Origin of the sequence: Nocardioides bigeumensis (assembly GCF_039531755.1) — a bacterium.
GTDB lineage: Bacteria > Actinomycetota > Actinomycetes > Propionibacteriales > Nocardioidaceae > Nocardioides > Nocardioides bigeumensis.
The window spans coordinates 115,707-171,564 of record NZ_BAAAQQ010000007.1 but is presented as its reverse complement, the minus strand read 5'-3'; the positions used below and the strand labels follow the sequence as shown (position 1 = coordinate 171,564).

The 55,858-nt window shown below is 71.4% G+C and carries 55 protein-coding genes (2 of these 55 only partly in view); 26 read left to right on the top strand and 29 right to left on the bottom strand.

Annotated elements, in window-relative coordinates; all coding sequences use genetic code 11:
• Together ABD295_RS07815 and ABD295_RS07810 are read right to left on the bottom strand one after the other, a co-directional pair.
• Positions 1-167: the 5' portion of a phage holin family protein gene (locus ABD295_RS07815; RefSeq protein ID WP_344303118.1), read on the bottom strand. The gene continues 274 nt to the left of window position 1, outside the view; 167 of the gene's 441 nt are visible here — the first part of the coding sequence; it begins with the start codon at positions 165-167; the stop codon falls past the left edge of the window.
• A complete protein-coding gene (locus ABD295_RS07810) occupies positions 167-841 on the bottom strand; it encodes a hypothetical protein (RefSeq protein ID WP_344303117.1) in 675 nt (224 codons plus the stop codon). The genes ABD295_RS07815 and ABD295_RS07810 overlap by 1 nt, the downstream gene beginning before the upstream one ends.
• 127 nt (positions 842-968) lie before the next feature.
• Between ABD295_RS07810 and ABD295_RS07805 the strand changes: the two genes are divergently transcribed.
• The 4 genes from ABD295_RS07805 to ABD295_RS07790 are packed head-to-tail and all read left to right on the top strand — an operon-like array spanning position 969 to position 5,018.
• Entirely contained in the window at positions 969-2,084 is a 1,116-nt protein-coding gene (locus tag ABD295_RS07805; protein WP_344303116.1) for a glycosyltransferase, read from the top strand.
• A complete protein-coding gene (locus ABD295_RS07800; protein WP_344303115.1) occupies positions 2,081-3,163 on the top strand; it encodes a glycosyltransferase in 1,083 nt (360 codons plus the stop codon). The genes ABD295_RS07805 and ABD295_RS07800 overlap by 4 nt, the downstream gene beginning before the upstream one ends.
• Positions 3,160-4,173: a glycosyltransferase gene (locus ABD295_RS07795; RefSeq protein WP_344303114.1), complete on the top strand. Its 1,014-nt coding sequence runs from the start codon at positions 3,160-3,162 to the stop codon at positions 4,171-4,173. The genes ABD295_RS07800 and ABD295_RS07795 overlap by 4 nt, the downstream gene beginning before the upstream one ends.
• The gene (locus ABD295_RS07790) at positions 4,170-5,018 is read left to right on the top strand and encodes a glycosyltransferase family 2 protein (RefSeq protein WP_344303113.1); all 849 of its coding nucleotides are present in this window, start codon (positions 4,170-4,172) and stop codon (positions 5,016-5,018) included. Before ABD295_RS07795 ends, ABD295_RS07790 begins: the two co-directional genes overlap by 4 nt.
• On the opposite strand, the gene ABD295_RS07785 is transcribed toward ABD295_RS07790, so the two are convergent.
• Positions 5,015-5,497: a DUF4383 domain-containing protein gene (locus ABD295_RS07785; RefSeq protein ID WP_344303112.1), complete on the bottom strand. Its 483-nt coding sequence runs from the start codon at positions 5,495-5,497 to the stop codon at positions 5,015-5,017. The two genes, ABD295_RS07790 and ABD295_RS07785, sit on opposite strands and share 4 nt — an antisense overlap.
• 97 nt (positions 5,498-5,594) lie before the next feature.
• Positions 5,595-6,155 carry a hypothetical protein gene (locus ABD295_RS07780; RefSeq protein ID WP_344303111.1) on the bottom strand — a complete coding sequence of 187 codons (561 nt, stop codon included), beginning with the start codon at positions 6,153-6,155 and terminating at the stop codon, positions 5,595-5,597.
• Between the two features lie 174 nt (positions 6,156-6,329).
• On the opposite strand from ABD295_RS07780, the gene ABD295_RS07775 reads away from it, so the two are divergent.
• The 6 genes from ABD295_RS07775 to ABD295_RS07750 are packed head-to-tail and all read left to right on the top strand — an operon-like array spanning position 6,330 to position 11,912.
• On the top strand, positions 6,330-7,403 hold the full coding sequence (locus ABD295_RS07775) for an FUSC family protein (RefSeq protein ID WP_344303110.1): 1,074 nt from the start codon (positions 6,330-6,332) through the stop codon (positions 7,401-7,403).
• A gap of 60 nt (positions 7,404-7,463) precedes the next feature.
• Positions 7,464-7,964: a hemerythrin domain-containing protein gene (locus ABD295_RS07770; RefSeq protein WP_344303109.1), complete on the top strand. Its 501-nt coding sequence runs from the start codon at positions 7,464-7,466 to the stop codon at positions 7,962-7,964.
• Between the two features lie 3 nt (positions 7,965-7,967).
• A complete protein-coding gene (locus tag ABD295_RS07765) occupies positions 7,968-8,546 on the top strand; it encodes a GNAT family N-acetyltransferase (RefSeq protein ID WP_344303108.1) in 579 nt (192 codons plus the stop codon).
• A gap of 44 nt (positions 8,547-8,590) precedes the next feature.
• Positions 8,591-9,784 (top strand): zinc-dependent alcohol dehydrogenase, encoded by a 1,194-nt coding sequence (locus ABD295_RS07760; protein WP_344303107.1) that lies wholly within the window; start codon positions 8,591-8,593, stop codon positions 9,782-9,784.
• Entirely contained in the window at positions 9,781-10,716 is a 936-nt protein-coding gene (locus ABD295_RS07755) for an SDR family NAD(P)-dependent oxidoreductase (RefSeq protein WP_344303106.1), read from the top strand. Before ABD295_RS07760 ends, ABD295_RS07755 begins: the two co-directional genes overlap by 4 nt.
• A complete protein-coding gene (locus tag ABD295_RS07750; protein WP_344303105.1) occupies positions 10,713-11,912 on the top strand; it encodes a carboxylate-amine ligase in 1,200 nt (399 codons plus the stop codon). The genes ABD295_RS07755 and ABD295_RS07750 overlap by 4 nt, the downstream gene beginning before the upstream one ends.
• On the opposite strand, the gene ABD295_RS07745 is transcribed toward ABD295_RS07750, so the two are convergent.
• From ABD295_RS07745 to ABD295_RS07725, 5 genes are all read right to left on the bottom strand, one after another.
• Positions 11,901-12,851, bottom strand: coding sequence for a TIGR03557 family F420-dependent LLM class oxidoreductase (locus ABD295_RS07745; protein ID WP_344303104.1), 951 nt, complete (start codon positions 12,849-12,851; stop codon positions 11,901-11,903). The two genes, ABD295_RS07750 and ABD295_RS07745, sit on opposite strands and share 12 nt — an antisense overlap.
• 101 nt (positions 12,852-12,952) lie before the next feature.
• Entirely contained in the window at positions 12,953-14,542 is a 1,590-nt protein-coding gene (locus ABD295_RS07740) for a phytoene desaturase family protein (protein WP_344303103.1), read from the bottom strand.
• A gap of 61 nt (positions 14,543-14,603) precedes the next feature.
• Positions 14,604-15,038 (bottom strand): SRPBCC family protein, encoded by a 435-nt coding sequence (locus ABD295_RS07735; protein WP_344303102.1) that lies wholly within the window; start codon positions 15,036-15,038, stop codon positions 14,604-14,606.
• A 15-nt stretch (positions 15,039-15,053) separates the two neighbouring features.
• Positions 15,054-15,575: a type 1 glutamine amidotransferase domain-containing protein gene (locus ABD295_RS07730; protein ID WP_344303101.1), complete on the bottom strand. Its 522-nt coding sequence runs from the start codon at positions 15,573-15,575 to the stop codon at positions 15,054-15,056.
• 61 nt (positions 15,576-15,636) lie between these two features.
• The gene (locus ABD295_RS07725) at positions 15,637-16,311 is read right to left on the bottom strand and encodes an HAD family hydrolase (protein WP_344303100.1); all 675 of its coding nucleotides are present in this window, start codon (positions 16,309-16,311) and stop codon (positions 15,637-15,639) included.
• Positions 16,312-16,422: 111 nt separating this feature from the next.
• On the opposite strand from ABD295_RS07725, the gene ABD295_RS07720 reads away from it, so the two are divergent.
• Positions 16,423-16,959, top strand: a complete 537-nt coding sequence (locus ABD295_RS07720) for a P-loop nucleotide/nucleoside kinase family protein (protein WP_344303099.1) — start codon at positions 16,423-16,425, stop codon at positions 16,957-16,959.
• A gap of 60 nt (positions 16,960-17,019) precedes the next feature.
• Here the strand turns inward: ABD295_RS07720 and ABD295_RS07715 are convergent, their stop codons facing one another.
• From ABD295_RS07715 to ABD295_RS07705, 3 genes are all read right to left on the bottom strand, one after another.
• Positions 17,020-17,829 (bottom strand): MBL fold metallo-hydrolase, encoded by an 810-nt coding sequence (locus ABD295_RS07715; RefSeq protein ID WP_344303098.1) that lies wholly within the window; start codon positions 17,827-17,829, stop codon positions 17,020-17,022.
• Positions 17,830-18,042: 213 nt separating this feature from the next.
• On the bottom strand, positions 18,043-19,041 hold the full coding sequence (locus tag ABD295_RS07710) for a hypothetical protein (RefSeq protein ID WP_344303097.1): 999 nt from the start codon (positions 19,039-19,041) through the stop codon (positions 18,043-18,045).
• Positions 19,038-19,604: an RNA polymerase sigma factor gene (locus tag ABD295_RS07705; RefSeq protein ID WP_344303096.1), complete on the bottom strand. Its 567-nt coding sequence runs from the start codon at positions 19,602-19,604 to the stop codon at positions 19,038-19,040. The genes ABD295_RS07710 and ABD295_RS07705 overlap by 4 nt, the downstream gene beginning before the upstream one ends.
• Before the next feature lie 158 nt (positions 19,605-19,762).
• Between ABD295_RS07705 and ABD295_RS07700 the strand changes: the two genes are divergently transcribed.
• From ABD295_RS07700 to ABD295_RS07690, 3 genes are all read left to right on the top strand, one after another.
• A complete protein-coding gene (locus ABD295_RS07700) occupies positions 19,763-20,311 on the top strand; it encodes an LOG family protein (protein WP_344303095.1) in 549 nt (182 codons plus the stop codon).
• Between the two features lie 168 nt (positions 20,312-20,479).
• Positions 20,480-22,435 (top strand): hypothetical protein, encoded by a 1,956-nt coding sequence (locus ABD295_RS07695; RefSeq protein WP_344303094.1) that lies wholly within the window; start codon positions 20,480-20,482, stop codon positions 22,433-22,435.
• A gap of 39 nt (positions 22,436-22,474) precedes the next feature.
• On the top strand, positions 22,475-23,566 hold the full coding sequence (locus ABD295_RS07690; RefSeq protein WP_344303093.1) for a DNA glycosylase AlkZ-like family protein: 1,092 nt from the start codon (positions 22,475-22,477) through the stop codon (positions 23,564-23,566).
• A 17-nt stretch (positions 23,567-23,583) separates the two neighbouring features.
• Here ABD295_RS07690 and ABD295_RS07685 read toward each other — a convergent pair whose 3' ends face one another.
• On the bottom strand, positions 23,584-27,297 hold the full coding sequence (locus tag ABD295_RS07685) for an AAA family ATPase (protein WP_344303092.1): 3,714 nt from the start codon (positions 27,295-27,297) through the stop codon (positions 23,584-23,586).
• A gap of 144 nt (positions 27,298-27,441) precedes the next feature.
• Entirely contained in the window at positions 27,442-28,437 is a 996-nt protein-coding gene (locus tag ABD295_RS07680) for a hypothetical protein (protein WP_344303091.1), read from the bottom strand.
• 169 nt (positions 28,438-28,606) lie between these two features.
• On the opposite strand from ABD295_RS07680, the gene ABD295_RS07675 reads away from it, so the two are divergent.
• Together ABD295_RS07675 and ABD295_RS07670 are read left to right on the top strand one after the other, a co-directional pair.
• Positions 28,607-29,989 (top strand): NAD(P)-binding protein, encoded by a 1,383-nt coding sequence (locus tag ABD295_RS07675; protein WP_344303090.1) that lies wholly within the window; start codon positions 28,607-28,609, stop codon positions 29,987-29,989.
• 44 nt (positions 29,990-30,033) lie between these two features.
• Positions 30,034-31,299 (top strand): MFS transporter, encoded by a 1,266-nt coding sequence (locus ABD295_RS07670; protein ID WP_344303089.1) that lies wholly within the window; start codon positions 30,034-30,036, stop codon positions 31,297-31,299.
• Between the two features lie 44 nt (positions 31,300-31,343).
• Here the strand turns inward: ABD295_RS07670 and ABD295_RS07665 are convergent, their stop codons facing one another.
• A complete protein-coding gene (locus tag ABD295_RS07665; RefSeq protein WP_344303088.1) occupies positions 31,344-31,595 on the bottom strand; it encodes a hypothetical protein in 252 nt (83 codons plus the stop codon).
• A 221-nt stretch (positions 31,596-31,816) separates the two neighbouring features.
• Positions 31,817-31,981: a hypothetical protein gene (locus ABD295_RS07660; RefSeq protein ID WP_344303087.1), complete on the bottom strand. Its 165-nt coding sequence runs from the start codon at positions 31,979-31,981 to the stop codon at positions 31,817-31,819.
• A gap of 292 nt (positions 31,982-32,273) precedes the next feature.
• On the opposite strand from ABD295_RS07660, the gene ABD295_RS07655 reads away from it, so the two are divergent.
• Entirely contained in the window at positions 32,274-32,837 is a 564-nt protein-coding gene (locus tag ABD295_RS07655) for a GNAT family N-acetyltransferase (protein WP_344303086.1), read from the top strand.
• Between the two features lie 228 nt (positions 32,838-33,065).
• On the opposite strand, the gene ABD295_RS07650 is transcribed toward ABD295_RS07655, so the two are convergent.
• Positions 33,066-33,539: a phosphoribosyltransferase gene (locus tag ABD295_RS07650; protein WP_344303085.1), complete on the bottom strand. Its 474-nt coding sequence runs from the start codon at positions 33,537-33,539 to the stop codon at positions 33,066-33,068.
• Positions 33,540-33,577: 38 nt separating this feature from the next.
• Here ABD295_RS07650 and ABD295_RS07645 point away from each other — a divergent pair, with 38 nt between their 5' ends.
• A complete protein-coding gene (locus ABD295_RS07645) occupies positions 33,578-34,102 on the top strand; it encodes a nitroreductase family deazaflavin-dependent oxidoreductase (protein ID WP_344303084.1) in 525 nt (174 codons plus the stop codon).
• On the opposite strand, the gene ABD295_RS07640 is transcribed toward ABD295_RS07645, so the two are convergent.
• The 8 genes from ABD295_RS07640 to ABD295_RS07605 form a co-directional block, all read right to left on the bottom strand.
• Positions 34,080-34,844 (bottom strand): alpha/beta fold hydrolase, encoded by a 765-nt coding sequence (locus ABD295_RS07640; RefSeq protein WP_344303083.1) that lies wholly within the window; start codon positions 34,842-34,844, stop codon positions 34,080-34,082. The genes ABD295_RS07645 and ABD295_RS07640 overlap by 23 nt on opposite strands.
• Position 34,845: 1 nt before the next feature.
• Entirely contained in the window at positions 34,846-35,742 is an 897-nt protein-coding gene (locus ABD295_RS07635) for an ABC transporter ATP-binding protein (RefSeq protein WP_344303082.1), read from the bottom strand.
• Entirely contained in the window at positions 35,739-36,824 is a 1,086-nt protein-coding gene (locus tag ABD295_RS07630) for a FecCD family ABC transporter permease (protein WP_344303081.1), read from the bottom strand. The genes ABD295_RS07635 and ABD295_RS07630 overlap by 4 nt, the downstream gene beginning before the upstream one ends.
• A complete protein-coding gene (locus tag ABD295_RS07625; RefSeq protein ID WP_344303080.1) occupies positions 36,821-37,879 on the bottom strand; it encodes a FecCD family ABC transporter permease in 1,059 nt (352 codons plus the stop codon). Before ABD295_RS07625 ends, ABD295_RS07630 begins: the two co-directional genes overlap by 4 nt.
• A gap of 78 nt (positions 37,880-37,957) precedes the next feature.
• Positions 37,958-39,079 carry an ABC transporter substrate-binding protein gene (locus ABD295_RS07620; RefSeq protein ID WP_344303079.1) on the bottom strand — a complete coding sequence of 374 codons (1,122 nt, stop codon included), beginning with the start codon at positions 39,077-39,079 and terminating at the stop codon, positions 37,958-37,960.
• Positions 39,080-39,231: 152 nt separating this feature from the next.
• On the bottom strand, positions 39,232-40,821 hold the full coding sequence (locus ABD295_RS07615) for an amidohydrolase (RefSeq protein WP_344303078.1): 1,590 nt from the start codon (positions 40,819-40,821) through the stop codon (positions 39,232-39,234).
• 238 nt (positions 40,822-41,059) lie between these two features.
• Positions 41,060-42,664 (bottom strand): PucR family transcriptional regulator, encoded by a 1,605-nt coding sequence (locus ABD295_RS07610; protein WP_344303077.1) that lies wholly within the window; start codon positions 42,662-42,664, stop codon positions 41,060-41,062.
• 62 nt (positions 42,665-42,726) lie between these two features.
• Positions 42,727-43,446, bottom strand: a complete 720-nt coding sequence (locus ABD295_RS07605; protein WP_344303076.1) for a VIT1/CCC1 transporter family protein — start codon at positions 43,444-43,446, stop codon at positions 42,727-42,729.
• A 251-nt stretch (positions 43,447-43,697) separates the two neighbouring features.
• Here ABD295_RS07605 and ABD295_RS07600 point away from each other — a divergent pair, with 251 nt between their 5' ends.
• Genes ABD295_RS07600 through ABD295_RS07575 form a run of 6 tightly spaced genes read left to right on the top strand, consistent with a single transcriptional unit; the run spans position 43,698 to position 48,669 of the window.
• Positions 43,698-44,459, top strand: a complete 762-nt coding sequence (locus tag ABD295_RS07600) for a hypothetical protein (protein WP_344303075.1) — start codon at positions 43,698-43,700, stop codon at positions 44,457-44,459.
• Positions 44,460-44,462: 3 nt separating this feature from the next.
• Positions 44,463-44,702 carry a hypothetical protein gene (locus tag ABD295_RS07595; RefSeq protein WP_344303074.1) on the top strand — a complete coding sequence of 80 codons (240 nt, stop codon included), beginning with the start codon at positions 44,463-44,465 and terminating at the stop codon, positions 44,700-44,702.
• A 7-nt stretch (positions 44,703-44,709) separates the two neighbouring features.
• Positions 44,710-45,333 carry an FMN-binding negative transcriptional regulator gene (locus ABD295_RS07590; RefSeq protein ID WP_344303073.1) on the top strand — a complete coding sequence of 208 codons (624 nt, stop codon included), beginning with the start codon at positions 44,710-44,712 and terminating at the stop codon, positions 45,331-45,333.
• Entirely contained in the window at positions 45,330-46,589 is a 1,260-nt protein-coding gene (locus tag ABD295_RS07585; RefSeq protein ID WP_344303072.1) for a CaiB/BaiF CoA transferase family protein, read from the top strand. The genes ABD295_RS07590 and ABD295_RS07585 overlap by 4 nt, the downstream gene beginning before the upstream one ends.
• Complete coding sequence (locus ABD295_RS07580) at positions 46,586-47,392, top strand: enoyl-CoA hydratase/isomerase family protein (RefSeq protein ID WP_344303071.1); 807 nt, start codon at positions 46,586-46,588, stop codon at positions 47,390-47,392. Before ABD295_RS07585 ends, ABD295_RS07580 begins: the two co-directional genes overlap by 4 nt.
• The gene (locus ABD295_RS07575; protein ID WP_344303070.1) at positions 47,389-48,669 is read left to right on the top strand and encodes a hydroxymethylglutaryl-CoA reductase, degradative; all 1,281 of its coding nucleotides are present in this window, start codon (positions 47,389-47,391) and stop codon (positions 48,667-48,669) included. Before ABD295_RS07580 ends, ABD295_RS07575 begins: the two co-directional genes overlap by 4 nt.
• Before the next feature lie 37 nt (positions 48,670-48,706).
• Here the strand turns inward: ABD295_RS07575 and ABD295_RS07570 are convergent, their stop codons facing one another.
• Positions 48,707-49,678, bottom strand: coding sequence for a serine/threonine-protein kinase (locus tag ABD295_RS07570; protein WP_344303069.1), 972 nt, complete (start codon positions 49,676-49,678; stop codon positions 48,707-48,709).
• A gap of 129 nt (positions 49,679-49,807) precedes the next feature.
• The gene (locus ABD295_RS07565) at positions 49,808-50,605 is read right to left on the bottom strand and encodes a sigma-70 family RNA polymerase sigma factor (protein ID WP_344303068.1); all 798 of its coding nucleotides are present in this window, start codon (positions 50,603-50,605) and stop codon (positions 49,808-49,810) included.
• Between the two features lie 251 nt (positions 50,606-50,856).
• On the opposite strand from ABD295_RS07565, the gene ABD295_RS07560 reads away from it, so the two are divergent.
• Positions 50,857-52,401 carry a SpoIIE family protein phosphatase gene (locus ABD295_RS07560; protein ID WP_344303067.1) on the top strand — a complete coding sequence of 515 codons (1,545 nt, stop codon included), beginning with the start codon at positions 50,857-50,859 and terminating at the stop codon, positions 52,399-52,401.
• 31 nt (positions 52,402-52,432) lie between these two features.
• Here ABD295_RS07560 and ABD295_RS07555 read toward each other — a convergent pair whose 3' ends face one another.
• Positions 52,433-53,176: a response regulator gene (locus ABD295_RS07555; protein WP_344303066.1), complete on the bottom strand. Its 744-nt coding sequence runs from the start codon at positions 53,174-53,176 to the stop codon at positions 52,433-52,435.
• 1 nt (position 53,177) lies between these two features.
• Entirely contained in the window at positions 53,178-55,136 is a 1,959-nt protein-coding gene (locus ABD295_RS07550; protein ID WP_344303065.1) for a PAS domain S-box protein, read from the bottom strand.
• Between the two features lie 110 nt (positions 55,137-55,246).
• On the opposite strand from ABD295_RS07550, the gene ABD295_RS07545 reads away from it, so the two are divergent.
• A protein-coding gene (locus ABD295_RS07545; RefSeq protein WP_344303064.1) for a SpoIIE family protein phosphatase crosses the window boundary here: on the top strand, positions 55,247-55,858 show its 5' portion. 2,766 nt of this gene lie beyond the right edge of the window; 612 of the gene's 3,378 nt are visible here — the first part of the coding sequence; its start codon is at positions 55,247-55,249; the stop codon falls past the right edge of the window.

Sequence of the window (55,858 nt, the reverse complement as noted above, 5' to 3'; positions counted from 1 at the left end):
GCCTCCTGGCGCAGCTCGGTCTTGGCCATCTCGAGCTCCTGCTTGACCAGGGTGCTCAGGTCGGTCGTGATGTCACCGACGATCTCCCCGAGGCTCCGGGGGTCCTTCGGCTGTGTCGGGTCGTGCGTCGCGTCCGCGGTGTACGACGGCTCGTAGGACTGGCTCATCAGGACGTGCTCGCCGGCCTGCCGAGGTCGTACCCCGGGTCGAGCGGTGCGGTCAGCGGGTCCTCGTCGTACGCCGTCGGCGCCACCTGCTCGGTCGTGCCGGTCCAGCCGGCCGCCCCAGTGGAGGCGCCAGTGGTGGCCCCAGTGGTGATGCCACCGGTCGTCGGGCTGGACGCCTTGGTGCTGGTCGTCGAGCTCGACGACGCGTCCTTGGCACCACGGAGCAGGCGACCGGCGACCATGCCGGCGACGGCAGCGCCGGCGAGGAAGACGGCGGGGCGGCGGCGCGCGAACGCGCGCACCTCGTCGAGCAGCTCGCTCGGCTCGCGGCCGTCCATGCGCTGCTCGAGGCTGCGGGTCTGGCCGGCCAGCTGGCGGGCGGCCTGGGCCGCCATGCCGTCGCGATCCTGCGACATCTGCTCGAGCTCGTCGGTCAGCGAGCGCAGCATCTGCACGGCGTGGTCGCGCTGCGTGCGGGACTGGTCCTCGACCTGCGTGCGAGCCTCGTCCAGGAGGTTGCGCACCTGGTCGCCGGCCTCGTGGGCGACGTTCTTGGCCTCGTGGGCGGCGGTGGCCGCGGTCTCCTTGGCCTGGTCGGCGCTGCTGGCGCTGTCGGCTGTCCCGCTGCCCGAGGACGTCCCGACCGGGGTGTCGATGGTGGGGTTCGTGGTCATGCGTTCCTCCGTGATTGTGTGGGATCTATCCGTACCCGTGCCCTTGCGTCCAATACGGAGAAAATGAGTTCTGCCCTTAAAACAAGGGAATCCGGCTAGGTCAGGACCCGATCGGGTACAACACCGGGTGACGATCACCACGAGGACGACACCTGCGCCGGCGGCGGGCCCGCGCACCATCCGGGTGGCCTCGGTCCCGGCATCACACGTCTACGTCCGGCACCTCAGCGCCGTTGATCCCGATGTCGAGGAGCCGGTACGCCGCCTGCCCGACCCGGACCCGGCGGATCCCCGACAGAGCGCGGAGCAGCGCTGGTGGCCGCCGGTCATGCTGGACCCAGACTGGATCAGGGCCGGCGACTTCGACGTGTTCCACCTCCAGTTCGGCTTCGACGCCTGGTCACCCGAAGACCTCACCGCCGTCGTGGCTGCGCTCCGCGAGACCGGTCGGCCCCTCGTCTACACGGTTCACGACCTGCGCAACCCCCACCACCGTGACCGCGCCCTGCACGACCGGCAGCTCGACGTGCTTGTGCCTGCCGCGGACGCGGTCGTCACCCTGACGCCGGGTGCTGCCGCGGAGATCGGGCGACGCTGGGGGCGCACGGCGGAGGTGCTACCGCACCCGCACGTCGTACCCCTCGGGGTGATGGAGACCGTCCGGCGCACGCGGCAGGAAAGCCGCGACGAGTTCCGGGTCGGCCTGCATGTCAAGAGCCTGCGGGAGAGCATGGCGCCGCTGCGCATCCTGCCCTCCCTGCTCTCGTCCGTCAGGTCGATCCCCGGCGGGGTGCTGCAGGTCAACGGTCACCGCGACGTGCTCGAGGCAGGTGGGGCGCGGTACGACGCTGCGCTCGCGTCGTACCTCGCGGAGGAGGCTCCCGGCGGGGGGATCGACGTGCGCGTCCACGACTTCATGAGCGACGACGAGCTGTGGCGCTACCTGTCCACCCTGGACGCCTCGGTGCTGCCCTACCGCTTCGGCACCCACTCAGGCTGGGCGGAGGCCTGCCGCGACCTCGGCACCACCGTGATCGCGCCGACCTGCGGCTACTACGCCGAGCAGGGTCCCGCGTTGTCCTACGTCCACGAGGAGGACCTCTTCGACGCCGCCTCCCTCGTCGAGGCGGTGCACCAGGCACGGCTCACGCCGCACCTGGGGCGCGCCGACGTGGCGGAGCGACGTGCCCAGAGGACCCAGCTCGCGGCCGCGCACGCGCGGCTGTACCGGAGTCTTCTGTGACGCGAGCCGGGCTGCGCATCTGCCTGATCGCGTCGGCCCGGTTCCCCGTGGCGGAGCCCTTCGCCGGCGGCCTCGAGGCGCACACGCACCTGCTGGCGAGCGAGCTGGTACGCCGTGGTCACCAGGTCTCCCTCTTCGCCGGCCCGGGCTCGGACCCGGCGCTCCCGGTCACCGAGCTGTCCGTCGGTCCATTCCGAGACTCCGCCGGTGGGCACGGACCTGCCGGGTCGGACCCCGACGAGTGGATGCGCGAGCACCACGCCTACCTGCACCTGATGGCGGGCCTGGGTCGCGACGGACACCACCGCTTCGACGTGATCCACAACAACAGCCTCCACCACCTGCCGGTGGCGATGGCCGCGGCGGTCCGCGTGCCCATGCTGACCAGCCTGCACACGCCTGCGCTGCCGTGGCTGGAGTCGGCGATCGAGCTGGCCCCGCCGGACAGCGTCTTCGTCGCCGTGAGCACGGCGACCCGCGCGGCCTGGTCGCACGTCGTGGACGCGCGCGTGGTGACCAACGGGGTCGACACGGTGCGTTGGGCGCTGGGACCGGGCGGCCCGGCGGCTGTCTGGTCGGGCCGGATCGTCCCCGAGAAGGCACCGCACGAGGCCATCGACGCGGCTCGTGCCGCGGGGTTGAACCTCCGGCTCGCCGGGCCGATCCTCGACCACGACTACTTCGCCCGTGAGGTCGAGCGCAGGCTCGGCCCGGACGTCAGCTATGTCGGCCACCTCGACCAGCGCACCCTGTGTGCAGTGGTCGGCACCTCCCGGGTGGCACTCGTGACCCCGGACTGGGACGAGCCCTACGGCCTCGTCGCCGCCGAGGCGATGGCGTGCGGGACGCCCGTGGCGGCGTACGCGCGGGGAGGGCTCCCGGAGGTGGTGGGCACGGCCGGCGGTCGGCTGGCCCGGGCCGGAGACGTGCTCGACCTGGCTCGTGCCGTCACCGAAGCGAGCGACTTGGACCGGACGGAGGTCCGGGCCGCGGTCCTCGGGCGAGCCAGCGTGAGCCGCATGGTCGACGACTACGTCGCCATCTACGACGAGCTCTCGGCCAGGAAGGCCGCCGCATGATCGGCTACTACGTCCACCACGTCGGAAACGGTCATCTGCACCGGGCCTGCTCCGTCGCCGCCGCGCTCGGTGTGCCCGTCACCGGGCTCTCGTCCCTGCCGCGGCCGCCGGACTGGCTGGGAGACTGGATCACCCTGCCCCGCGACGACGAGAGGCAGGCCTCAGGCGACGTGACTGCGGGAGGTCGACTGCACTGGGCGCCCACCCATGATCCCGGTCTGCGCGCGCGGATGAGCCTCGTGTCCTCGTGGATCGACGTGGCCGCCCCCGACCTCGTCGTGGTCGACGTGTCGGCGGAGGTCGCGGTCCTGGCCCGCCTGCACGGTGTTCCCGTCGTCTCGTTCGTCCTCCCCGGCCACCGTGACGACGAGGCCCACCTGCTGGGGTACGGCGTGTCGTCGGCGCTCGTCGCCGCCTGGCCGAGCTCGGCGGCCGGCATGCTGCAGGGTCTGCCGACGCCGCTGGCCGCCCGCGTGGAACACCTCGGCGCGATCTCGCGCTTTCCGGTCTCCCCCGAGCGCGAACGCCCGCCCGGCCCTCTGCGGGTCACCGTCCTGTCCGGCGGGGGCGGCGGTGGGCCGAGGCGCGAGGTCGTGGAGGCTGCCCGGTCGGCGACACCTGGATGGACGTGGACCGTCCTCGGTGGTCCGGGCGGGGAGTGGGTCCGCGATCCGCTCCCGGTGATCCGCGACGCCGACGTGGTCGTCTGCCAGGCGGGGCAGAACACCATCGCCGAGGTCGCCGCTGCGCGGCGCCCGGCCGTCGTCGTCCCGGCCGATCGTCCCCACGACGAGCAGCTCGCGACGGCGCGGACCCTCGCCGCCGGCGACTGGCCGGTGCTCGTCGAGAGCGAGTTCCCGGTGGACGGCTGGCAGGCCCGCCTCGACCGGGCCGCCCGTCTCGACGGACAGGCATGGGAGAACTGGTGCGACGGCCGGGGTGCCGAGCGGATGGCCGCGGTGGTGCGCCGCGTGGTCGACGAGCACGACGTGCGACCTGTCGTCGCATGACGAGCGCAGTGGTGACCATCGCGCACGGGCGGCACGACCACCTCCTCGCGCAGCACGGTTCCCTCGCCATGGGGAGCCGCGTCCCCGACCTCTACGTCGTCGTCGCGATGGACGATGCGTGGATCGAGTCGTGGCGCCCGGAGGGGACGCTGCGGCCGACGGTCGTGGCGATGGGCTCGGACCCGCGAGGGCTGCCGCTGGCCGCCGCGCGCAACGCGGGGTTCGCAGTGGCCCTCGAGCGTGGGGCCGATGTCGTCATCGGGCTCGACGTCGACTGCCTGGCCGGACGCGACCTCGTGGCGGCGTACGCCGATGCCGCGGTGCGCGAGGCCCATGTCGCCTGGACCGGCCCGGTCACCTATCTCAAGCCACGAGCTCGTCGGGGGTACGACCTGGCCGTGCTCGCGGGGGCCGACGACCCGCACCCGGCGCGACCGGCGCCCGAGCCGGGTGACGTCGCGCGGCGTACGCCACCTGAGCTGTTCTGGTCGCTGTCGTTCGCCTGCCATCGCGACCTGTGGCAGCGGGTGGGCGGCTTCTGCGAGGAGTACGTCGGCTACGGCGCGGAGGACACCGACTTCGGCCGGCAGCTCGAGGCCGGCGGGATCGAGCTGGCCAGCGAGGGATCGGCACGCGCCTATCACCAGCACCACGACTCGGAGGTGCCGCCGCGGCGGCACGTGCCGGACCTGCTGCGCAACGGCGCTGTCTACGCGCGCCGGTGGGGGTCCTGGCCGATGGAAGGGTGGTTCGAGACGCTGGCCCAAGAAGGGCTCGTCGTCCGCGACGGGGCGGACGGGTGGGCCCCGCCCCCGGGTGTGCCGGGGACGAGGCCGCCCAGCTAAGAGGTGGCTGAGCCGTGCGTGGTGCCGCGGTCGGACGCGTTCTCGGTGCGTCGTCCGAGGGCGAGCCCGAGGGCGACCATGCCGAGGCCGAGCACGAGGTGCAGCCAGTTGTCAGCGCTGTTCAGCGGCACGAAGTTCGCAGCGCTGTCGTGGTCGACGACCAGGCCGTAGATCCACAGCACGAGGTAGATGGTCCCGCCGCCGACGAGGAACGTGCGGGCGCCGTTGACCGAGCGGGCCAGGGCGATGCCGGCCACACCGAAGAGCAGGTGCACGATGTTGTGGAGGACGGACACCTGGAAGATCCCGAGCAGCTCGGCGCCGGACTCGTGGCCGCCGGCCTCCATCTGGTCGTAGTTCGTGGTGATCCCAGGCACGAAGCCGAGGACGCCGACCAACAGGAACACCGCGCCGACCACCAATGCTGCGGTCTGGATGTGAGTTCGGTGGGTCGAGCGGTTGGGGGCTTGCGTGGTCAAGACTTCTCCTTGATTGATGTAGGGCGTGACTGAGTACCCGCTCTCGCCCGTCTGATGTTCACCCGGGCAAAGAATGAGGGTGGAAGGTGGCGTCGCGTCAGCGACCGGGTGCCAGAGAGGTGACGCGGTCGGCGAGCCCGCCGAGCGCGGAGCTGGGCCGCTGCTGCTCGCCGGCGAAGGACGACAGGACGACGAGCGCACCGGTCAATGCGGGCACGGCCCACTGCAGCAGCGCCAGCTGGCGCTGCGCGGCTGCGACGTCGGAGGGCGTCGCCGGAGCAGGCGTGGTGCCGGACTCAGCGGGGACGTCCGTGTGCTGCGACACACGCCGGCCGAGCACACGGCTGTACGCCGTGACGCCGAGCGCGGCAGCGGTGAGGGCGGTCTTGGCGACGACCATGCGGCCGACGCCGCGTTGCGCGGCGACCCGCGGAGCGTTGCCACCCAGCTGGCCGAGGCTGCCCACGACGTGCAGGCCGATGGCGGCGGCGTTGACGGGCGTCCACCGGTCCCAGCCGACGTTGGCCACGGCACCCGTGCCTCTGTCGGAGTCGGCTGCGGCGGCGGCCGGGTTGAGGGCGACGGCGTTGGCCAAGGTGCCACCGAACCACGCGGCGAGGCCGACGTCGTGCAGTGAACGGGAAAGGGTGTTGGTCATGGGTCCTCCAGGACGCTCGTGATGCCCGGCATGTTCAGGGCGTGGGGACGTCGCCGTGATCGGCGCGAACTACTGCCGTACCCGGATGCGACCCGCCCCACCCAGGCACAGGTGAGTAGCCGGCCCCGAGGACGGGTACGCCGAGGGCGAGGAGGGGATGAGGTGCTGGCTGCGATGACGACCCGCGTCGTCACATTGTTGGCGCGCACCCCCGCGCGAGCGCTCGCCCTGCGAGCCGCCCTGGCCGCGATGACCTCGTGGCTGGTGATCGTGCCGATGGGTGGTGTCGCCGACGACTACCCGTACTACGCGCCCCTGGGTGCCGTCGTCGCAGTCACCTCGTCGGTCGAGGTGTCGTTGCGCACCTCCGTCCAGACCGTCGTGGCGCTCGTGCTCGGCGCCGGCCTCGCGACGACCGTGCTCCTGCTCGACCTGCCGCGCCCCCTCGCGATCGGCCTCGTCGTGGCCGTCGGCACGCTCCTCGGGGCGCTGCGCCGCATGGGTGAGATGGGGAGCTGGGTGCCGATCTCGGCGTTGTTCATCCTGGTGCTGGGGGAGGGGAACCCCGCTCACTTCGTGCTGGGCTACCTCGGGATCACCACGCTCGGCGTCGGGGTGGGCGCGGCCACCAGCCTGGCGCTCCCTCCACTCCACCTGATCAGGACCCGGCACGCGCAGGACGACCTGCGAGCGGCGCTGGCGGAACGGCTGGACGCCCTCGCGGACGTCATCGGCTCCGAGCAGCTGCCCTCCGAGGGCGACTGGGAGGTCCGGCGTCCCGATCTGCGCGCCCACTCCGCGGAGGTCGAGCAGCTGCTGGCCCTCGCTACCGGTGGTCCACCTGTCAACTGGCGGGTGCGCAAGGGCAGGGACGAGGGTCAACGGTTGCGAGAGCGGGGGCGGGCTCTGGCCGCGTTGGCGCTCCAGGTGGACGAGCTGACGGACGTGCTGGCCTATCGCGAACGCGACGATCGACAGGACTTGGCGCTGCCCGCCTGGCTGCGGCCCGCCGCAGAGAGCGCCCTGCGGGCGACGGCCGACGCCCTGCGCTCCGACGAGGACCGGTCGGCGTGCATCGACGCGGCCTGGACCGCCGTACGCCGGCTCGCCTCTGAGATCAGGCGCGACCGTCACGAGAGCGGGGACGACCTGTTCGGCGCCGGTGCTCTCGTCGTGTCGATCGAGCGCACGCTGACCACCATGTCGCCCGCGGCGTCGCCGAGTGTGTCGCCGGCGTCACCTGCCTGAACGCGGTGGGACCGCTGCGCCTGGGTACGGAAGAACCCGACCCCAGCTCAGGAGAAACCCATGTCCACTGACGCCATCGTGCTCCTCAAGAACGACCACAAGGAGATCCGCAAGACGTTCGACGCGTTCGAGAAGGCCGGCGACAACGCGGCTGCCACGAAGCAGCGCCTCGTCGACAAGATGATCGAGCTGCTGACCGTGCACACCTACCTCGAGAACGAGGTCATGTACCCGCGGGTGCGCGAGCTGCTGCCCGCGCTCGAGGACGACGTGCTGGAGTCCTACGAGGAGCACCACGTCGCCGACGTGCTGGTGGTCGAGCTCGCCGGCATGAAGCCCTCAGACGAGCGGTTCACCGCGAAGACGACCGTCCTGATCGAGAACGTGCGCCACCACATGGACGAGGAGGAGCAGGAGTGGTTCCCGGAGGTCCGCAAGGGCCTCGGGCGCAAGGCCCTCCAGGACATCGGGGCGGAGATGGTGAAGCTGCGCAAGAAGGCGCCCAAGCGCCCGTCGCAGCCCAGCGCGCTGAAGAAGACCATCGACGCGGTCGTGTCCTAGGCCGTGGCCGATCGCGCCGAGTCCTCACCTGCCACTCTCCCCGGCGGGCAACAGGTGTGGATCCGGTCGATCGGGACCGACGACGCCGATGCGTTGCGGGCTGCGTTCCAGAGACTCAGCCTCCACTCGCGCTACCACCGCTTCCACAGTGGGGTGCCACAGCTGTCCGACGTGATGGTCCGCGTGCTCACGACCGTCGACCACGTCGACCGCGAGGCACTGGTGGCCGTGCCCGCTGAGGGGAGCAACGAGCTCGTCGGGGTGGTGCGCTACGTCCGGGACCCCACGGAACCCACCGCGGCCGACCTGGCCGTCACGGTGGCCGACCAGTGGCAGGGACGCGGGCTCGGCGCACTGCTCATGCGCGAGCTGACAGCTCGCGCGATCGACAACGGCATCGAGCACTTCACCGTCGACATGCTGGCGGACAACCTGCCCATCCAGGCCCTGGTACGCACGGCCGGCGGAGTCTCCGTCACCTCGGACGGGTCAGTGGTGTCGGCGCGCGTACCGATCCTCGCCGAGCGCCCGGTCACGCGGGGTGGCCCCACGATGGTCGACGAGGTCGACCCCGCCGTGTGACTCATCGCGCTGTCTGTCGTCACCCTGCATGGGTACGAAGCAACATGCGCGCACTCACCTGGCAAGGCATCGAGAAGGTCATCGTCGACGACGTCCCGGACCCGGGGATCATCGACGCCACCGATGCCATCGTGCGGATCACCTCGACGGCGATCTGCGGTTCCGACCTGCACCTCTACAAGGTGCTGGCGCCCTACCTCACGCCCGGTGACGTGCTCGGCCACGAGTTCATGGGCGAGGTCGTGGACCTCGGCTCAGCCGTGACCCGGCTCGAGGTCGGCGACCGCGTCGTGGTCCCGTTCAACATCTCGTGCGGCTCGTGCTGGATGTGCTCGCGCGGCCTCTTCGCCCAGTGCGAGACGACCCAGAACCGCGACCAGGGCAAGGGTGCGAGCCTCTTCGGCTACACCTCGCTCTACGGCCAGGTCCCTGGTGGCCAGGCCGAGCTCGTGCGGGTGCCGCACGCCGACTTCGGTCCGGTCGTCATCCCCGGCGACCAGTCCGGCGTGCCCGATGAGCGGTTCCTATACCTGTCGGACATCCTGCCCACGGCCTGGCAGGGGGTCGCTTACGCCGACGTGCCTGACGGCGGCACCCTGGCGGTCCTCGGTGCCGGACCGGTCGGCCAGCTGGCGATCTCCTCCGCTCGGCTGCAGGGCGTCGAGAGGGTCATCGCGGTCGACCGGGTGCCCGAGCGGCTGGCCCTGGCCCGCGCGCGCGGCGCCGAGACCATCGACCTGGACGCCGTCGACAGCGTCCCCGACGCGCTGCGCGAGCTCACCGACGGCCGCGGGCCCGACTCGGTCCTCGAGGCCGTCGGCATGGAGGCGCACGGCAACCCGCTCGCGGAGAGGGCCATCGGCCTCGCGAGCCGCCTGCCCAAGCCGCTCGCCCGCGCGGCCATCGAGCACGTCGGGATCGACCGTCTCGACGCTCTCTACACCGCCTTCGACGGCGTACGCCGCGGCGGGACCGTGTCCATCAGCGGTGTCTACGGCGGCTCCGCCGACCCCCTCCCGATGATGGATCTCTTCGACAAGGGCCTCACGCTGCGGATGGGGCAGTGCCACGTCAAGCAGTGGACCGACGAGCTGCTCGACCACCTGAGCCATGACGAGGATGTGCTCGGCGTCGACGACCTGGCCACGCACCGGGTCCCGCTCGAGCAGGCGCCGGAGATGTACGACCTCTTCCAGCGCAAGGCCGACGGCTGCGTGAAGGTCGTCCTCAACCCGTGAGCCCACGCGTGGTGCTGGTGACCGGCGCCTCGAGCGGCATAGGGGAGGCGACGGCGCGAGCGGCCGCCGCGCGCGGGGACCACGTCGTCCTGGTGGCGCGCGGTGCACTGTCCTTGGCCAGGGTCGCCGACCTCTGCACCGAGGCAGGTGCCGCCTCGACGCTCTGCCTGCCCGCCGACGTCGCCGATGACGCGGCCGTGAAGGCCGTGGTCGACGCCGTCGTCGCCGAGCACGGGCGGCTCGACGTGGTCGTGAGCAACGCCGGTGTCGTCGCCTACGGCCGGCTCCAGGACGTCCCGGTCGAGGTCTTCGACGGCGTGCTCGAGACCAACCTGCACGGGCCCGCCAACCTGGCCCGGCACGTGCTGCCGGTCCTCCGTTCGCAGGACAAGGGTTCGTTGGTGCTGGTCGGCTCGGTGATCGGCCACCTGGCCGTGCCCGACATGTCGGCCTACACCGTCAGCAAGTGGGGCGTGCGGGCGCTGGTGCGTCAGCTCCGGGTCGACAACCGGGACCGGCCCGGCCTGCGGATCGGCTACGTCGCGCCCGGTGGCGTGGACACGCCGATCTACGAGCAGGCCGCGACGTACGGCGACTCGGTCGGACGGCCGCCGCTGCCGGTCGCGAGCCCGGAAGTGGTCGCGCGCCGGATCCTCGCCGTCGCCGAAGGCGGCTGGCACCGCAGCCAGGTCGGCGTGGCGAACGACCTGATGCGCTTCGGCTTCACGGCACTTCCCCTCGCGTACGACATCCTGGTCGGCCCGCTCTTCAAGATCGTGGCCCAGGACCTGGTCAGTCCCGTGGTGCGGGGACCCGGCAACGTGCTGGCATCCCAGGAGGTGGGCAACGCGCTCCGCGGCTCCCACGGCAACGCAGTGGTCGGGATCGGTCGCAACCTCGTGGCCCTGGCGCGACGCGGTCTCGGTCAGTGACCGCCCAGGTGGCACGTCGCCTCGGCGTCGAGGAGGAGCTCCTGCTGGTCGACGATGACGGCGCGCCAGTCGCCGCCGCCCCTGCGCTCCTTGCGCGGTGCGCCTCGTCGTCGTCAGACGGTCGCGGTGGAAAGGCCGGGGACGGCCCGCAGCTCACGGCGGAGTACTACCAGTCCCAGGTGGAGATCGTGACGAGCCCGGCCAGGGAGATCGCGAGCCTGGCCCGGCAGCTGGAGCGTGGACGATCCGTCGTCGGCGAGGCGTCGAGGACGCTCGGCTGCGCCCCGGTCGCTGTCCCCGGGTCCGTCGTGCGCGCCGACGCGGGACCGACGACACCCGGCGAACGCTTCGACCTCATCGGCACCCACTACGCCCACGTGGCAGCGAGCTCCCTCATCTGCTCCCTCCAGGTGCACGTCGAGATCGAGTCGCGACACGAGGGCGTCGCCGTCCTGGACAGGGTGCGCCCCTGGTTGCCGACGCTGCTCGCCCTCAGCGCCAACTCGCCGTTCTGGCAGGGCACCGACACCGGTTTCGCCAGCTGGCGGTCTCAGGTGTGGCGGCTCTGGCCCAGTGCGGGCCCGCTCGAGGTGCTCGGTGACGTTGCGGGGTACGACGCGCTGGTGGCCCGCATGGTGAGCAGCGGGTCGGCGCTCGACGTGGCGCTGCTCAACCTCGACGTGCGGCTGTCGGCGCGCCACCCGACCGTGGAGTTCCGCATCGCCGACGTGTGCACCGACCTGCGCGACGCGATGGTGGTGGCCGCCCTCGCGAGGGCCCTGACCGAGACAGCTGCGCGGGAGGCGTCCGCCGGAGTCGGTCCCACTGACTGGCGGGTGGACCAGCTGCGGGTGGCGGCGTGGCGGGCCGCGCGTTTCGGGCTGGCCGGGGAGCTGTCGCACCCGGTGACGGGGGAGACGGCACCGGCCGGGGACGCCCTCGACGCGTTGCTCGCACACGCCGGCGAAGCGCTGGCCGACGCCGGCGACCTCGCGGCCGTGCAGGACGGCCTTCGGCGGCTGCTCCACGAAGGCGGAGGCGCGCCTCGGCAACGACGCGTCCACGCCGAGTCGGGAGATCTCGCAGCAGTCGTCGATGACCTTCGCCGCCGCACCCTGCCCGACACGGGTGTGACGGCCCAGCACCCGGCTGCGTTCGACGCGCAGGCAGGCCTCACTCGGCGATCAGGCGCGTAGCGCCGGAAGCACCTCACGACCGAACAGCTCGATCAGGTCGAGGTAGTGAGGTCCCATGTTCGCGACGTACACCTCGTCGTAGCCGAGGTCGAGGTACTGCTGCACGGCCTCCCGGTGGACGTCGGGGTCGGGACCGGCAGGGGCGCCCTCGGCGCTCATCTCACGGGTGACCAGCTGCGAAGCCTGCTCGAAGTGGGTCGGCGTCGGGAGCACCTGGGCGAGCTCGCCCGGAAGTCCGGCATTGGGCCAGATACGGTGCGCGAGGTCGATGCCCTCGTTGCGGGTGGGCGCGAAGGCGACCTTGGTGCCGGCCATCGCGGGCTTCCCTTCTGACGCGTCCTTGAACCGCTTCAGGAGGTCGGCGTCGGTCTTTGTGGAGATGTAGCCGTCGCCGATCCGGGCCGCCAGGTCGGTGGCCTTCGGCCCGAACCCGGAGACGTAGACGGGCGGAGGCTCGTCGGGCAGCGTGTAGATGCGGGCAGTGTCGACGGCGTAGTGCTTGCCGGCGGTGGTCACCACCCCGCCCTCCCAGAGAAGGCGCATGAGTGCCACGGCCTCCTCGAGCATCTCGAGGCGCACGTCGGTGGCCGGCCACACGTCGCCGAGCACGTGCTCGTTGAGCGCCTCGCCGGAGCCGACACCGAGGGTAAAGCGACCGCCGAGCTGCACGGCCGCCGTCGCGGCGGCCTGGGCCACGATCGCGGGGTGCATCCGGACCGTCGGGCAGGTGACCGCGGTCGTCACCGGGAGCGAGCACGCCTGCGACAGCGCACCGATCACCCCCCAGACAAAGGGGCTCTGTCCCTGCTCGCCGTTCCAGGGATGGAAGTGGTCGCTGATCCAGAGGGCGTCGAAGCCGGCCGCCTCCGCGGCGACCGCCTGCTCGACGAGCTGGTCAGGCGTGTACTCCTCGCAGGACAGGAAGTAGCCGAGTCGCACGGGTCAGGACTCCTTCGCGTGGGCGGTGTCGTTCCTGAGGGGCCGGTACCCGAGCCACCTGGACTCAGCCGCCAGAGGGACGCGCGCCGTGGATGGCGTGCTCAGCCGCGCGGCCGCAGCCGGCCGACGCGCGCGTGGGCCAGCGCGGCACGGGCGGCGTTGTCGCCGCAGGCGCCGTGCACGCCCCCGCCGGGGTGGGCCGACGCCGAGCCGAGGAAGAGCCCGCGCACCGGGGTCTCTGCTCGCCCCAGACCCGGCAGCGGACGGAGGACGAGCTGCTGGTGGAGCTGGGCGGTGCCGCCGTTGAGCGCGCCGCCGACGAGGTTCGCGTCGCGGGCCTCGAGCTCACGTGGGCCGAGCACCCGGCGCGCGCGGACCCGGCTGCCGAATCCCGGGGCCAGTCGTTCGACGCGCGCCTGCACCCGGTCCGCCATCCGCTCACAGTCGTCGCGGTCCCACGTCCCCGTGATGCCGCCGTCACCGGCGTCCTCGGTGAACGCTTGGGGAACGTGCGTGTAGGCCCAGAAGGACTCCGTCCCCGCCGGTGACCTGGTGGGGTCGGTGGTCGTCATCTGGCCGGCGAGCAGGAAGGGTCGCCCCGGTACGGCGCCCGCGTGCACCTGGGCGAGCGCGAGGTTCATCTCCTTGACCGAGTCCGCGATGTGCACCGTCCCGGGCGCGGCCTCCGGTGCCTGCAGCCACGGGACCGGTCCGTCGAGGGCCCAGTCGACCTTGACAGTGCCGGGGTCGAGCTCGAAGGTGCGCAGGGACGACCGGATCCGAGCAGGTACGTCGGCCGGGTCGAGCAGGCGCTGGTAGAGCGCGGGGGCCAGGACGTCGGCGACCACGGCCCGCGCCGCGGCGTACCTCTCGCCGTCGCGGGTGCGCACCCCCGACGCACGGCCGTCGACGACGTCGATGCGGGTGACCTCGGTGCTGGTGCGTACCTCGCCGCCGCGCGACCGGAGCCGGTCGGCCAGGGCCTCGGTCAGCCTCCCGGCGCCGCCCTCCGGGACGGGGTAGCCGACGGTCTGTCCGAGCATCGCCAGCAGCAGACCCATCAGTCCGGAGCCGGGGGCGTCGAGCGGGATGTCGGCGTGGCCGGCGTTGCCGGCGAGCAGCACGTGCGCCTCGCGGCCGCGGAAGCGCTCGCGGGCGAGCTGCGTGACCGGCGTGAGGAGACTCCTCACGAAGGCGAGGCCTCCGACCTTGCGCAGACCGGCCGCCAGGGCGAGCCCGTGCCGGACCGGCGGGAACGGCGTGAGCAGCCCGCCCACCAAGTGGTCGTCGACGCGGTCCCACTGCTCGCAGAGCCGCAGCCAGGCATCCCCGTCACCGGCGCCCGTGGCGTCGAGGCCGGCCGCGGTCCGGCCCCGGTCACGGTGCAGCAGCGCCCAGCCCCCGTCGGGGAAGGGGTGCCCGAGCACCGCCGGCGCGTGCAGCCACCGCAGACCGTGCTCCTCGAGGCAGAACGACCGGATCGTCGGCGACACCGCGGCCAACGGGTAGAAGGCGCTGAAGGTGTCGTGGACGAAGTCGGGGTCGAGCTCACGGTCGCTGCGCACGGCACCACCCACCTCGGGCTGAGCCTCGAGGACGAGCACCGACCAGCCCGCGTCGACCAGGCGGTTGGCGGCCACCAGCCCGTTCGGGCCGGCGCCGACGACGATGGCGTCCCAGCGAGAGGTCATGCTCGCCATCGTGCCGCGGCCGCGGTCGCGGCAGCGACTGCGGCCACAACGGGGTGCCCGGTCATGCCTTGCCCTCGGCGATGAAGGCGAGCCGCTGCAAGGTCTCGGTGTTGCGCCACTTGAGGGTGACCCGCTCCAGGGGCGGAGGCGCGAGCGCACCTGGGCCGGAGACGGCCTTCTCGTCGATCGTGACGAGGGTCTCGGCCCCGATCGCCTCCAGCCTGATGTGGACCCGTGCCTCGCCCACCGGCCAGGCACGAGCACGGAGGGTGATCGACATCCCCGGTGTCGCATCCACGACCTCGGTGTTGTCGTCGACCAGGAGGGGCCAGACGCCGACGGAGTGGTGCAGCCGACTGCCCACTGCGGGCCAGGTGTCGTCCACGTCCCGCATCCGCGAGGCCCCGACGACCCAGACGGGGTACAGCCAGCCGTCGGACAGGACGGTCCAGACCTGTTCGGGCGTGGCGTGGATCTGACGGGAGTTCTGTGTCACGTCGCTCCGCGCCGATCAGCTGAGCGCGTCGATGAGCGCGTCGCTGAAGGCCGGGATGTCGTCCGGGTTGCGGCTGGTGATGAGGTTGCCGTCCACCACGACCTCGTCGTCGACCCACTCCGCGCCGGCGTTGCGCAGGTCTGTCTGGAGGCTGGGCCACGACGCGATGCGCTTGCCCTTCACCACGCCTGCTTCCACCAGCACCCACGGCGCGTGGCAGATCGCGGCGACCGGCTTGCCCGACTCCACGAACTGACGCACGAAGGACACGGCGTCCTCGTCCATGCGGAGCGCGTCCGGGTTGGCCACCCCGCCAGGCAGCACCAAGGCGTCGTACGACGTCACGTCCGCGTCGCCGACTGCTCGGTCCGCCCGCCGGGTCTCGGCCTTCTCGAGGTGGTTGTAGAGCTGCACCTCGCCCGTCTCCGGGGCGAGCAGCTCCACCTCGTGGCCGGCCTTCTCCAGGCTGGTCCACGGGTCGGTCAGCTCGACGGCTTCGATGCCCTCGTTTGCGGTCAGGAACGCGATGCGGCTCATGGGTCTCCTCTGGTCGGGACTCCTTAGGTGCCCTCGCTGCAGGCCCCCTATGCAGAGCAGGTCAGGGGCCGGTCAGGGGGATCTGGTCCAGGTGGTCGAGGACGTCGGCGAGCGAGTCGAAGACCAGCTGCGCCCCGGCCTCCGTCAGCGTCGAGTCGCAGAATCCGCCGCTGCGGACCGCGATGGCGAAGTGTCCTCCGGCGCGGCCCGCGATCGCGTCCCACGGCGAGTCCCCGATGACCGCCGCGCGGTCGCCACCGACGGCAGTCAGCGAAGCAGTGATCAGGTCCGTGGCGGGCTTGCCCTTCCGGACGTCCTGCCCGGTGACGACGGCATCGGCCAAGGCCGCGTCGGGCACGTGGTCGAGGGCCCGCGCGGTGTCACGCTCCGACCCGGACGACGCGATGACGACACGGAGGCCGCGCTTCTTGAGGTCACCGATCAGACGGTCCGCTCCGGGCAGCAGCCGGACCCGCGCGCCGAGGTGCTCGAACTCGGCCGCGTGGATCTGGCGGATCCGATCCCCGACGGCGTGCTCGGCCCGGTCACCTGCGACATGGGCCACCAGCTGCTCCGAGTCCATGCCGATGGCGGCGTGGACAGCGGCGGAGGACACGGTCAGCCCGACGTCGTGGAAGGCCCGGCCCCAGGCCACGGCGTGCTCGTAGACGCTGTCGACGAGGGTGCCGTCGACGTCGACGACGACGGTGTCCAGCTGGCCGGCGGTTGCGTGCATACGGTTGCGGTACCCATGTCGCCGGGTCGGCGATACACCCCCGTCCACCGAGGACGCCGCGCAGGCCTGCTGCGCCGGGCCCCTGGGAGCCGACTCCGCCAGGATGGACCGGTGAGCCAGCCGACCCTGTTCCTGACCGTGGGCCTTCCGGGCACCGGCAAGACCACCGCCGCACGCCGGATCGAGACCGAGCACGCGGCCCTGCGGCTGACGAAGGACGAGTGGATGAAGGCGCTGTACGGCGACGAGAACCCACCGGCTGCGTCGGACGTGATCGAGGGGCGGCTGGTCGAGATCGGGCTGCGGGCCCTCGAGCTCGGCGTCAACGTGGTGATCGACTTCGGCCTGTGGGGCCGCGACGAGCGCTCGGCGCTGAGGCAGGCGGCCGCGGACCGTGGAGCGAGCGTCCGGCTCCTGTACCTCGAGCTCAGCGCGGCCGAGCAGCGTCGACGGCTGGACCAGCGTCAGTCAGAAGCGCCGCACACCACCTGGCAGCTGTCCGAGGAGCAGATCGCGTCCTGGGCAGCCGTCATCGAGGTCCCGACGCCGGGGGAGCTGGACGGCACCGAGCCCGTCGACGCACCTCCGGCGGGGTTCGCGACCTGGGACGAGTGGCGCCACGACCGCTGGCGGCCATCGATCGTGTGACGCCCGGGACGTCATGCGGATCGAGCCCTGGAAGGCTCGCCTCGTCTGACGTCCTGGCCGTCACCGCCCTTGCGAGCTGAAGCGCCGCACCTGGCCGGCGTGGATGTCGGCCACCCACTCCCAGCCGGGCCTGGGCGAGTCGATGCGGGGATCGGCGGGGTCGTTGCCGTCACGGAGGGCGTGGACGTAGGCCGTGTCCCGATCGAGGCGGGCCCGCACGTCCGTCCCTGCAGACCCGTGACCCGGGATGACGACCTCGACCATGTCGGCCACCTCGTCCAGGAGTCGCAGGCCGGCGAGGTAGTCGTCGATCGGGTCGCCGCTCCCGCGCGAGTCGTCGAGCATCGGGACGAAGCGGTCGGAGAGCATGTCGCCGGCGACCAGGACGCCACTGGCCTCGACCAGGAGCGCCGCGTGGCCGGGCGCGTGCGCCGGGTGCTCGATGACCCGCACCTCGGGACCCGCCCATGGCAGTCGCACACATCCTGGAGGCAGCGCGGTGATCAGGCCGAAGAGCTCCAGCGGTACGTCGTCGGCGATCTCTTCCGGCAGTCCTTCGGTGGCTCGAGCCTGCCAGTCAGCCTGCGCGCGCAGCCCTCGCATGGAGTCGGCGCAGCGGGCGGTGCCGTAGCGCGGAGCGTCCCCCAGGTCGGGATGCCACAGCACGTGGTCCCAGTCCGGGTGGGTCGCGAAGCCGGCGACGACAGGTCGGCCCAGCTCACGCAGGTCGCGGGCGAGACACGTCAGCTCGTCGTTGGTGAGACCGGGGTCGGCGAGCAGCACTCCGGTGTCGCCCTCGACGACGACCGCGTTGTTCTCGAGCAGGGCGCTCTGGTGGACGAGCACACCGTCAACGACGGGCGTCAGCATGGTTCTCCTTAGGGTGGTGAGCGGGCACTGGTCAGCCGTCGGCGCTGAGCCGGACAGCCGGCGTCCGGTCGACGGGTCCGACTCGTCGCCCGACTCGGAATCATCGCCGGGTTCACCTCGAAGGGTTCGCGAGCCTCTCGCCTGTGCGGTCGTGCCGAGCTGGGCGTGGTCGCTCGCGTCGCACGACCCAGTGGCGCGACGGCTCCCGACGGGCTACTCCGGCTCCTCCTGCGTGAGATGGACGCTGTCACCCGGGCCGTAGGGGTCGATGCGCACCAGGCCGGCGTCGGTGCGTGCTTCCCAATGTCCGAGGTCCTGCGTGGAATCGCACCAGAGCGTCGGCTCTCCTGCCGGTTCGGAGAGCTCCCAGGTCCGGCCGTCCACGGAGGTCCAGGCGACGCGGCGGCCTTCCCGAGTGTTCTTCGGAGCCTCCACACCGGTGGCCACCAGACCTTCCCGCCCCTCCTGCACCGCACAGATGGTCTCCTTGTCGGGCAGGTCGAACACGGACTCGTCGGCCACCGGAGTCCACGAGGAGCCATCTGCCGAGCGCCACAACGCAGCACGTCCCTCGATGAACCCCCACGCGAAGAAGCCGAGGCGCGTGCTGGTGACACCCCAGAGCGTGTCCGCCGTGTCGCCGCCGGCAACGGCACCGACGGGAGACACGCTCCAGGTCTGGCCGTCTGTCGAGTGCCAGGCGCCGCCACCGCCGACCCCCACGGCGAGGAACCCGCGGGACGTGGCGATCACGTCGGTCACGTTGACCGAGTCCGGATCGCCTCCTTCGGCGGGTGGGTGCCAGACGGCGCCGTCGTCGGACCAGTAGACGGCAGGCCCGGTCTCGGCGAGGTCGCTGCTGTCGCCGACGACGACGAACCTCCCGTCCCGGGCGGCGACCGCCTGGACGGAGAAGCGCCGGCCGTCGGTGTTGATCGGGTAGGTCCCAGACCCCGTCGAGGGTTCGGGCTCGGCTGGGCGGGTGGGACTCGGCACAGGATCCACCGGCCGCGGAACCGGGTCGGACTCGCCGAGCCTGCTCGCGACCAGGACAACTGCGGAGCAGGTGAGCGCCGTCGCGGCGACGGCGCCGGCCGTCTTGCGGCGCCGACGGCGGTCGCCCGCCGATCGCAGGGTCTCGGGAGATGGCAGCCGGGCGGGATCCGAGCCGCTGCCCAGGTCTTGAAGCGCGGTGCCGAGGGTGCTGGTCATCGGTGCTCCTCCTCGCGGACCCGGGCGTCGACCGGGGCGTCGACTGGGGCATCGACAGGGGCGGCCCCTTCGAGATATTGAGTGCCGAGGGCCGAACCCAACCGCTCCCGGGCCCGCGAGAGACGGCTCTTGACCGTGCCGTCAGGCACGCCGGTCTCGGCAGCGACCTCCCGGACCGAGAGGCCGACCATCTCGTGCAGCACGAGGACCCGTCTGTGCTCCGGACTCAACGCACGCAGGGCGGCCACCACGTCGAGCGCCACGTCCGACCCAAGGGTCGCGTCGACGGCGTCGCCGGGACCAGCATGTAGCCGGGGGAGCAGCCTGCTGGCCACGGCCCGACGCCGGAACTGGCTCACCGCCAGGCGCCACGCCACGGTCCGCACCCAGGCGGCCGGATCGTCCATCTGCGTCACCCGATTCCAACGCTGCCAGGCGCGGGTGTAGGCCTCCTGGACCGTGTCAGCAGCCAGCTCCCGGTCGAGGGTCATGGCGGTGACCTGCCTGAGCACGATGCCGCGCGTCGCCAGGTAGAACTCGTCGAAGGACGACTCACCCGCCATGGCACCTCCCTCCCTCTAGGACAACACGCGCGACCAGGCCAAGGGGTTCCCAGATCGTGGCAGGGTGAGGCCCATGAGCGAGCTGATGCTCGCCGACGCGCACCCACCGGTAGTTCCTCAACCAGCCCCCCGACCTGACGCGCTCCTAGACTCCCGACGTGGCCAGGGACATCCGACGAGTAGCCGTCTTCTGCGGATCGAGTCCCGGAGTCGACCCGTCCTTCGTCAGCAGCGCCCACGACGTCGGCCGGGGCCTGGCCGAGCGCGGCATCGGCCTGGTGTACGGCGGCGGCGGGCACGGCCTGATGGGCGCGGTCGCGCAGGGCGCACTCGACGCGGGCGGCGAGGTGACCGGGGTGATCCCGCAGTCGATGGTCGAGCGCGAGTGGGGGAGGCACGACCTCACGGAGCTGCTCGTCGTCGAGACCATGCACGAGAGGAAGGCCAAGATGGCCGAGCTCGCGGACGCCTTCCTCGCGCTCCCCGGCGGGATCGGGACGCTCGAGGAGATCATCGAGGTCTGGAGCTGGCGGCACATCGGCTTCAACGACGACCCGGTCGGCTTCCTCGACGTCAACGGTTTCTGGCGCCCGTTGCTGGCTGCGCTCGGCGGTCTTGTCGAGGCCGGCTTCGTCCGCCGCGAGGCTATCGACGACCTCGTCGTCGCCACCACTCTTCACGAGGCGCTCGACGGTTTCGGGAAATAGCGGTCGCGCTCATCTGTCCACCCGCAGGGGTGATGGGCGGTCCAGTCCAGCGCGCCATGTCGAGAGGTCCTTGCCTAAAGTCCGGTCAACAGCGACTGAAGGAGCTCGGCCATGGTGCACAGTGGACGTCGACCGCGAACTGTGGGGCATGGTGGCACGGTCTCCGGGATGGTCGGTGCAATCACCGGTCTGGTTGTCGTCTTCGCCCCTCTGGTACTGCTGGCCCCGGTCAACGGAGCGGCTCCCGCTCGTGCGGACCACGCGACCCACGCCAAGCCCGGGACGCTGAAGGTGAGGGTGGTCAAGCCGGCGCACAACAAGCGGGCCACCGTGGTCGTTCGCGGCCCGAACGGCTTTCGGAAGGAGGTCCACTCGACCACGAAGCTGACCGGCCTCGAGCCGGGGCGCTACCGGATCAGCGGCAGCACCGTGCGGACGAAGGCGTGGTACAGCAAGCCCGAGATCAGCAGACGGGTCGTCAGGGTCAAGCCGCGTACGACGTCGCGGGCGACGGTGTCCTACTGGACGGTCGTCTCCACGCGGACCAAGGTGCTGACGGCCAAGGACATCGATGACTACCGCGCTCCCGAGGCGATCGCGGGCAGTCGTGGCCTGCTCGTGCTGGACACACGGATGCCGGACCGGTCGATCCTCGCAGCGGGCATCACACCGCAGACCCCAGCAGGAGCCCTGGTCGAGGTCGTCTCGTCGAAGCGAGCAGGCAAGTCGTGGTCCCACGTCGTGAAGCTGTCGTCGATCGAGACCGCCGTGCCCCGCGGCAGCTTCGACGAGAGCTGGACCTTCACACCGCCGGCGACCGGTGGTCCCGCCGGGTTCGCGGGCGTCAGCGGCGCCGCGATCACGTGCTCTGGCAGCTTCGACGGTGGAGCCGACATCGACGGCGGCGCGGAGTTCGCGGCTGAGTTCGGCGCCAAGTGGGATTGGGGCAGCAGCTATGTCTCGGCCAAGCTGAGCGCGGACGCGTGGGTGACCCTGGCCGCATGGGCCGACGCGAAGGGCACCTGCGGGACCGGCGATCTCACCGTCGTCAACACCGACCTCGCCTACATCGCCTTCGCCATCGGCCCGATCCCGGTCGTCCTTGTCCCGCACCTCGACGTCTCGCTCGGCGCGACCGTGCAAGCACAGGGCCACCTGCGCATGGACGCCGGCGCCAGTGCCCACGCAGCCGCGATCGCGAAGGTCGGGCTCAAGGGCGGCAGCATCACCGGCGAGGGCCCGACCTTCGACGGCAGCAGCTCCTTCGACGCGTACGCCGCCGCATCGGCCGAGGCCTATGCGAAAGCGCGGTTGAGCATGCTGCTCTACAAGGTGGCCGGGCCGTGGATGCAGGCACGGATGGGGGCCAAGGCCAACGCCGACACCCGCGCCAACCCCTGGTGGACCGTGGACGGCTTCCTGGAGGCGGGAGCGGGTGTGACAGTGGGTGGCTGCCTGGACCTGTGGATAAAGAAGTGGTGCCTCAAGGTCGAGAAGGGCGCTCCCGACCTGCTGAAGGGCAGCTTCCGCATCACGCAGGCGAGCGGGACCTACCCGCCGACCTACCCGGTCAAGGCCGCGTTGGGCGGACCACACGTCGGGATCCCCGACGTCGTCGCGGAGTCCTTCAAGATCGGGAAGTTCTTCACGATCCAGGACGACCTGCACATCACCACGGGCCGAGCCGACGAGCTGGCAGGAGTGGTCAGTGAGCCGGCGAGCGTCGACGTCCCCGGGCAGGAGGGTCCGAACGACCGCGTGCACGACGCCAACGTGGTCACCGTGACGGTGGTTCCGGAGTACAACCGCCTGCGCATCCCCTACGTCTTCGGGACCGAGGAGGCGCCGGGATCGGGGCAGGACGGCGCGCAGGTCAAGGTGGGCGGCACCAACTGCGCGCTGATCGGCGGGCACGAGGTGTCGGCGGACGACGCCACGATCAGCAACGCCGACCAGCACCTCACGACCCGCTACAACTGGGTGACCCCGGTCCAGGTCTGTGACGTCCAGGTGGTGCCCCACCAGCCCGTGAAGGTGGAGCTCATCGTCTACGACACCTGGAACGGCTCGACCGACAGCGGGCTTGCCGTCGTGGGTGACCACATCTCGTCCTACCAGCAGTAGCGGAGGCGCTCCGTCCGGATCCGGTGCGAGGCTGGACGCATGAAGCAGAAGCCGGATGCGTCCCTCACGTGGGGGCAGGCGCTCAGCTGGCGGCTCGAGCGGCAGCTGCTGGACCCGGTGGGCAAGGCCTCGGTCGCCAAGGTCGTGCGCCGGCTGGGCGCGGTGCTCTCGATGGACGAGTCGCTGGCGGAGCTGGCGGTGCGCACGCGGCGTACGGCGTCGAAGCCTGGCGGGCTGGCCTCGGCCATGGCCACGGGCACGGTGATCAAGACGTTCAGCTTCCGGGGATCCATGCACTACATGGCGCCCGAGGACGCCGGGGACTACCTCGCCATCCGCGCGTCAGGTCGGCAGTGGGAGCTGCCGAGCTGGGTGGCGCACTACCGGCTCACGCCCGAGGAGTGGCCCGACTTCCGAGCGGCGGTCCGCGACGCCCTGGGTGACGGCCCCCTGACCGTGCCGGAGCTGGGGGAGCGGCTGTCCAGGACGAGGGCCTACCGCCACCTGCGGCCGGTCTTCGACGACGGCGCGGGCACCCTGGTCAAGCCGTTGTGCTGGCAGGGCGACGTCAGTCTCGGCGCCCGGCGCGACGGTCAGCTCACGCTTCAGCGGCTCGACGGCAACCCCAGGTGGACCGGGATCCCCCCGCTCGACGAGGCCGGACCGCGCGCGGTGACGGCGTACCTCCGCACCTACGGCCCGGCCCCGCTCGACAACCTGCGGTACTGGCTCGGGAAGTGCCTGAGCGCGGGCCGCCGGCTCGACTCCTGGGTCGCGGACCTCGGCGACCGGCTCGTCGCCGTCGACATCGAGGGCACCAGGGCGTACGCCGCACGCGAGGACGTCGGCGCGCTGGTCGCCGCCGAGCCGTCGAAGGCGGTGCGCTTCCTCCCCGGTCATGACCAGTGGGTGATGGGCGGGAGCACCTCGGACACCCACGTGACCCCGCCGCCCCTGCGCGACCTGATGACCCGGAAGGCGAACCCGGTCGTCCTCGGCGGGGTGGTCAGCGGAACTTGGACCCATCGAGGCGGGGACCTCGTCGTCGACTGGCTCGCCGAGGGACGCCGCCCTGCACGGGCGATCGAGCTGGAGACCGAGCGGGTGGCGGCGATCAGCCAGACGACGTAGCGGCCAGGGATCCCTTCTCAGGACGCGGTGGTCGACATGGTCGGCTGCACGTCCACGACACCCATGGAGAGCAGGATCCGCGTCGCCCGACGCAGGACGTCCCGGTAGGGCAGTCCCAGGTCGACCCGGACGCCGGCGAGCGTCCTGAGGACCAGCCCCTCCTCGTAGCGGTTGCCGTCGTCGCGGGCTGCCTCGAGGGCGGACTGGAGCAGCTCGCGGGCGTGGTGCGGGCGCCCGTCGACGGCTTCGGCGCGGGCCAGGAGGCGGAGCGCGGTGGGGGCGGCGGAGCCCAAGCTGCCGGCGTCGTCACCGACGACGAGCTTCAGCAGCGCCGCCGCCCGGTCCGTGTGCTCGGCGTCCAGGAGCACCTCGGCGAGCACGAGGTCGGTGGTCAGCACCTCCGACTCCTCCTCGAGGGCGGCGAAGAGGTCGCGGGCCTCGCGCAGGGTGTAGACGGCACCATCGAGGTCACCCCGGTCCGCGATGACCCGTGCCTGCTCGCGCCGGGCGAGGGCCACGAGCTCGTCGTCCTGGACGGCGGCGGCGTTGCGCAGCACCTCCTCCAGCAGCCCGGCAGCGTCCTGGCTGCGCCCTTGGCGGACCAAGAGCTCCGCCTGGTTGTAGAGCGCGTTCGACTCGTTGGCGGAGTCGCCGATGCGCCGGAAGATCTCAGCAGCGCGGCGGTAGTCGGCCAGCGCGTCGTTCCACTTCGACCGGTTGAAGGCCTGCACCGCCAGGTTGTTGAGGCAGTGCCCCTGACGCGGCAGGTTGCCGAGGCCGACGTACGCCCGCAGCGCCATGCGCCCGTACGGCGCCGACTCACGCCGTCCGGAGCCTGCGTGGACGGCGTTGAGCATCTCGTAGGCCTGGGCGAGCGCGTCGGCGTCCCGGGACCGTTGCGCCGCCTCGGCTGCCGTCCTTGCCCAGCGAATGGCGTCGTCGACGCGGCCCTGGCTGTAGCGGCTGAAGGCGTAGCGCCGGGCGAGCAGTGACCGGGCCACCTCGGCGTCCCGGCCCTCCAGCGGTTCGAGGGCGTGCAGACCGCGGGTGATGCGTTGCATGGCGCGGGTCAGGCGGCGTCGCCGGTGGTCGATCCGCGCTTCCTTCTCGATGATCGAGGCGAGGACGACGGGGTCGCCGCGGACGTGCCGCCGGGCGCGCGCATAGCTGGCCTCGGCGTCGTCGGTGCGGCCGAGGACGAAGTAGGAGTCGGCCAGGCGCACGAGCACGTCCGCGACGTCGAAGTCATCGGCGACGTCGGCACGTTCGGTGGACTCGACCGCGCGGGCGAGGAAGTCGATGGCGTCGGCGTGCGCGTGCTTGCGGACCGCCCGTTCACCGGCGGTCACGGAGTAGCGCCAGGCCCTCTCGAAGCGGCCTGCGTGGAAGAAGTGCAACGAGAGCAGCTCGCTGCTCGGGTCGCTGTTGTCTCCCGCCGCGGACTCGAGCCGCTGCCCGACGCTGTCGTGCAGGGTGCGGCGGCGCCGGTAGGGAAGTCCCTCGTAGGCGACGTCTCGAAGCAGGGCGTTGCGGAAGCGGACCCGCCCCGGCATGTCCCGGACCAGGAAGTGCGAGAGCCGGCGCAGCACCGCCGCCTCGTCGAGGTCGCCGACGAGGGCGCCCAGGATGCTGAGGTCGACGTTCGTGCCGAGGACCGACGCCGTGCGCAGCACCGCGCGGTCGTGCGGGTCGAGGCGGTCGATCTGGCTGGTGAGGAGCCCCTCCACCGACTCCGGCAGGTCACCGCTGCTGGGGTCCCGGGCCTCGCTGGCCAGCGCTTCGAGGAACATCGGGTGGCCCGACCCGCGCTCCGCCAGGCCGCGCAGCGCCTGGCTGGTCATCGGGACCCCGTCGAGCGCCTCCCTGACGAGATCGAGGGCGTCCGCGGCGCTCAGCGCCTGGAGCGTCACGTTCGTCACCGAGGAGGCGTCGGCGACGAAGCCCTCGTCCCCGGGCTGGCGGGTCACGACGAGGAGCCAGGGATGGCGCGCGACGTCGGACACCAGGGTGCCCAACAGGTCGGCCGAGGCGTCGTCAGCCCAGTGGACGTCCTCGAAGACCAGGACCGCCGACGCCGGCAGGAACCAGACCAGGAACTCCTTGACGACCTCCTCGAGCCGCTCCTTGCGGAACCGCTCACCGAGCTCGTCGACCTCGGGCGTGGAGGGCACCGGCACGTCCATGACCAGTCCCAGGAGGGGGAGCCACGGCAGCAGGTGCGGTGCGTCCACCTCGATCCGGTCGACCAGTCGTTCCTGGACGTCGCTGGCCAGCGCGTCGTCGGCGACGCCGAGCAGCTCCCGGAACACCGACCGGAAGGGGAAGTACGCCGTCGACGACTCGTACTCCTGGCAGGACGTCAGGATGGTCGGCACGTCGTAGAGGTCGCCGAGGAGCTCCTCGAGGAGGCGGGACTTGCCCATGCCACCCTCACCGACGACCTCCACCGCACGACCCCGGCCGTCGCGCGCGTCCGCAAGTGCGGCGCGGAGGGTCGCCAGCTCGCGGTCGCGCCCCTTGAGCGGCGTCGACCGGCGGTCCAGGACGCGGTGGCCGGCCAGCGCGCCGACGTCCGCCGCCATCACCGGCCTCGACTTGCCCTTCACCATGAAGGGGTCGAGCGGGGTGGTCTCGAAGAGCGTCTCCGAGTGCTCGATCACCTCGAGCGTCGCCAGGGCCTGGCCCGGCGCTGCCTTGCCCATCACCCGCGCCGCCAGGTTGATGGCGTCGCCCTTGACGGAGTAGGTACGCCGGAACGGCGGGCCGAAGTCCCCGGAGAAGACGCGCCCGCGGTTGACCCCGATGCGCAGCGGGATCCGACCCGCGCGGTCCAGCACGAGCCGCGCGACCCGGAGCATCCGCTCGTCGTCGTGCCCCGCGCTGCGGGGCGCCCCCGCGGTGAGCATCACCTTGCCGCCGTCGCGGTTGATGTCGGTCTCGAAGAAGGTGACCCGGTGGTCGAGGCAGGCCTCCTGCACGTTGCGGACCACGTGGTCGAGCTCCTCGGCGAGGGTCGCCGCTCCTTCGTCGCGCAACAGCGCGTCGGTGCCCGAGAACTGGACGAACGCCACCGTGATGAGGCGGTGCTCGGTCTCCCGCGTCCCGGACAGCAGGTGCTCGCGGATCTCGACGGGGAGAACCTCGGCCGCGGGCGGGCCGACACCGGTGACGGAGTCGACGTCGACCTCGATCTCCTCGAGCGGCAGCACGCTGCGCAGCAGCCGCCCACCAGGCACGGCATCGCCCAGCGCGCGCGGGGAGACCAGTGCCGCGGCCGCGTCGCTCAGCGCGATCTGGCCGGCTTCCGCCACCGACTCCAGCTCGGCGGTCGTGCTGGCGCCCGGGCCGCTGATCAGCAGCTCACGATGGACCTCGGGGTTGCCGACGAGGAAGAAGTCGAAGTCCCCGCTGTGCACCCCGACCGACATCCGCAGGGCGCCTGTCGCTGAGGACCTCCGGCCGCGGTCGCGGAGGGTGGCCCGCATGCGGTGGGCCGCCCGGGCCGCCCGAGACGCGTGCTCGGGGCCGCGGAAGAGGAGCAGGACGGCGTCGCCGCCCCACTTGACCAGGTCCGCCCCGTGCAGTCGCGCATCCGCGAGAAGAGCGGCGAAGGTCGCGTTCAGGACGTCGCTCATCTCCTCCGCGCCGACCTTGCCCTTGCGGGCCAGTCGCTCGGTCAGGGCGGTGAAGCCGGAGATGTCGACGAAGGCGAGGGAGCCGGTGACCCGCATGTGGCGTGGGTCCTCGGGTCCAGGGTCCCAGGCGCGCAGCAGATCCGGCACGTACGCCCGGAGCTGGGCGTCGTGCTCGTCCGAGGTGGAGGACGGCTGGCTCAGGGGCGGCTCCGCTCCGGCCTTCGCAATCGAGGCGACAGGTCAGCCCACGCTGACCCGGGCATCGCGGTCGAAGAGGAAGTAGAGGTAGGTGTCGCCAGAACCGTCCCGCTTGCTCTGGACGTAGTCCACGCAGGGGACGCCGGCCGCCGGCAGGGTGCCCTTAGCCGGACAGGCGGCGGCGTCGGCGAGGTTGCCGTTGCCGTCGAGCGAGAAGTTGAGACTGCTCTTCTGGATGCCGCCGGAGCCGCACAGCGACTTGTCGCACTTCACCAGCATGGTCGCGGGGGAGCCCGGACCGTAGCCGAGCCCGTCCATGCCGGCGAGGAGCTGCAGCACGACACCAGCACCCTTGAGGCAGGGCGCGTAGGCATCGTTGGCCGTGCCGCACTTGCCGGTCGAGAGGACGACCTGCCCGCCCTGGGCACCGAAGGGCAGGGTGATGATCCCGCAGACCGGCTCGGCGACGGTGGCTTCGGTGCAGGCCTGCGAGCCGCCGATGCCCCGCTGGTAGTCGCCGGTGGCCGTGTTGTCGGAGAGCACGAGACTGAGGACGTCGAAGACCTCGTTCTCGTGATTGTCGGCGCTGTCGCCCACGATGTCCGACGCCTTCTTGCCCGTGGCGAAGTCGTCGACGGTCACGACCACCTGGTTGACGACGCTGTTGACCCGTGCAGTGAGCGCGGCGTTGGTCGCACCGCTCGGGGCAGTCGCGTCGAGCACCGTGATGGACCCGACGTTGGTGGTGACCTTGAGCGGGGTGTCCTTGTTGAACGCCGCGGCCTCGGCACCGTCGGAGAAGCTGACGTTGACCGTGATCACGTCGCCCACCTGCACGAGCAGGTTGGGAATGGCCGGGTTCGGTGTGTCAGGCGGCGCAGAGCGCGGCGACGTGATCGAGTCGATCGTGATCTTGGTGGGCGCTGGAAGCGCACCGGCCCCGGCGTTCTCGGTTCCGAGCACGACGAGCGCGCCGAGCAGAGCAACCAGGGCCGAGAAAAGGACAGAGGTACGGCGGACGGCTGTGTGCGTAGGCATGAAGACCGGCTTTCGAACGCGACTTTAGTCTCCCCCCCGGAGACCGCCTCAGCGTCGCTCGCTTGCGGACTGCGGTCCAGTCCGTTCTCCAGCCGGTCCAGACCAGTTGTGCGGCCTCCAGGGACGGTGACGTTGCCTCCGACGGCGCCGCAGTGCTTGGGTCGGACCCATGACGCAGCTCCTCGACGCCGACTACCTCGTCGTGGGGGCGGGGGCCATGGGGATGGGCTTCACCGATGCGCTCGTCGAGCGCGCGGACGTCAAGGTCGTCATGGTCGATCGCCGGCACGGCGTCGGGGGGCACTGGCTCGAGGCGTACCCCTTCGTGCGCCTGCACCAGTCGTCGTCCTTCTACGGGGTCGCCTCGACGGTGCTGGGTGGCAGGCGCAAGCAGACCACCGGCCCGGAAGTGGGACTGGACGAGCGGGCGGACCAGCCGAAGATCTGCGCCTACTTCTCCGACGTGCTGGCCGACAGGCTGGTCGGCTCCGGCAAGGTCGAGCTCCTCACCGGCACCGACTACGTCGGCGACCGCACCCTCGTGTCGAGGGTCTCGGGCAAGACGTTCACGGTGCCCGAGCGATGCCGCGTGGTCGACGCCCGCTACCTCTCGCCCGACATCCCGGCCGAGCTGCCACCCAGGTTCGAGGTCGGCGACGGAGCGAGCGTGATCCCGATCAACGACGTGGTGCACCTCCAGGAGGCACCGAGCCAGTACGTCGTCGTGGGTTCGGGGAAGACCGCGACCGACGCCATCGTCTGGCTGCTGGGGCGTGGCGTGGATCCCGACGACGTCTGCTGGGTGCGGCCGCGGGATCCGTGGATGCTGAACCGCGCACTGATCCAGCCGGACCGGCTGATCTACCTCGGCATGTTCGCGGACCTGCTCGAAGCGGCCGCATCCGCGCCGACGCTGCCCGACCTCTTCCTCCGTCTCGAAGAGCTCGGGATCATGCTGCGCCTCGACCCGGCGGTGACGCCGACGATGGCCAAGTCCCCGACGCTCGGCGTATGGGAGCTGGAGCTCTTGCGCAGCATCGAGAACGTCGTGCGGCACGGCCACCTGAAGGCCGTCGAGCGCGGACGTCTCGACTTCGCCGACGGCCCGGTCCCGGTGGCGCAGGACGCCGTCGTGGTGAACTGCGCGGCGGACGGGCTGAAGAACCCGCCGCGGTTGCCCATCTGGGAGCCGGGGAAGATCACCATCCAGCCGGTCCGCGCCGGGTTCCCGTGCTTCGGCGCCGCGGTGACCGGCTACGTCGAGGCCACCCGCGACGACGACGCCGATAAGAACCGGCTGTGCGCGCCGTCGTCGTACGGCAACTCGCTCGAGCAGTGGGCGGCCATGAACGTCCTCGGAGTCCGCAACATGGGGGCGCTCGGCGCGGAGCCCGACCTCCAAGAGTTCGCCGACACGGTGGCGCTGAACCCGTCCGGCGTCCCCTCGGACCACGCGTCGTCCCCTGAGCTGGACGCCGTGCGCGCGCGGCTGCGTGCTCATGTGGGACCGGGGATCGAGCGGCTCGCCCAGCTCTCGGACCTGGGACGGTAGCTGACGCGTCAGCGGCGCAGCTTCCCATCGTCGAGAATGACCGGGTGGGCGGTCTCGGGGCGCAGGAGGGCTTTCCGTCCCGGGACTTCACGCGTTTCTGGTGGGGTGAGTCGGTGTCGTCGTTCGGCACCTACGTCACGCTGCTCGCACTCCAGACGATCGTCGTCCTGACGCTCGACGGCACCGCGCAGGACGTCGGCTGGCTCAGCTCGGCGCGATGGCTGCCCTACCTGCTGCTCGGTCTCGTGGTCGGGGCGCTCGTCGACCGGTGGCGCCGGCGGCCCGTCATGGTGGCGACCGACCTCGTGCGGGCCGCGCTGCTCGTCTCGATCCCGCTGGCGTGGGCGGCGGACGTGCTCTCGATGCCGCTGCTGCTGGTGGTCGTCGCGCTCTACGGGGCCGCGTCGTTGGTCAACGACGCTGCGTCGCAGTCCTTCCTGCCGCGACTGGTGCCCCGACAGCACCTGCAGCCGGCGCACGCCCGGATCGACGGTGCCGACGCGGTGGCGCAGGCAGCAGGCCCCGCGCTCGCGGGCGCGATGGTGAAGCTGCTCGGGGCTCCTGTCGCCGTGCTCGTCGACGCGGCGACGTACGTCTTCTCGGCGGTCGCCGTGCTCACGCTCCGGGTGGAGGAGCCCGCGGGAGTCCCCAGCGAGACGCCGAACATCCGGCGCGAGATCGGGGAAGGGGTCCGCTGGGTCTATCGCGGGTCCGGCCTGGCCCGCCTCGCCACGGCGACGCACGTGTGGTTCGCCGCCAACGCGGTCATCGGCGCCGTGCTGGCGCCCTATGCCCTGCTCACCCTCGACCTCAACCCGTTCCAGTTCGGCATCGCGACCGCCCTGGGTGGTGTGGGCGCGCTTGCTGGCGCGGTCACGTCCGGCGCGGGTGGCCGGCTGCTCGGGACCGGCATGGCGATCATCTCCGCGCACGTGGTGTCGACCGTCGGCGTCGTGCTGATGGTCCTGGCGGGCCTGGGGTCGACCGGGTGGGTCGCGGTGGCCGTTCTCGGTGCGGGCCTGGCTGCGCACGGGTTCGGCATGGGCTTCAGCAACTCGCACGAGATGAGCTATCGCCAGATCCTGACGCCCGACGAGCTCCAGGCGCGGACCAACACGACCATGCGGTCCTTCAACAGAGCCGTCGTCGTGGTGGTGGCACCGCTCGGCGGCCTGCTCGCGGACCAGACGAGCAACCGGACCGCACTCGTGGTCGCCGCGGTCGTCTTCGCGCTCGCTGCCGCCATGCTGGTGGCCTCGCCGTTCCGTCGCGTCCGCCAGGACCTGTCGGATCGCCGGCCGGCGTCGTAGTAGCCCGGAGTCTCAGCAGGCCGGAGTCTCAGCAGGCCGGGGTCTCAGGAGGAGGTCTCGTCGGCGAGCTCGGTGAGCACCCAGCGCAGCTGCTCCTCGGTCAGGGGCCCCGGCGCACCTGCTGGGCGCTCGGCGCTGGCGAGCCGGCGTACGACGTCGAGCAGGAACTCGCGTCCGTCGGGAGCGGCATGGGCCGCGGCGGCCAGGCCGCGGAAGGTGGCAGGGCTCACCGCCGAGCGCGCGAGAGGCGCGTCGGAGACGGCGTAGGTACGTGGACCGTGGTCGGGGACTCCCACCCGGCCGACTTTAGTCGCGTGCACACCGGGCCGACGAGGCTGGCGACTGATGACCTCCGGACGGCGCTCGTCGGTGCGGTCGGCTTGCGGTTTGGTCCCAGACCGCATGTTTCAGCGTGAGATTTCTGCGGTTGGTGACCAAACCGCAGAACTCCCGCTCGGCGAGATCGGCGGGTGATGACCACACTGCCCCGGAGGCGAAGGCGCCACCGGGTCGGGTCTCAGGCGGACTGGGCGAGCTCGGGCGCGCGGTGGCGTCCGGTCCGCACCGCGCGCGCACCTCGATCGGTGCGAGCGGCCAGGGCGAAGTACTCGATCAGGTCTTCGGCGATGTTGACCAGGGTTGGCGTAGGTGGCGCGTCGGCGACGGCTGCGTTGGGGGGCATGTGGAGGGGACGGGCCAACCTCCCCGGCGTGACGTCACTCGTGGCAAAGCCTGGGCCAGACGTACAGACCAGTGGACGCGGATCGCACCATCTGCGTCATAAGCCCCCGTCGCGTCGTCTCTTGTAGTAGCTGCGCGGCGTCGCCCGCGCCCTGTCCCCCCGAGGGCGTGGGCGTCGCCCGCCGAGCCGGGCGTCCATCAGACAGGCCCTTTCGGTCGGGCCCTGTCGGTCTGGCCCTGTCGGCGACTTCTATCGGTCGGGCCCTGTCGGCTCCCGCATCTACGGTGAGCGCATGAGCGACTTCGCGACCAGGCTGCTCACGCCCGAGACCTGGGACGACTTCGCCTCCCTCGTCGAGGCCAACAACGGCGTCTGGGGCGGCTGCTGGTGCATGGGTTTCCACGCCGAGGGTTTCAGCGGCACCCGCGAGGGCAACCGAGAGGCCAAGCGCGAGCACACCTGGCGCGGGACCGTCCACCAGGTGCTCGTCTACGACGGCGACCAGTGCGTGGGCTGGTGCCAGTTCGGTTCGCCCGGGGAGCTGCCGCGGATCAAGAACGCCGCGAAGTACGACGCCGGTGTCGACCAGCTCCCCGACTGGCGGATCGGCTGCATCTTCACCGGCAGCAAGCACCGCGAGAGGGGCGTCGCGAGGGCGGCCGTCCGTGGAGCGCTGGACGAGATCCGCGCCGCGGGTGGTGGGGTGGTGGAGGCCTATCCGGAGCAGAGCGACGATCGCAAGCCGCAGCGGGGTGCCTACTTCCACACCGGCCCGGAGGAGCTCTACACCGGGTTCGGTTTCGCGCGCGAGCGGCAGATCGCCAAGTGGCGTTGGGTCATGCGACTCGAGATCTGAGCAGCCGAGCCGAAGGCAAAGTATCTACGGAAGGGTGAATACGGCGCCGCCATCACCGACGTACCCTGCGTACCACAGGGGAGTCCTCGACCGTCTCGGCTCGAGCAGATCGAGTGGTCGAGGGCGCAAACGATCACCGGGATCGAGTCGGGGCCACGCACGTCGTGCGTGGCCCTTCCCCTGCGAGGACCCTCCCACGTCGAGCCGACCGCGACGGCCGACAACTCCCTAGCGCAAGGTCGGTTCCGAAGACCAGGGAAAGTCGACCCACTTGTCGGTCTGCCGCCAGGCGTAGTCGGGCGGCACCACCGTCCACGGCTTCTCGTAGATGACGGCGATCCGCGTCTCGGCGACGTGGTCGGCGCAGTAGGCCCGCACGTGCTCCAGCGTCTTCCCGGTGTCGGCGACGTCATCCGCGATGAGCACCCTCAGCCCGGAGAGGTCGACCGCGGACGGCGTCGGCGGCAGCATGATCGGGACGTCGAGACGCTCGCCGACGCCGGTGTAGAACTCCACGTTGACCGCCGACAGGTTCTTGACGTCGAGGGCGTAGCCGAGCCCCATCGCCAGCCCAAGGCCGCCACGCGCGATCGCCAGCACGATGTCCGGCTCGAACCCGCTGTCCACGATCTCGGTCGCGAGGTCGCGCACCGCGGTACCGAAGAGCTCGTACGTCAGGACCTCTCGTTCGGGCGCCGTCATGCCCGCCATCATCGCGGCTTGCGGCTAGGTTCTCGCCCGTGGGTCTCGTGGATCAGATCGGCTACCAGCTGCCGTCGGCCAACCGCGCGCAGCGGCTGGTGCAGCGTGTGGCGGCGACCCGCGCAGGGGCGTGGGCCCTGTCTCGGGTGCTGGCGGTCCTGGACAGTCGCGTGCAGCGGGTCACCCGCGGCCGGCACACCCTTCCCGGCCTGCTGGCGGGCCTGCCGGTCATCGACCTGACGACCACGGGCCGTCGCAGCGGCGTGCGGCGTACGACGCACCTCATCGCGGCGCCGTACGGCGGCACCCTGGCGCTGATCGGCACCAACTTCGGCCAGAGCAGCACCCCGGCATGGGTGCTGAACCTCGAGGCCGAGCCGCGTGCGCAGGTCGGCTACCGCGGCGCGACCGCCGAGGTCGTCGCCCGAGTCGCCGACGACGCCGAGGCGGCGGACATCCTCGCGGCGGCCGAGCGTCTCTACATCGGGTTCGGGAAGTACCAGGACCGGATCACCGGTCGGCGGCTGCGGGTCTTCGTCCTCAGACCGGTGACCGACCCGTAGCCCCAAGGAAGTCAGCGATCAACAGGTTGACCAGCCCCGGCCGCTCCTGCATCAGCATGTGGCTCGCGCCGGGGACGATCGCCACCTGAGCACCGGGAACGGACGCAGCGATGAGCAGGGTGTGGTCGGTCCGGATCGCGTCGTGCTGCCCCGCCATCACGAGCGTCGGCGCGCGCACGGCGGCCAGTGACTCGGGTGCGATCTGCGGCTGGCTCAACCACATCGCCATCAGCTTCTCCATGACTACGTCGCCGTGGGCCGGCCCGTCGGGCGAGAGGCGGTCGTACGCCGCCCGGATGCCCCATTCGTCGAGGTCGGGCGCGTCCTGATGGTCGGAGGCGGCACCCTCTGACGAGGTCTCCTCGACGAAGCCGCCCGGGTCGAGGTTGCCGCTGATCGCGACGAGGGAGCGAACCCGGTCGGGATGGTCCCGGGCCAGCAGCAACCCGATAATCGCGCCGTCGCTGAAGCCGACCACGTGGGCCGGCCCGACCTCGAACGCGTCGAGATAGGCGAGCGTGTCGGTGACCATGCCCTCGAACGAGATGGGTCCGTCCCGGTCAGGGGTGCGACCGTGCCCCGGGCGCTCAGGGGCGTGCACCTCGTAGGAGGACGCGAGGTGGTCGAGCTGCGACTGCGTCAGCTCGATGGTGCAGAAGCCGCCGTGCAGCAGCACCACCGGCTCACCTGCTCCATGGACCTCGTAGTAGGACTTGATGCCGTCCAGGTCGACGTAGGGCACGTCAGGCCATCGGCTCTCGACTGATCGCCGGCTGCTCGACCACCGGTCTTGCACGCGGGACGACCATCGGCTTGCCGGTCTCGGGGTCCGCGACGATCCGGCAGGGAAGCCCGAAGGTCTGCTCGATCAGGTCCTCGTCGACGATCGCGGTCGGGTCGCCGACGGCCTGCACCTTCCCGCCACGCATGACGATCAGGTGGTCGGCGTACCTGATCGCCAGGTTGAGCTCGTGCATCACCACCACGATCGTCATGTCGCGGGAGGTGCGCACCGTCTCGCACAGCTCGAGGACGTCGAGCTGGTGGGCGAGGTCGAGGTACGTCGTCGGCTCGTCGAGCAGGAGCGTCTGCGTCTGCTGGGCCAGGACCATCGCGAGCCACACACGCTGTCGTTCGCCGCCGGACAGCTCGTCGACGGCCCGCTGCGCGAACTGGGTGACACCGGTGGCCGCCATCGCCTCGTTGACGATGACCTCGTCGTCACGGGACCACTGGCGCAGCAGCTGCTGATAGGGGTAGCGGCCCCGTGACACCAGATCGGCGACGGTGATGCCGTCGGGGGCGATCGGGCTCTGCGGGAGCAGCCCGAGCCGCCGGGCCACGGCCTTGGTCGGCTCGGAGCGGATGTCGGCACCGTCGAGCAGCACGGTGCCGCGCTCGGGACGCATCATGCGCGCCAGCGCTTTCAGCAGCGTGCTCTTGCCGCACCCGTTCGGGCCGATGATCATCGTCAGCGAGCCACGTGGGATCTCGACGTGGAGGTCCTCGGCCACCACGACGGACTCGTAGCGCAGGTGCAGGCCGTCGCCGACGAGGACGGGGTCCTGGCGTGGCGGGTCCGTCGGACGAAGAGATCCAGCCGTGGAGATCGTCTGGGGCAGTGTCGTCTCGGAAGTCATCCGATCCTGCTCCTTCCTTCGCGAGCGATGAGCCAGGCCAGGTAAGTGCCGCCGAGGGCCAGGGTGGCGATGCCGACGGGCAGGTCGGCGGTGGGCACGAGCTTCTGGGCCGCGGTGTCGCTGGCCAGCAGCAGGAGGGCGCCGACGAACATCGACGGGATCACGCGAACCGTGGGCGAGCCGGTGAGCCGACGGGCGATCTGCGGGGCGGCGAGGGACACGAACGTCACGGGACCGGCGCAGAGGACCGCGACCGCGCAGAGCGCCGCGCCGAAGCCGAGCGCCGTCATCCGGTTGCGGTCCACGGAGGCCCCGAGAGCACGGGCCGCGTCGTCGCCCATCTCGGCCATCCGCAGTCCAGGACCCAGTGCGACGAGCACAGGCCCGAGCAGGAGCAGACCCACCAGCCCGATCCGGACCTCGTCCCAGGTGCGCCCGTTCAGGCTGCCCGTCAGCCAGATGAAGGCCTCTTGGGAGCTGATGATGTCGGCCTTGAGGATCAGGTAGGAGATGAAGGACGCCAGGACCGAGCTGATGCCGATGCCGATCAGGATGAGTCGGTAGCCCTGGACGCCGCCGTTGCGGAAGGCGAGCAGGTAGACCAGGACGGCGACGCCCAGGCCGCCCGCGAGCGCGGCGGCGGTCACCGCCAGGTCGGCGGCGTCGAAGACGACGATGGCGAGGACGGCGCCGAACGCCGCGCCGAAGGTGAAGCCGATGATGTCGGGACTGCCCAGCGGGTTGCGCGTGACGCTCTGGTAGACCGCCCCGCTCGCGCCGAATGCGGCGCCGGCGAGCACGGCGGTGATCGAGCGGGGGAGCCGGAGGGTGTAGACGATGAACTCCTCGCCGGGATCGCCCTGGCCGCTCAGGGTCGCCCAGACCCGCCCCAACGGGAGCGGGAAGTCGCCCGACGCAAGTTGCCAGACCATGAGCGCGGCGGTGGCCGCCAGTACGCCGATGCACACCACGAGCGACCGGCTCTCGACACGCACCCGCAACCGTCCGGGCAACGCGACGTCGAGGCGGCCCGTCACTCGGGTCGTGGCCAGGTCGTCGCCCCGCTCCAAGGTGGACGTCACAGCTCGGCCAGTCGACGGCGGCGGACGATGGCGATGAAGACCGGGGCTCCGATGACGGCGGACACGACGGACACCTCGAGCTCGGACGGCCACAGCACGAGGCGGCCGATCACGTCGGCGACGAGCACGAGCACCGCGCCGGCCACCATGGAGTAGGGGAGGATCCACCGGTGGTCGGGCCCGGTGAACGCGCGAACGGAGTGCGGGACGACCAGGCCGATGAAGGCGATCGGTCCGGTCACCGCGGTGGCTGCGCCACACAGGAGGGTGGTGGCGACGATCCCGGCGACGCGGACCCGCCCGACACGGGCGCCGAGCGCGGCGGCGAGGTGGTCGCCCAGGGCGATGGCGTTGAGGGCCGGCCCGAGGCACAGCGCGAGGGCGAAGCCGACGAGCAGGAACGGCAGCACCTGCGTGACCACTGTCGAGTCCACGGCCTGCAGAGAGCCGACGGTCCAGGACCGGTAGCCGTTGAACGCGATCCCGTTGGTGAGCACGACGGCCGAGATGACGCCGGTGAGCACGGCGGTGATGGCGGCACCGGCGAGCACGAGTCGTACCGGGGAAGCGCCGCCCCGGCCTGCCGACCCGAGCAGGTAGACGACCACGGTCGCCACGGCCGCGCCGATCAAGGCGAACCAGACGTACTGCTCGAGCTGGGTGATCCCGAGGAAAGCGACGGCGAGCACGACCGCGCAGGCCGCGCCGGCGTTGACGCCGAGCAGCCCGGGATCGGCGAGCGGGTTGCGGGTGAGCGCCTGCATCAAGGAGCCGGCGAGTCCCAGAGCGGCTCCGACGAGCACAGCGGCGATCGTGCGCGGCACGCGGAGGTGCCGCACGATCAGGTCGGCCTCGCTGTTGCCGCCGTTGATCAGGGAGTCCCACACCGTCGAGGGGGCGAGGGTGCGCGCCCCGATGCCGAGACTGAGCGCGACCGCAACGAGCAGCGCGGCGAGACCGACGGCGAGCCCGGTGACGAGCAGGCCGCGCGAGCGGCGCACGTCGTCGGCGGTGCTGGTAGGCGCGGGGCGGCTCGCCAACGCCGTCGCGGTCATCGCACCTCCCGGATCGCCATCGGCCCGCCCTCTCCTGTCGGTCTGTGCTCTCCCGGGAGCACCGCGCCGTCCAATGGATCAGGCCCCATCCTCGGCGACCGGGCTCTCCCCGGCCAGGGCCGCCTCGATGAGCGGCAGGCCCGTCTCGATGGCGTGGGGGCCGCTGAGCACCGTGGCCCAGTCCATGGCCCAGAAGAAGGACGCGTCCTTGGTGTAGGTGGTCCACACGACGTTGCCGTTCTTGACGGAGGCCAATCGGGAGACCACCGGGTCGGCCTGGAGGTCGGGGATCGCTCCTTCGTCGGTGGTCCACACGACCAGGTCGAGGCCGCCGACGAGGTCGAGCTCCTCGGCGCTGATCTCCTTCGAGTACTCGTCGCCGGTGATCTCCGACAGCTCGGGCGCCGCGGCGAAGCCGACGGAGGTCAGGAAGGTCGTGCGCGGGGCGTTCTCGCCGAGGACGTAGAAGGCGCCGGTGTAGGACTCCGCGTGCACGGCCGTGAGTCCCTCCCACTCGGGATGCTCCTCGCGGATCTGCGCGAACTGCGCGTCGAGGGCGTCGACGGCCGCCTGTGCCTCGGCCTCCTTGCCGACGGCCCGACCGATCAGGAGGGTGTGCGGGCCGTAGGGGACGGCGCTGTCCTGGTAGCCCTCCGGCGGGCCTACGACCGGCGCGATCTCGGTGAGCGTCTCGTAGTCCTTCTTCGAGATGCCCCCGGAGACCATGGTGATGAGGTCCGGCGCGAGCGCCGCGATCTTCTCGAACTCCAAGTCGTAGAAGCGCACCTGCTTCATGTCCTGGCCCAGCCCCGTCTCGTTCCACGGGAAGATCGGGTCGTACCAGTCGTCGAGGAACGAGCCGATCGCGATCGGGGTGACGCCGAGGGCGACCAGCGGGTCGCAGTCGGTCTGGCCGAGCGCGAGGACGCGCTGCGGCGCCGACTCGATGGTGGTCTCGCCGAAGCGGTGGCTCACGGTCACCGGGAACGCTGCCGGGGCGCTCTCGGTGTCGCCGGGGTCACTGGGGTCGGGGTCGGCTGCGACGGGGTCGTTGGCGTCGTTCGTGCACGCCGCGAGGGTGACGGCGGCGAAGCCACCGCCGATGGCGGTGAGGAAGCCGCGCCGGTGTACTCCCGTGACCAGTCCCCGAGTGAGTGGTCCGCTGGTCAGGGAGGTCTTCGAGCGGTCTGGACGGGTCATCGATCAGTCCTCTGGTTCATCGTGCGATTCCGGAAGGGTAGGGGCGCCGCGGTCGCGGACGCCTTATCGAGGTCCACCGACCTCGGGATACGGGTTGTGCTGCTCGACAAGACCCGATGCCGGCGGACCGGTGGTCGAGCCCAGTGGGGACCTCATGCGAACCACGTCCGACCGTCGACGACGGTGCCAAGCACGGTGATGGCCGCGATGGCCGAGGTCTGGACGCGCAATGGGTTGCGAGCGAGCAGTGTCAGGTCCGCGTGGTGGCCCGGCACGACCCGGCCCGACCGGTCCTCCCTGCGCAGCACCCAGGCCGCGTTGACCGTGAAGGCCTTGAGGGCGTCACCGACGGCGATCCGTTCGTGCGCAGCGATGACCCGGCCGCCGACGCTGGTGCGGTCGACGAGTGTCTGGATGGCGCGCAGCGGGTTGCCGGGCAGCGGCCGGTCGGTGCTCCCGATCAGCGGGATCCCGTGCTCCAGCAGGGAGCGCCCACGGTAGAGCCAGCCGGTCCGGTCCGATCCGAGCTGACGGGCGTAGTGGTCACCGAAGTCGTACACGAAGGAGGGCTGGGAGACCACGGCCACGCCGAGTGCGGCCAATCGGCTCAGCTGGTCGTCACGAATGACGCCGCCGTGCTCGATGCGGTGGCGTGCGTCCGGGCGTGGCCAGGCGGCCTGCGCCTTCTCGAACGCCTCGATGGCCAGGTCGACCGCCGCGTCGCCGATGGCGTGCAGCGCCATCTGCCAGCCCGCACGGTGCCCGTCGACGGTCGCGTCGACCATCTCCTGCGGGTCCTGGCGCCAGACACCGACGTTGTCGGTGCCGGCGTACGGGCTGGACATCCGGGCGGTCTCGACCTGCATGCCGCCGTCGATCACCACCTTCTGGGCGGCGATGCCCAGCCAGTCCGAGCCGAACCCACTGCGCAGGCCGAGGTCGAGCCCACGCCGGAAGCCGTCCGCCTGGCTGTTGGCGAGCTGCCGGAGCACGTCCATGCTGGGCATGAGCTGCATCCGTACCGGGAGCCGCCCGGACTCGAGTGCCGTCAGGTACGCCGCCCCGTCGATCGGGCTGAGGGCACCGACCTCGCCACCGTTGCCGGCGTCCACGCAGGTGGTGATGCCCTCCGCCCTGGCCCGCTCGGCCGCCGCGACCACGAGGTTGGCCACCTCGTCGACGGGGTAGGGGAGCCGCTGCGCGAGGACGGGGGACTGGTCGAGCTCCTTGAAGAGCCCCGCCGCGGCGTCGGGGCCGCTGCGCAACGCCGGGTCGAGCTCGGCGAGGACGGCGGTCGACACGACGGAGGCGTGCCCGGAGATCTGCCGGACCCAGACCTTCCGGCCGCGGGAGGCCCGGTGCAGCTCTTCGGCGGTCAGGTGCCGCCCGAGCACGCGGTGGTCGTAGCCGCTGACCTCCACCCACTCGTCGCCTGGCGGTGCGAACGCCACCGCGGAGGCGATCAGGCCGAGTGCCGCCTCGGTGGTCGCGCAACCGCTGATGTCGACGGCGGCCAGGGTCTGACCGGTCAGCTCGAGGTGGGTGTGCGCGTCCACGAAGCCGGGCAGCACGCAGGCGCCGTCGAGGTTGAGCCGCTCAGCGGCGTCCCAGCCGTCGAGGTCGTCGTCGAGGCCCACGATCCGGCCGTGCAGCACGCCGACCCGGCGGGCCTGGGGGCGGGTCGCGTCCATCGTGACGATGTCGGCGTTCTCGACCAGGAGGTCGAGCACGGGTCGGCGCATGCGAGGACGCTAGGTTCACGGACCGGTCGGCATCTTCGTCGTACCGGTGAGATCGGGCCGTGCCCGGTTGTGGCGGATCACCAACCTCGCCGACCCGCGAGCGGCGTCGGCGTTCGTCGCACAGGGTCTCGCGACGGTCGCTGCACGACCTCCTCGACCACCCACCGGTGGTGGAGGAGGAGCCGCAAGGCGACGCCACGAAACCGTGAGGACGAGCTGCAGCCTCGAGTGAGGAGCGTCAGCCGCGGGACAGACGCAGCTGCAGCCAGGCGACGAGGCGTACGTCGGCGTCGTCGAGGTCGAGGTCGAAGAGCTCCTCGATGCGGCGGATGCGGTAGCGCAGGGTGTTCTCGTGGATGCTCAGCGCGGTCGCGGCGCGAGTGGTGTCACCGAACGCGTCGAGGTAGGCCAGCAGCGACTCGGCGTACGTCGTGTTCTTCTCGGCGTCGTGGGCGACGATCGCGGCGAGTGGATCACCTGGCAGCGTCAGGTCGAGGACTCCCTGGGTGCCCAGCTCGTCGAGGACGACGCGGCTGCGCATCTGCTCCAGCGTCGCCACGGTCTGGTCACCGTCGACGCGGCTCAGCGCCGCCAGGGTCATGTCGGCGAGACGCCGGCTCTCGGTGATCCCGTCCAAGGTGGAGGCGGTCGGACCGATGCCGATGCGCAGCCGCACACCAGCGGTGCGGCGCACGGTCTCGCTCACGTCGAGGGCGAAGGTCGCGATGCTCCGCCCGCGCGCCGAGGTCGGCTGCATCGGCAGCACGGCGTAGATCCGGTCGTCGATCGACGTCGCGAGCGCGCGCGGGTGCCACGCCTCGCAATAGAGGTTCACCAGGTCGAGCGTGCGGGCCAGGCCGAGCGCGGCGAGCTCGTCCTCGGCGTCTGCCGAGATCGCCAGCACCGACGTCGGCGTGCCTGTGGGGAGCCCGATCAGGGCCGACGCCACCGCGGGGCCGACGCGGCCGGCGAGGAGCGACGCCAGCACCTGCGTGCGGTTCCAGCGGCGCCCGTCCTCCTGCTGCCGGACCTGCAGCAGGTGCAGCGCGGTCACCGTCGCTGCGTCCGCCAGTGCCTGCGACGCGCCCTTGCGCAGGGGCGGGTCGCCGTCGAGCACCCAGATCATGCCGAGGAGCTCGCCACCGGCGCGCACCGAGATCGCCAGACGGTGGTAGTGCTCGGGGACCGGGCTGCGCAGGTGTAGGGGCTTGGTCGCGTTGCGCACCTGCAGGTAGCGCTCGGGGTCGCCCTCCACCGGCGGCGTCTGACGGTCGGTGATGCTCTTGAGCCGGATGTCGTCGATCTTCTGGTGCGGCAGGTTGGAGTAGGCGAACATCCGGCCGTTGTGGTCCTCGATCGTCGTGGCCCCGCCGACGTTGTAGGCGATCGCGTTCGCCAGCGCGAAGAGATCACCTGGACGGACCTGTGCGTACGCCGGCGTGGCGGACTCCTGTGCCTCGACGACCGCGCTGACGAGCTTGTCGACGTCGCGCCAGGCCACCTCGTCGGGCGCGACCATCAGGGCGACGGTCGCGGACTCGGCGGCCGCGACCAGCCCGGTGAGGTCATCGCCGCGTGCCTTGACCACCACGCAGGCGTAACCGCGCGTCCCGGCTTCCGCGACAGTGGACAGGGCCTCGGGAGTCCCCGGGCGAGCCCCGACCAGGAGCAGCACGCCGCCCGGGTGGTCGGGCACCGGCTCGCCCACGTCGTGGATCACGCAGTTGCCGACGATCGGGCGAGGCTGGAGCGGGAGCCAACCGGGGTAGAGCGCCAGTGGCGCACCGATGGCGACCAGGTCGGCCGCGGTGACCCCACGGACCTGCCCGCGCCCGTTCACCATCTGTGCATCGTAGTGCTCGCCGGACCCTGCGGGCCTGGGCGCTGGTGCCGGCTGCGATCTGCTCAAGGCGCGATTCCGACGCCGAGCAGCGTGCCGACGGCGTAGGTCGCCGAGGCGGCGAGAGCGCCGTACAGCAGCTGTCGCAGCGCGCCCCACCACCAGGTGGTGGCGGTGAAGTACGACGCGACCCCACCGGCCACGAGGAGCCCGGCGCCGCCGCAGAGCAGACCTGCGGCCAACGAAGGCCGTCCGAGGAGATAGGGGAGCAGCGGGATCACCGCGCCGATCGAGAACATCACGAACGAGGACACCGCGGCGACCAGGGGACTCGCCTTCTCGTCCGGGTCGACCCCGAGCTCCTGGCTCACGTGCAGCCGCACCGCGGTGTCGTGATCCTGGTGCACCTCCGCGGCGGCGGCCGCCGCGGTGCCGCCGGACATGCCCATCCCGACGAACAGCTCGGCGAGCTCGGCGATCTCGGCGGTCGGGTTCTCACGGATCTCCCGACCCTCGACGGCGACCTCCTTGTCGATCGCCTCGTTCTGCGTCGACACCGACGCGTACTCACCGAGCGCCATCGAGAACGCACCTGCCACGAGACCCGCCAGACCCGCAGTGAGCACGACGGCCGTCGAGGCTCCGGCAGCGCCCACGCCCGCGACCAGGGACAGGTTCGTCACCAGTCCGTCCATCGCGCCGAAGGTCGCGGCCCGAAGCCACCCGCCAGAGATGTCCGCGTGCGTGTGGCCGACCTCGTCGACCGCCTCGTTGGTCTCGTCCATGACGTCATGGGAGCGCCCTGGGACGTTGCACGCAAGCCAGGGAAGCCTTGGCTCATCAGGGCTCATCAGGGGTTCGTCACCACGATCCCGCCCGGCCGGACCGGTGGCTGGCCTGGGCCACAAGGCGTTGCGCGGAACTTTGGCGGCGAGCACATGCCCCGTCGTAGGCGCTCCTGGCGACGATGGCACCACTCCGCGACCTGAGAGGACCTCTCTTGCTCACTTCCGCTGAATGGGCTCTGGCGCTTACCGTGTTCATCGCGGCGATCGTCGAGCTCGTCGAGACCCTGACGATCGTCCTGGCGATCGGGCTGACGCGCGGCTGGCGATCGACGCTGGCGGGCGTGGCCTCGGCGCTGGTCGCACTGTCACTCTTCACCGCCGCCGCCGGCTACTCGCTGGCCACGTGGCTGCCCGAGGCGGCCCTCCAGCTGGTGGTCGGCGCCCTGATGCTGGTCTTCGGGCTCCAGTGGCTGCGCAAGGCCGTGCTCCGATCGAGCGGGCTGAAGTCGCTCCACGACGAGGACGAGGAGTTTCGCGCGACGACCGAGGCTGCGCGGGCCGCTGGTCACGAGACCCGGCTCGGCCTCGACTGGTTCGCCTTCGTGGTGTCCTTCAAGGGCGTCTTCCTCGAGGGCGTGGAGATCGTCTTCATCGTGATCACCTTCGGTCTCAGCGCTCGCAACATGCCGGTGGCCGTCGGTGCTGCCCTCGTCGCCGCCGCAACGGTGCTGGTCGCCGGCGCCGCGATCCACAAGCCGCTCACGCGCGTGCCCGAGAACACGTTGAAGTACGTCGTCGGGCTGCTGCTGGCGACCTTCGGCACGTTCTGGTCCCTGGAGGGCCTCGGCATCTTCCAGGCCTCGCAGGAGCCGCTCGGCTGGCCTGGCGACGACTTGGTGCTGGTGGTCCTGCTGTCGGCCTGGTGGTTGCTGTCACGGGCGCTGGTGCTCAGGCTGCGTCGCCTCGACCCCGTCGCGACCGCCCCCGTCCCTGCCCACCAGGAGGTCTGAGGCATGTCACCCATCGTCCGGTTCGGGCGCGGCTTCGGGCGCTTCTGGTACGACTTCGTGGTCGGCGACGACCCCAAGATCGCGGTCGGCGTCGCGGCCGTCCTGGTGCTCGGAGCGGTCCTCGTGGGCGCGCTCGGCCAGACCGGCGAAGGGGTCGTCCTGGGGCTCGCCGCGCTCCTGCTCGGTGCCTTCACGGTCGCGGTCGCCCTCGACGTGTCCCGCTCGCGTCGCGGCAGGGCCTGAGTCCGCCATGCTCGCCCGACCCGAGTACGCCTGGCCCGGCACCGACGCCGACCTGCGGCGACTGGTGGCCGGCAACCCCTGGGTGACCCTGGTCAGCAGCACGTCCGCGGGACTGGTGGTGTCTCCACTTCCGGTGCTGCCCGCTCCCGACTCCGTCGGAGTCGAGGTCATCGGGCACCTCGCCCGCACCGACGCCGAGGAGCACGAGCTCGGCGCCTGCGACGCGGTCATCATCGTCCAGGGCCGGCACGGCTACATCAGTGCGAGCTGGTACTCAGGCGGGCCGTATGTGCCCACCTGGAACTACGTCGTGGCGCACCTGCACGGGCGGCCCCGGCTCCTCGACGCCGAGGCCACGCTGGACGTGCTCGACCGCACCGTCGACCACTTCGAGTCGGCCCGGCCGGTGCCGTTCCGGATGTCCGACGTGGCGGCGTACGCCGCCCGGCTGGCCCCTGCCGTGGTGGGCTTCCGGCTGACCCCGGCGAAGGTGGTAGCCAAGGCCAAGCTCAGCCAGGACAAGCCCGCCCAGGACGTCGAGGCGGTGCTCCGGGGGCTCGAGGACCCGGACGACGTGCACGGCGACCCCCTGCTCGCCGCGGTGATGCGCGCCGGTGGGATCCCACGATGACGGCCGCCGCCGACCTCAGGGCGCTCGTCGCCCCGCCCGGGTCCGGCGCCCTGGACGGCGTCGTCGTCCTCGACATCACCCGGGTGGTCGCCGGCCCTTGCTGCTCGATGATCCTCGCCGACCTGGGCGCCACGGTCGTCAAGATCGAGCACCCGGAGGAGCTCGACTACACGCGGGCGTTCCCCCCGATGATGGGCGGCGACAGGGCCGACGGCCAGACCTTCAGCGCCTTCTTCACCCAGTTCAACCGCGGCAAGCTCGGCCTCACCCTCGACCTCGGCACCGACGAGGGCAAGCAGCTGCTGCGCGACCTCGTCGCGCGCGCGGACGTGCTGGTCGAGAACTTCCGCGCCGGCACGATGGACCGGCTCGGTCTGGGGTACGACGTGTTGCGCGAGGTCAACCCGCGACTGGTCTACACGGCGCTTTCCGGATATGGCCAGACCGGGCCCTCCCGTCGCAAGCCGGCCTACGACAACAGCGCGCAGGCCACGGGTGGCCTGTGGTCGATGAACGGCAGCCCCGACGGGCCACCCACCAGGGTCGGCACGATCATCGGCGACCTCTCGGCGACGCTCTACGGCGTCGTCGGCACGCTGGCGGCACTCAGGCACGCCGAGCGCACCGGAGTCGGCCAGCTCGTCGACATCTCCCAGCAGGACTCCGTGCTGAGCCTGACCGAGCATGCCGTGGTCACGTACACCGTCGAGGGGAAGGTCACCCGGCCGCTCGGTAACGACCACCCCTTCGTCCGGCCGTACGGGCTCTTCCCGTGCAAGGACGGCTTCGTCTTCTTCGGCGGCTACACCGACAAGTTCTGGACGCTGGCCTGCCGGATCTTCGGCGAGCCGGACCTCGCGGACGACCCGCGCGTCGACACGATGGCCAAGCGGTTCTCCGACGAGGCCTACGACGACGTGGTCCAGCCGGCCGTCGAGCGCTGGTTCGCGCACCGCACCAAGGCCGAGCTCGAGCAGCTCGCCGGCGACGACATCCCGCTCAGCGCCGTCAAGGACATCGCCGAGGTGGTGCACGACCCTCAGATCGAGGCGCGCGACATGGTCGTCGGCGTCGACCACCCGACGTACGGCGACCTGCGCATGGTGGGCTCACCGCTGAAGCTCAGCGCGACACCGACCCACCCCAGGACGCTCGCGCCCGAGCCGGGCGAGCACACCGAGCAGGTGCTCGAAGCGCTGTGCGGGCTCGGTCCAGACGAGGTGCGCGGTCTCCGCGAGCGGGGGGTGCTCAGGTGACGATCACGACGACGGTCGACGCGGGCATCGCCCTGGTGACCATCAACCGGCCGGAGAAGCTCAACGCCCTGACACTGACGATGTACCAGGAGCTCAGCCAGGCGTTCGACGAAGCGAGCCGCGACCGCGACGTCGGGGTCGTCGTGCTGACCGGTGCGGGTGACCGCGCGTTCTGCGTCGGGGCCGATCTGGGGGAGTCCATCCCCGCGCTCTCGACGGGCGACGTCGACATCTCGCTCTGGGACGGTGCCCACCAGAAGCACACCACCTTGGACAAGCCGGTGATCTGCGCTGTCAACGGCTTCTGCCTCGGAGCCGGCTTCGAGATCATGCTGTCGACCGACCTGAGAGTGGCCTCCGACACCGCGACCTTCGCCCTCCCCGAGACCGGTGTCGGCGTGGTCCCCGCGGGCGGCACCCTGACCCGGCTGGTCCGCCAGATCCCGTACGCCGCGGCGATGGAGCTGATGCTCCTCGGGGAGCCGATCGACGCGGTGCACGCCGAGCGTGTGGGCCTGGTGAACCGCGTGGTCCCCGCCTCTGACGTCCTCCCGACGGCGTACGACCTGGCTCGACGGCTGCTCGCGCTGTCGGGGACCGCCGTGTCGCTCGTCAAGACCTCGGTGCGCGCCCTCGCCGACATGCCGGCGGACGCGGCCTTCCATGCGGAGGCGGCCTTCGGCCAGCGCGCCTTCACCAGCGCGGACGCAGCCGAGGGGCTGGCCGCCTTCGGTGACCGTCGGCAGGCGCGGTTCCCCAGCCGGGCACACCTCGAGAGTCGACTCTCTAGGGAGGCGACATGAGTTCGACCAGTCGCATTCCGGGGTTCAAGGACCTGGGCGTGGACGCGCGACGTGCCCACGTTGCGGCGATGTCGGGTCTCTCCCTAGTGGACCTGGCCGTCCTCGACCCCGCACACGGACTCGGGCTGGAGCAGGCCGACCGGATGGTCGAGAACGTCGTCGGCGTCCTCGGCGTGCCGGTCGGCATCGCCACCAACTTCGTTGTCGACGGTCGCGAGGTGCTGGTCCCGATGGCGACCGAGGAGGCCTCGGTGGTCGCGGCGGCGAGCAACCTGGCCCGGATGGCGCGCCCACACGGCGGCTTCGTCAGCTCGGCCACGGCACCTCTGATGCAGGCTCAGGTGCAGGTGCTCGACGTGGCCGACCCGGTCGCCGGCCGGGTCCGGTTGCTGGAGGCGCGGGAGGAGCTGATGGCCCTCGCCGACGAGCAGGATCCCGCGCTGGTGCGGCACGGTGGGGGAGCGCGGGACGTGGTCGTGCGGCTGGTCCCCGTCAACGCGGAGAAGACGTTCGTCGTGCTGCACCTCGTGGTCGACGTGCGCGACGCGATGGGCGCGAACGCAGTGAACACCATGGCCGAGGCGATCGCGGCGCGGGTGGCCGAGATCGCGGGCGGCCGGAGCCTGCTCCGGATCCTGACCAACAAGGCAGACCTGCGAGTCACCAGGGTGCGCGCCGTCTTCGGGGCGGAGCAGCTCGGCGGGCCGCAGGTGGTCGACGACATGGTGTCCGCTGCGGCGTTCGCCGTCGCCGACCCCTACCGCGCAGCCACCCACAACAAGGGGATCATGAACGGCGTCACCGCCGTCGTGCTGGCCACCGGCAACGACACCCGAGCCGTCGAGGCCGGGGCACACTCGCACGCGGTCGGTCCTGACGGGCGCTACTCGTCGCTGTCGCGGTTCGAGAAGACCGCCGACGGCCACCTGGTCGGGACTCTCGAGCTGCCGATGGCCGTGGGGCTGGTCGGGGGTGCGACGAAGGTGCACCCCGTCGCCCGCGCCAACGTCGCGATCACCGGAGCGCGATCCGCGGCAGAGCTCGCGTCCCTCGTCGTGTCCGTCGGGCTGGCCCAGAACGCCGCGGCGCTCCGCGCGCTGGCGAGCGAGGGCATCCAACGTGGCCACATGTCGCTGCACGCCCGCAACGTCGCGGTGTCCGCGGGAGCGGTCGGCGAGGAGGTCGACGCCGTGGCGTCGGCGATGGTCAACGCCAAGACGATCGGGGCAGATGCGGCGGGGGCGCTCCTGGCCCGGCACCGGGCCGGTCTCGACTGACCGCTCGTGACTCGCTGCGCGGCCTGCGATGAGTCGGTCAGCCGTCGAAGAGCTGGTCGCGGCTGACCGCCACGGTCGCGGTCGGGTCAGCGGCGGCCGCGACCGGTCCGGGCTCGTCCAGCGTCGGCGTCTCGTCGAGGGTGGACTCGCCGTAGACCGCCTGCGCGAGCCCGAGGGACAGTCCGATGATCTCGTGGTCGGCGAGGCCGAGGCGGATGGCGACCGCGCGGGCGTTCTCCGGGCGGTCCAGCGGATCCTTGGCGAGGAGGTGCTCGATCACGCCCGCGAGGTCCTCGGGGACGTCGTCGGGCAGCGGCGGCGGCTCCTCGTGGAGGTGGCTCAGCGCCGTGGCGATCGGCGTCGGCTTCTCGAAGGGCTTGGCGCCGCTGAGCATCTCGTGACCGACGACGCCTAGCGCATAGAGGTCGGACGCACCGGTGGCGGGCTTGCCGAGCGCCTGCTCAGGACTGATGTACGCCGGGGTGCCGAGCAGATCGCCGGCGCGGGTGTGTCCCGACGCATCGGCCGCGCGGGCGATGCCGAAGTCGGTGAGCTTCACCAGTCCGTCCTCGCGCACCAGGATGTTGGCGGGCTTGACGTCGCGATGGACGACGTGCGCCTCGTGAGCCACGCCGAGGGCGAGGGCGCACTGGCCGAGCACTGAGCGCACCTGCTCGGCGGGGAGCGGTCCTTGCTCACGGATGACGTGGGAGAGCGGCTGACCGTCGACGAGCTCCATCACGAGGAAGGCCATGCCGTCGTCCTCGCCATAGTCGAACAGCGTCGCGATGTTGGTGTGGATCAGCGCGGCGGAGTGGAGCGCCTCGTCACGGAACCGGAGCGCGAAGACCTGCTCGTGGCCTGGATCGGGACGCATCACCTTCAGCGCCACCTGCCGTTGCAGCACCTCGTCCATCGCCGCCCAGACATCGGCCATGCCACCCGAGGCCACCCGGTGCTGGAGCACGTAGCGGTCGGCGACGCGGAGATCGGGCTCGAGCTGCTTCACGCGTCCGGCTTCAAGATCAGTCCCTCTCCTGCGCCCGTCCCGTCGCGCGGGGGCGGCGCGCTGATGGCGCATCAAAGGCTAGGCACCCTACGGGTGCTGCGCTCCACCCGGACGGGCGGAGCGACAACGTCAGACCAGCTGGGCGCGCAACGACGCCATCACGTCGTTGAGCAGCCGCGACACCTGGGTCTGGGTGACCCCGATCTCGGCACCGATCTCTGCCTGGGTGCGGTCCTCGTAGAACCGCAGGTAGAGCAGCCTGCGCTCCCGCGGCGTGAGCCGCCGCAGCAGCGGCTCGAGCACTGCCCGGGCGTCGGCGGCGTCGAAGTCGCCGTCCTGGTCGGCCAGGACCGCGCCGAGCGAGGGCGACTCGTCGTCACCTACGGGCTGGTCGAGGGACGTCGGCTGGAAGCAGCCCGAGGCAGCCATCGCCTCGTCGTACTGCTGGCGGGTGATGCCGAGCTCCGCGACGACGTCCTCGGGGGACGGGGGCCGACCCAGCGAGTGCGCGAGGCTCTCCTGCACCTGCTTGATCCGCCACTGGGACTCCTGGACGGAGCGGGTCGGGCGCACCATCCACCCGTGGTCACGGAAATGGCGTTGCAGCTCGCCGCGGATCGTCGGCACTGCGTAGGACAGGAGGTCGCGCTCCTGACGCGGGTCGAAGCGGCTGACGGCCTTCACCAGCCCCTCGTAGGCGACCTGGGAGAGGTCGTCGTCGTCGATGCCGCGGCCGCGGTAGCGGCGGGCGAGCGACTCGGCCACCCCACGGTTGGCGAGGACCACAGCCTCGAGGATGTCGTCGTGCTCGTCAGTGGTCTCGGACCTGTCGGCCTGGTCGAGGAGGTCACCGGTCAGCTGGGCGCGCACCTCGCCGTCGGGAGGCTTGTCGAAGTAGCGATCAGGTAGGTGGGCTTGGCCGGACACTGTCATCCTTTGGTTCGAGGTCGAAGTGCGCCGAGGACTGCTCCAACACACGAGTGGGGCGGCCACCGGGGTCGCTTCTCCACCTCGAAACTGTCACGGCTAGGCGGATTTCGCAAGCGGGCCCGCCCGTACGCGCTCGACGGGCTACCGTGAGCGCCGCCGGGGTACGGCACCCAATGAACATGACCGAGCCTGGTCCCTGATTCTCAGTGGCCAACGGCAGCAACGCGATTCCCCAGGGAGGCAGCCCCATGGCCCGAGCCGGCGGGTCGACCCCGGGCGACGACGCCCAGGGCGACGCACCGCTCGTGGCGGCGGCGCTCGACGTCATGCTGCCGAAGGGCCTCTCCATCCTCGCCGGAGTCGACCTGGCGGCATCCTGCGTGGTCGGGGCGGACCCGAAGCGCCGCGGCGGCGACTGGTTCGACTCGGTGCCACTCGGCGGTGGCCGGGTCGCGGCGATCGTCGGTGACGCTCCCGGCACCGGGCTCCCCGCGGTCGCGGCGATGAGCCAGCTGCGCAGTGTCCTCGTGGCGTCGTTGCTGCGCACCGGCGACCCGCAGACCGCGCTGATCGAGCTGGACGCCTATACCGCCCGCCTGCCGGAAGCGCGCGCCGCGACGGTCGTCGTCGCCGTGCTCGACCCGGCGGCGGGCGAGGTGACGTATTGCACGGCTGGACACCCCCCGCCTCTCGTCGTGCCCGCCGGTGGTGAGCCCCGCTTTCTCGAACCAAGCGGTGCGGGCCCGCTCGGCTGGGGGAGTAGATCGTTCCCGACCCTGACCGCGACGTGGGCTGCGGACGAGGCCCTTCTGCTCTACAGCGACGGACTTCTGGAGAGTGCCGCGCGCGCACAGGGCAGCGCGACCGTGACGCTGGCCGCAGCGGCGGACGTGTGCCGTGACGTGACCGGAGTCGGGCTGGTCGACTCCCTGGTCCGCCGCCTTCCGATGCTCCTGATCGACGGGCACCCCAACAGCAACGACCTGACCCTGGTGGCCGGACGGCGGCGTCCCGAGCCGCTCGGCGACCTCCAGCTCGACCTGCCCGCGACGGGTGAGGCGCTGATCACCGCTAGGGGCGAGCTCGACGCGTGGCTCGCGCCGCTGGTCCTCTCGGCCATCGACGCGATGTCGCTCCAGCACGCCGTAGGGGAGCTGCTGGCAAACGTCGTGCAGCACGCGTACTCCGGCCGGCCCACCCGCGGTCGCGTCAGGTTGAGTGCACGCGTCACGGACGACGCGACCGTCGAGGTCGAGGTGCAGGATGACGGGACCTGGCGTCCGACCGACAGCCACGACCTGCTGCCGGTCGACGGCGGACGAGGCCTCAACCTGGCTCGGCTCCTGACCGACCAGCTCCAGCTGATCGAGGGTCCCGAGGGTACGACGGTGCGTCTGGTCTTCGCGCCCCAGCGGCCCGTCAGCATGTACGCCGCACCCACGCTCATCCAGAGCCGCCATCGGCGGGCCCTCAAGGCCGAGGTGCGCAGCGGCGCTCTGGCGCTCTCAGGTCCGCTCGACCTCAACGTGGCCGACGACCTGCGGCAGCTGCTGGGACGAGCCAGCCTCGGGTCGACGCGCGATGCCGAGGTCGACCTCAGTGACGTCGACGTGCTCGACAGCATCGCCGTCCAGGTCATCCTCGACGCCCAACAGGCGTCGGAGGGCAACGGCCGGTCGCTCACGCTGGTGGCGGCCCGGGGGACCCCAGCACAGCAGGTGCTCGACCTGGTCCGGCTTCCGTACCGCGCGCCCAGCTCCCCGAGCAGCCTGACGGAGGACTTCCCGGGCTGACGCTGACCGCCGCGCTGCGTGTCGGGCCTGCTCAGGAGCGGGCGAGCTCCGCCCACACCGTCTTGTCGTCGGGGCTGGAGTCCACACCCCAGGAGTGCGCCAGCGCCGACACGAGGTGCAGGCCTCGACCGGACTCGGACGTGACGTCGTACGTCCGCGGCTCCGGCGATCCCGACCCGCGATCGCTCACGGCGACGCGGATGAGCTCGCCGTGCCGGCTCACCACGACCCGGTAGTCGGAGCGCGCGTGCATCACCGCGTTGGCGGCGAGCTCGCTGACGACCAAGTAAGCCGCGTCGAGCACGTCCTCGGCACGCAGTGACATCAGCGCCTCGCGGACGAACCGCCGGGCGTCGACGACGCTCGCCAGGTCCCCCGGGAAGTCGAGCTCGCGTCGCTCGGCCGGTGCGCCCGCCACCCAAGCCAGGACGTCGAGCAACCGGTCGATGCCGGAGTCCTTGCCCAGCAACGCCTCGGCGTGCGGCTCTACTCGGGCCCGGTGACGCGTGGCAGCCCCGGAGAAGACGACGATCTTCACCCCGGGCGCCGCAGCACGCATCCGCGTGAGCACGTCCGCGCCATCGGCGTCGGGCAGTCGGAGGTCGAGCATCACGACGTCCGGCTGCAGGGTCACCGCCAGCGCGACGGCCTCGGCACCCGACTCGGCTTCGCCCACGACCTCGAAGCCGCCGCGTACCCGGGCGGCGACCCGCACGAGGGTGCGGGTCTCCGCGCTGTCGTCCACGAGGAGCAGGCGGATCGAGGGGGTCGTCACCTCAGGTCTCGTCTCGGGCGGCGAGGTTGAGCGAGATGACGAACGAGCGCTCCGCGGGGTCGTACCAGGCGTCGCCCTCGTGCGCCCGGGCAAGACCCCGGACGATGAAGAGCCCCAGACCGGTGCCTTCGCCCGAGGTGGTGGCGAACCTCTGGAACAGCTGTTGCTGAACGTGCTCAGGGACGCCTCCGCCTGCGTCCAGCACCGCGATCTCGACCCTCGAGCTCGCCGGGGTGGCGTCGTCGTCGTCCTGTCCGGAACCGAGTCTGATCTCCACGCGTATCGGCGGCTCGCCGTGGTGCGCCGCGTTGGCCAGCAGGTTCTCCACCATCTGCGCGATCCGGTCGGCGTCGCCGAGAGCTCGGAGGTCGGGCCCGTCGGCGAGTGAGATGTCGACTCCGAGCGTGCGAGCCGACTTCTTGATCACCTGAGGAAGCAGCACGCGCAGGTCGACCGATTGCAGGTCGAGGTCGGTGGCGCCCGTGCTGAGCCGGACGGAGGACAGCAGGTCGTTCAGCAGCCGTCGCAGACGGGTCGCGCTCGACGCCATCCCCTCGAGCAGCTCGTTCTGCTCACCGCTGCCGAGGTCCGACCAGTGCTGGTGCAGGAGGTCGGCCGACCCCCCGAGCACGCTGACCGGCGAGCGCAGCTCGTGAGCCGTGGCGGCGAGGAAGTCCGACTGTTCCTCCGCCGCGCTCTGCAACCGCTCGTTGGCCGCCTCGAGCTCTTCGTTGAGCCCGGCGAGGACGGCGGCCGACTTCTCCTTCTCCATCTGGATGCGCAGCCGTTCGGTGACGTCACGCGTGACCTTGGCGAAGCCGACCAGCCCTTCAGGCCCGTGCACGGGGGTGATGGTGACGTGTGCCCAGAAGGTCGAGCCGTCCTTGCGGACGCGCCACCCCTCTTCCTCGTAGTGTCCGTCGCGCAGGGCGAGCTCCAGCTCGTGCTCCGGGTGCCGTTCCTCCTGCTTGTCCGCGGGGTAGAAGATCCGGAAGTGCTGCCCGACGATCTCGGACTCGGTCCAACCCTTGATGCGCTCGGCGCCGGAGTTCCAGCTGGCGATGCGGCCGTCGGGGTCCAGCATGAAGATCGCGTAGTCCTGCACCGCCTCGACGAGCAGCCGGAACCGCTCCTTGCTGAGTCGGAGCTCCGCCTCCGCCTCGCGCTGGGCGCTGACGTCCTGCACTTGGAGGAAGAGGTAGAGCGGGCGCCCCTGGGCGTCCCGCACCGACGAGACGGTCGACATGAGCCGGCGGTCCGGCCGCTCGGTGATCGCATGCTCGACCTGCACGGTGTCCCGATCGCCCTGGGCCACCCTCGTGAGCGCCTTGGCGAGGCCGGCGTCCTCCCCACTGAGCTGCGCCCAGGAGGCTGCCAGCAACGACGAGACCGCGATCCCCGTCAGACGGGCGAGGCTGCGGTTGGCCCGCACGACCCGGCCCGAGAGCGTCATCGTCGCCATCCCGATCGTGGCCTCGTCGAAGACCTCGCGGAAGCGCTCGAGGTGCTCACGGAGCACCGGCTCCGCGGGTTCCGGCAGACCAGTCTCGCTCGGCAGGAGGACCCGGCGGTGGCGCTCGACGTTGGGCTGCTGCAGGACGGCGACCAGCTCGTCGGCCAGCGTGTCCAGCGACGTCGCCTTCTCGAAGTACGCCGCCGCGCCCAGCTCCAACGTCCGCTCGGCGAGGCCTTCCTCCGCGAAACCGCTGTACATGACGACGCGGGTCGCCGGGGCCGCTTCGCGCACCACCGGAAGCGCCTCGATGCCGTCCATGCCGGGCATCGACACGTCGAGCAGGAGCAGGTCGGGGTGCAGCCGCGTCGCCAGCGCGATGGCGTCATGTCCGGAGGAACCTTCACCGACGACCTCGAGGACACCGGACAGGCGTAGCCGCGCGCGCACCACGGTGCGCACCTCGACCGCGTCGTCCACGAGGACGATCGTCGGCGGCCGGGTCATGCGGGGAACGTACAACGCTGACGGCACTGCCGATACGCCGCGCCCGATTACAATCGGCGCACGGGTCGACGGCCACGCGCGCGAGCGCTGAAAGAGATGCGGACTGCGCCATGCACGACACCTTCGCCTCCGGTGGACGCGTCGGCCGCGACCTCGCGGCCGTCGACTGGAGCGCTACTCCGCTCGGGGAGCCCGACCAGTGGGCACGCAGCCTCCAGGCCGTCGTGCGACTCGTGCTCAGCTCGCGGTACTCGATGTGGATGGCATGGGGCCCCGAGCTGACGTTCTTCTGCAACGACTCCTACCGCCGCGACACCCTCGGCGCGAAGTACCCATGGGCACTCGGCAGGCCGGCCAGCGAGGTGTGGTCGGAGGTCTGGTCCGACGTCGAGCACCGCGTCGAGCGGGTGTTGTCGACCGGCTCGGCGACCTGGGACGAGAAGCTGCTCCTCTTCCTCGAGCGCAACGGCTACCGCGAGGAGACCTATCACACCTTCTCCTACAGCCCGGTGGCCGACGACGACGGCTCTGTCGCCGGGATGTTGTGCGTGGTCAGCGAGGACACCGACGAGGTCATCGCCCGACGACGGATGGGTGCGCTGAGGGACGTCGCCGCCCGGGCGTCGAGCCAGCTGTCCGAGGAGGAGACGGTCGCGGCGTTCTCACGGGCTCTGGCGGACAGCTCGCTCGACGTCCCGTTCCACCTGGTCTACCTCGACGAC

Coding starts and splice junctions, on each gene's coding strand:
- ABD295_RS07810 (WP_344303117.1), bottom strand. CDS start 841: ATGACCACGAACCCCACCATCGACACCCCGGTCGGGACGTCCTCGGGC.
- ABD295_RS07795 (WP_344303114.1), top strand. CDS start 3,160: ATGATCGGCTACTACGTCCACCACGTCGGAAACGGTCATCTGCACCGG.
- ABD295_RS07790 (WP_344303113.1), top strand. CDS start 4,170: ATGACGAGCGCAGTGGTGACCATCGCGCACGGGCGGCACGACCACCTC.
- ABD295_RS07780 (WP_344303111.1), bottom strand. CDS start 6,155: ATGACCAACACCCTTTCCCGTTCACTGCACGACGTCGGCCTCGCCGCG.
- ABD295_RS07775 (WP_344303110.1), top strand. CDS start 6,330: ATGACGACCCGCGTCGTCACATTGTTGGCGCGCACCCCCGCGCGAGCG.
- ABD295_RS07770 (WP_344303109.1), top strand. CDS start 7,464: ATGTCCACTGACGCCATCGTGCTCCTCAAGAACGACCACAAGGAGATC.
- ABD295_RS07760 (WP_344303107.1), top strand. CDS start 8,591: ATGCGCGCACTCACCTGGCAAGGCATCGAGAAGGTCATCGTCGACGAC.
- ABD295_RS07740 (WP_344303103.1), bottom strand. CDS start 14,542: ATGACCTCTCGCTGGGACGCCATCGTCGTCGGCGCCGGCCCGAACGGG.
- ABD295_RS07730 (WP_344303101.1), bottom strand. CDS start 15,575: ATGAGCCGCATCGCGTTCCTGACCGCAAACGAGGGCATCGAAGCCGTC.
- ABD295_RS07725 (WP_344303100.1), bottom strand. CDS start 16,311: ATGCACGCAACCGCCGGCCAGCTGGACACCGTCGTCGTCGACGTCGAC.
- ABD295_RS07715 (WP_344303098.1), bottom strand. CDS start 17,829: ATGCTGACGCCCGTCGTTGACGGTGTGCTCGTCCACCAGAGCGCCCTG.
- ABD295_RS07710 (WP_344303097.1), bottom strand. CDS start 19,041: ATGACCAGCACCCTCGGCACCGCGCTTCAAGACCTGGGCAGCGGCTCG.
- ABD295_RS07705 (WP_344303096.1), bottom strand. CDS start 19,604: ATGGCGGGTGAGTCGTCCTTCGACGAGTTCTACCTGGCGACGCGCGGC.
- ABD295_RS07695 (WP_344303094.1), top strand. CDS start 20,480: ATGGTCGGTGCAATCACCGGTCTGGTTGTCGTCTTCGCCCCTCTGGTA.
- ABD295_RS07690 (WP_344303093.1), top strand. CDS start 22,475: ATGAAGCAGAAGCCGGATGCGTCCCTCACGTGGGGGCAGGCGCTCAGC.
- ABD295_RS07685 (WP_344303092.1), bottom strand. CDS start 27,297: ATGCGGGTCACCGGCTCCCTCGCCTTCGTCGACATCTCCGGCTTCACC.
- ABD295_RS07680 (WP_344303091.1), bottom strand. CDS start 28,437: ATGCCTACGCACACAGCCGTCCGCCGTACCTCTGTCCTTTTCTCGGCC.
- ABD295_RS07675 (WP_344303090.1), top strand. CDS start 28,607: ATGACGCAGCTCCTCGACGCCGACTACCTCGTCGTGGGGGCGGGGGCC.
- ABD295_RS07660 (WP_344303087.1), bottom strand. CDS start 31,981: ATGCCCCCCAACGCAGCCGTCGCCGACGCGCCACCTACGCCAACCCTG.
- ABD295_RS07655 (WP_344303086.1), top strand. CDS start 32,274: ATGAGCGACTTCGCGACCAGGCTGCTCACGCCCGAGACCTGGGACGAC.
- ABD295_RS07650 (WP_344303085.1), bottom strand. CDS start 33,539: ATGACGGCGCCCGAACGAGAGGTCCTGACGTACGAGCTCTTCGGTACC.
- ABD295_RS07635 (WP_344303082.1), bottom strand. CDS start 35,742: ATGACTTCCGAGACGACACTGCCCCAGACGATCTCCACGGCTGGATCT.
- ABD295_RS07625 (WP_344303080.1), bottom strand. CDS start 37,879: ATGACCGCGACGGCGTTGGCGAGCCGCCCCGCGCCTACCAGCACCGCC.
- ABD295_RS07620 (WP_344303079.1), bottom strand. CDS start 39,079: ATGACCCGTCCAGACCGCTCGAAGACCTCCCTGACCAGCGGACCACTC.
- ABD295_RS07615 (WP_344303078.1), bottom strand. CDS start 40,821: ATGCGCCGACCCGTGCTCGACCTCCTGGTCGAGAACGCCGACATCGTC.
- ABD295_RS07610 (WP_344303077.1), bottom strand. CDS start 42,664: ATGGTGAACGGGCGCGGGCAGGTCCGTGGGGTCACCGCGGCCGACCTG.
- ABD295_RS07605 (WP_344303076.1), bottom strand. CDS start 43,446: ATGGACGAGACCAACGAGGCGGTCGACGAGGTCGGCCACACGCACGCG.
- ABD295_RS07595 (WP_344303074.1), top strand. CDS start 44,463: ATGTCACCCATCGTCCGGTTCGGGCGCGGCTTCGGGCGCTTCTGGTAC.
- ABD295_RS07590 (WP_344303073.1), top strand. CDS start 44,710: ATGCTCGCCCGACCCGAGTACGCCTGGCCCGGCACCGACGCCGACCTG.
- ABD295_RS07585 (WP_344303072.1), top strand. CDS start 45,330: ATGACGGCCGCCGCCGACCTCAGGGCGCTCGTCGCCCCGCCCGGGTCC.
- ABD295_RS07575 (WP_344303070.1), top strand. CDS start 47,389: ATGAGTTCGACCAGTCGCATTCCGGGGTTCAAGGACCTGGGCGTGGAC.
- ABD295_RS07560 (WP_344303067.1), top strand. CDS start 50,857: ATGGCCCGAGCCGGCGGGTCGACCCCGGGCGACGACGCCCAGGGCGAC.
- ABD295_RS07550 (WP_344303065.1), bottom strand. CDS start 55,136: ATGACCCGGCCGCCGACGATCGTCCTCGTGGACGACGCGGTCGAGGTG.